Annotated in this window: 45 protein-coding genes and 1 tRNA gene (1 of these 46 running past the window's edge); 29 read left to right on the top strand and 17 right to left on the bottom strand. The window is 68.8% G+C overall.

What is annotated here, in order from left to right:
• The 5 genes in view from ACYVIP_RS29385 to ACYVIP_RS29365 are tightly spaced (at most 3 nt apart) and all read left to right on the top strand, a layout consistent with a single transcriptional unit that may run on beyond the window.
• Window positions 1–868, top strand: partial view of a glutamine synthetase family protein gene (locus tag ACYVIP_RS29385; protein ID WP_460402125.1) — the 3' portion only. The gene continues 497 nt to the left of window position 1, outside the view; 868 of the gene's 1,365 nt are visible here — the last part of the coding sequence; its start codon lies off the left edge, out of view; the stop codon is at window positions 866–868.
• The gene (locus ACYVIP_RS29380; protein ID WP_460402123.1) at window positions 849–1,556 is read left to right on the top strand and encodes a gamma-glutamyl-gamma-aminobutyrate hydrolase family protein; all 708 of its coding nucleotides are present in this window, start codon (window positions 849–851) and stop codon (window positions 1,554–1,556) included. The genes ACYVIP_RS29385 and ACYVIP_RS29380 overlap by 20 nt, the downstream gene beginning before the upstream one ends.
• Complete coding sequence (locus tag ACYVIP_RS29375; protein ID WP_460402121.1) at window positions 1,553–2,917, top strand: aldehyde dehydrogenase family protein; 1,365 nt, start codon at window positions 1,553–1,555, stop codon at window positions 2,915–2,917. The genes ACYVIP_RS29380 and ACYVIP_RS29375 overlap by 4 nt, the downstream gene beginning before the upstream one ends.
• Window positions 2,914–3,678, top strand: a complete 765-nt coding sequence (locus tag ACYVIP_RS29370; RefSeq protein ID WP_460402119.1) for a 3-oxoacyl-ACP reductase — start codon at window positions 2,914–2,916, stop codon at window positions 3,676–3,678. Before ACYVIP_RS29375 ends, ACYVIP_RS29370 begins: the two co-directional genes overlap by 4 nt.
• A 3-nt stretch (window positions 3,679–3,681) precedes the next feature.
• Window positions 3,682–4,413, top strand: coding sequence for a FadR/GntR family transcriptional regulator (locus tag ACYVIP_RS29365; RefSeq protein ID WP_460402117.1), 732 nt, complete (start codon window positions 3,682–3,684; stop codon window positions 4,411–4,413).
• A gap of 116 nt (window positions 4,414–4,529) precedes the next feature.
• Here ACYVIP_RS29365 and ACYVIP_RS29360 read toward each other — a convergent pair whose 3' ends face one another.
• A complete protein-coding gene (locus tag ACYVIP_RS29360; RefSeq protein WP_460402115.1) occupies window positions 4,530–5,012 on the bottom strand; it encodes a DUF1707 domain-containing protein in 483 nt (160 codons plus the stop codon).
• 108 nt (window positions 5,013–5,120) lie between these two features.
• On the opposite strand from ACYVIP_RS29360, the gene xerD reads away from it, so the two are divergent.
• From xerD to ACYVIP_RS29325, 7 genes are all read left to right on the top strand, one after another.
• Complete coding sequence (gene xerD, locus ACYVIP_RS29355) at window positions 5,121–6,053, top strand: site-specific tyrosine recombinase XerD (RefSeq protein WP_460402113.1); 933 nt, start codon at window positions 5,121–5,123, stop codon at window positions 6,051–6,053.
• Between the two features lie 190 nt (window positions 6,054–6,243).
• Window positions 6,244–7,182, top strand: a complete 939-nt coding sequence (locus tag ACYVIP_RS29350; protein ID WP_460402111.1) for a ParA family protein — start codon at window positions 6,244–6,246, stop codon at window positions 7,180–7,182.
• Window positions 7,179–7,514, top strand: a complete 336-nt coding sequence (locus ACYVIP_RS29345; RefSeq protein WP_460402110.1) for a hypothetical protein — start codon at window positions 7,179–7,181, stop codon at window positions 7,512–7,514. The genes ACYVIP_RS29350 and ACYVIP_RS29345 overlap by 4 nt, the downstream gene beginning before the upstream one ends.
• Before the next feature lie 6 nt (window positions 7,515–7,520).
• Window positions 7,521–8,351 carry a segregation and condensation protein A gene (locus ACYVIP_RS29340; protein WP_460402108.1) on the top strand — a complete coding sequence of 277 codons (831 nt, stop codon included), beginning with the start codon at window positions 7,521–7,523 and terminating at the stop codon, window positions 8,349–8,351.
• A complete protein-coding gene (gene scpB, locus ACYVIP_RS29335) occupies window positions 8,348–9,268 on the top strand; it encodes an SMC-Scp complex subunit ScpB (RefSeq protein ID WP_460402106.1) in 921 nt (306 codons plus the stop codon). The genes ACYVIP_RS29340 and scpB overlap by 4 nt, the downstream gene beginning before the upstream one ends.
• Window positions 9,258–9,992: a pseudouridine synthase gene (locus ACYVIP_RS29330; protein ID WP_460402104.1), complete on the top strand. Its 735-nt coding sequence runs from the start codon at window positions 9,258–9,260 to the stop codon at window positions 9,990–9,992. Before scpB ends, ACYVIP_RS29330 begins: the two co-directional genes overlap by 11 nt.
• Window positions 9,992–11,158: a DUF1015 family protein gene (locus ACYVIP_RS29325; protein ID WP_460402102.1), complete on the top strand. Its 1,167-nt coding sequence runs from the start codon at window positions 9,992–9,994 to the stop codon at window positions 11,156–11,158. Before ACYVIP_RS29330 ends, ACYVIP_RS29325 begins: the two co-directional genes overlap by 1 nt.
• Here ACYVIP_RS29325 and ACYVIP_RS29320 read toward each other — a convergent pair.
• Both ACYVIP_RS29320 and ACYVIP_RS29315 read right to left on the bottom strand, forming a co-directional pair.
• Entirely contained in the window at window positions 11,126–12,307 is a 1,182-nt protein-coding gene (locus ACYVIP_RS29320) for a cation:proton antiporter (RefSeq protein WP_460402100.1), read from the bottom strand. The two genes, ACYVIP_RS29325 and ACYVIP_RS29320, sit on opposite strands and share 33 nt — an antisense overlap.
• Before the next feature lie 6 nt (window positions 12,308–12,313).
• Window positions 12,314–12,796, bottom strand: a complete 483-nt coding sequence (locus ACYVIP_RS29315) for a cation:proton antiporter regulatory subunit (protein ID WP_460402098.1) — start codon at window positions 12,794–12,796, stop codon at window positions 12,314–12,316.
• A 93-nt stretch (window positions 12,797–12,889) separates the two neighbouring features.
• Between ACYVIP_RS29315 and ACYVIP_RS29310 the strand changes: the two genes are divergently transcribed.
• Window positions 12,890–14,272, top strand: coding sequence for a TrpB-like pyridoxal phosphate-dependent enzyme (locus ACYVIP_RS29310; RefSeq protein ID WP_460402096.1), 1,383 nt, complete (start codon window positions 12,890–12,892; stop codon window positions 14,270–14,272).
• On the opposite strand, the gene ACYVIP_RS29305 is transcribed toward ACYVIP_RS29310, so the two are convergent.
• Genes ACYVIP_RS29305 through ACYVIP_RS29270 form a run of 8 tightly spaced genes read right to left on the bottom strand, consistent with a single transcriptional unit; the run spans window position 14,263 to window position 22,480 of the window.
• On the bottom strand, window positions 14,263–15,381 hold the full coding sequence (locus tag ACYVIP_RS29305; protein ID WP_460402094.1) for an acyl-CoA dehydrogenase family protein: 1,119 nt from the start codon (window positions 15,379–15,381) through the stop codon (window positions 14,263–14,265). The genes ACYVIP_RS29310 and ACYVIP_RS29305 overlap by 10 nt on opposite strands.
• Window positions 15,378–15,776: a RidA family protein gene (locus ACYVIP_RS29300; RefSeq protein WP_460402092.1), complete on the bottom strand. Its 399-nt coding sequence runs from the start codon at window positions 15,774–15,776 to the stop codon at window positions 15,378–15,380. The genes ACYVIP_RS29305 and ACYVIP_RS29300 overlap by 4 nt, the downstream gene beginning before the upstream one ends.
• Window positions 15,773–16,600: an enoyl-CoA hydratase family protein gene (locus ACYVIP_RS29295; protein WP_460402090.1), complete on the bottom strand. Its 828-nt coding sequence runs from the start codon at window positions 16,598–16,600 to the stop codon at window positions 15,773–15,775. Before ACYVIP_RS29295 ends, ACYVIP_RS29300 begins: the two co-directional genes overlap by 4 nt.
• Window positions 16,601–16,625: 25 nt before the next feature.
• Window positions 16,626–17,312, bottom strand: coding sequence for an SDR family NAD(P)-dependent oxidoreductase (locus ACYVIP_RS29290; protein WP_460402088.1), 687 nt, complete (start codon window positions 17,310–17,312; stop codon window positions 16,626–16,628).
• Entirely contained in the window at window positions 17,309–18,856 is a 1,548-nt protein-coding gene (locus ACYVIP_RS29285) for a benzoate-CoA ligase family protein (RefSeq protein ID WP_460402086.1), read from the bottom strand. The genes ACYVIP_RS29290 and ACYVIP_RS29285 overlap by 4 nt, the downstream gene beginning before the upstream one ends.
• A complete protein-coding gene (locus tag ACYVIP_RS29280) occupies window positions 18,856–19,596 on the bottom strand; it encodes a creatininase family protein (protein ID WP_460402084.1) in 741 nt (246 codons plus the stop codon). Before ACYVIP_RS29280 ends, ACYVIP_RS29285 begins: the two co-directional genes overlap by 1 nt.
• A complete protein-coding gene (locus ACYVIP_RS29275; protein WP_460402082.1) occupies window positions 19,593–21,653 on the bottom strand; it encodes an oxidoreductase in 2,061 nt (686 codons plus the stop codon). Before ACYVIP_RS29275 ends, ACYVIP_RS29280 begins: the two co-directional genes overlap by 4 nt.
• Complete coding sequence (locus ACYVIP_RS29270) at window positions 21,653–22,480, bottom strand: LLM class flavin-dependent oxidoreductase (RefSeq protein WP_460402080.1); 828 nt, start codon at window positions 22,478–22,480, stop codon at window positions 21,653–21,655. The genes ACYVIP_RS29275 and ACYVIP_RS29270 overlap by 1 nt, the downstream gene beginning before the upstream one ends.
• 51 nt (window positions 22,481–22,531) lie before the next feature.
• On the opposite strand from ACYVIP_RS29270, the gene ACYVIP_RS29265 reads away from it, so the two are divergent.
• From ACYVIP_RS29265 to ACYVIP_RS29255, 3 genes are read left to right on the top strand one after another with little or no spacing between them, the layout of a single operon-like run.
• Window positions 22,532–23,350 carry a PaaX family transcriptional regulator gene (locus tag ACYVIP_RS29265; RefSeq protein WP_460402078.1) on the top strand — a complete coding sequence of 273 codons (819 nt, stop codon included), beginning with the start codon at window positions 22,532–22,534 and terminating at the stop codon, window positions 23,348–23,350.
• Window positions 23,351–23,377: 27 nt separating this feature from the next.
• Window positions 23,378–24,169, top strand: a complete 792-nt coding sequence (locus ACYVIP_RS29260; RefSeq protein WP_460402135.1) for a tryptophan 2,3-dioxygenase — start codon at window positions 23,378–23,380, stop codon at window positions 24,167–24,169.
• The gene (locus ACYVIP_RS29255; RefSeq protein WP_460402076.1) at window positions 24,166–25,353 is read left to right on the top strand and encodes a kynureninase/PvdN C-terminal domain-containing protein; all 1,188 of its coding nucleotides are present in this window, start codon (window positions 24,166–24,168) and stop codon (window positions 25,351–25,353) included. The genes ACYVIP_RS29260 and ACYVIP_RS29255 overlap by 4 nt, the downstream gene beginning before the upstream one ends.
• A gap of 7 nt (window positions 25,354–25,360) precedes the next feature.
• Here the strand turns inward: ACYVIP_RS29255 and ACYVIP_RS29250 are convergent, their stop codons facing one another.
• The gene (locus ACYVIP_RS29250) at window positions 25,361–25,927 is read right to left on the bottom strand and encodes a snapalysin family zinc-dependent metalloprotease (protein ID WP_460402074.1); all 567 of its coding nucleotides are present in this window, start codon (window positions 25,925–25,927) and stop codon (window positions 25,361–25,363) included.
• A gap of 174 nt (window positions 25,928–26,101) precedes the next feature.
• Here ACYVIP_RS29250 and cmk point away from each other — a divergent pair, with 174 nt between their 5' ends.
• The 4 genes from cmk to ACYVIP_RS29230 all read left to right on the top strand — a co-directional run bounded on the left by cmk (window position 26,102) and on the right by ACYVIP_RS29230 (window position 29,026).
• Window positions 26,102–26,830 (top strand): (d)CMP kinase, encoded by a 729-nt coding sequence (gene cmk / locus ACYVIP_RS29245; protein WP_460402072.1) that lies wholly within the window; start codon window positions 26,102–26,104, stop codon window positions 26,828–26,830.
• The gene (locus ACYVIP_RS29240; RefSeq protein WP_460402070.1) at window positions 26,827–27,471 is read left to right on the top strand and encodes a lysophospholipid acyltransferase family protein; all 645 of its coding nucleotides are present in this window, start codon (window positions 26,827–26,829) and stop codon (window positions 27,469–27,471) included. Before cmk ends, ACYVIP_RS29240 begins: the two co-directional genes overlap by 4 nt.
• 15 nt (window positions 27,472–27,486) lie before the next feature.
• Window positions 27,487–28,899 carry a ribosome biogenesis GTPase Der gene (gene der / locus ACYVIP_RS29235; RefSeq protein ID WP_460402068.1) on the top strand — a complete coding sequence of 471 codons (1,413 nt, stop codon included), beginning with the start codon at window positions 27,487–27,489 and terminating at the stop codon, window positions 28,897–28,899.
• Between the two features lie 53 nt (window positions 28,900–28,952).
• Window positions 28,953–29,026 (top strand) — tRNA-Pro (locus tag ACYVIP_RS29230).
• Window positions 29,027–29,474: 448 nt separating this feature from the next.
• Here the strand turns inward: ACYVIP_RS29230 and ACYVIP_RS29225 are convergent.
• Window positions 29,475–30,713: a tyrosine-type recombinase/integrase gene (locus tag ACYVIP_RS29225; RefSeq protein ID WP_460402066.1), complete on the bottom strand. Its 1,239-nt coding sequence runs from the start codon at window positions 30,711–30,713 to the stop codon at window positions 29,475–29,477.
• Between the two features lie 137 nt (window positions 30,714–30,850).
• On the bottom strand, window positions 30,851–31,312 hold the full coding sequence (locus tag ACYVIP_RS29220; RefSeq protein ID WP_460402133.1) for a helix-turn-helix domain-containing protein: 462 nt from the start codon (window positions 31,310–31,312) through the stop codon (window positions 30,851–30,853).
• Window positions 31,313–32,447: 1,135 nt separating this feature from the next.
• Here ACYVIP_RS29220 and ACYVIP_RS29215 point away from each other — a divergent pair.
• The 6 genes from ACYVIP_RS29215 to ACYVIP_RS29190 all read left to right on the top strand — a co-directional run bounded on the left by ACYVIP_RS29215 (window position 32,448) and on the right by ACYVIP_RS29190 (window position 39,158).
• The gene (locus ACYVIP_RS29215; protein WP_460402064.1) at window positions 32,448–33,485 is read left to right on the top strand and encodes an ABC-three component system protein; all 1,038 of its coding nucleotides are present in this window, start codon (window positions 32,448–32,450) and stop codon (window positions 33,483–33,485) included.
• Window positions 33,482–33,970 (top strand): ABC-three component system middle component 2, encoded by a 489-nt coding sequence (locus ACYVIP_RS29210; protein WP_460402062.1) that lies wholly within the window; start codon window positions 33,482–33,484, stop codon window positions 33,968–33,970. The genes ACYVIP_RS29215 and ACYVIP_RS29210 overlap by 4 nt, the downstream gene beginning before the upstream one ends.
• Window positions 33,958–35,805 carry a hypothetical protein gene (locus ACYVIP_RS29205; protein WP_460402060.1) on the top strand — a complete coding sequence of 616 codons (1,848 nt, stop codon included), beginning with the start codon at window positions 33,958–33,960 and terminating at the stop codon, window positions 35,803–35,805. The genes ACYVIP_RS29210 and ACYVIP_RS29205 overlap by 13 nt, the downstream gene beginning before the upstream one ends.
• A 95-nt stretch (window positions 35,806–35,900) precedes the next feature.
• Window positions 35,901–36,152 carry a transposase gene (locus tag ACYVIP_RS29200; protein ID WP_460402131.1) on the top strand — a complete coding sequence of 84 codons (252 nt, stop codon included), beginning with the start codon at window positions 35,901–35,903 and terminating at the stop codon, window positions 36,150–36,152.
• 55 nt (window positions 36,153–36,207) lie between these two features.
• Window positions 36,208–36,639 (top strand): hypothetical protein, encoded by a 432-nt coding sequence (locus tag ACYVIP_RS29195; RefSeq protein WP_460402058.1) that lies wholly within the window; start codon window positions 36,208–36,210, stop codon window positions 36,637–36,639.
• Window positions 36,640–37,034: 395 nt separating this feature from the next.
• Window positions 37,035–39,158, top strand: a complete 2,124-nt coding sequence (locus ACYVIP_RS29190; RefSeq protein ID WP_460402056.1) for an ATP-binding protein — start codon at window positions 37,035–37,037, stop codon at window positions 39,156–39,158.
• On the opposite strand, the gene ACYVIP_RS29185 is transcribed toward ACYVIP_RS29190, so the two are convergent.
• The gene (locus tag ACYVIP_RS29185) at window positions 39,155–40,261 is read right to left on the bottom strand and encodes a ThiF family adenylyltransferase (protein WP_460402054.1); all 1,107 of its coding nucleotides are present in this window, start codon (window positions 40,259–40,261) and stop codon (window positions 39,155–39,157) included. The genes ACYVIP_RS29190 and ACYVIP_RS29185 overlap by 4 nt on opposite strands.
• Before the next feature lie 319 nt (window positions 40,262–40,580).
• On the opposite strand from ACYVIP_RS29185, the gene ACYVIP_RS29180 reads away from it, so the two are divergent.
• Together ACYVIP_RS29180 and ACYVIP_RS29175 are read left to right on the top strand one after the other, a co-directional pair.
• Window positions 40,581–44,573 (top strand): nSTAND1 domain-containing NTPase, encoded by a 3,993-nt coding sequence (locus ACYVIP_RS29180; RefSeq protein ID WP_460402052.1) that lies wholly within the window; start codon window positions 40,581–40,583, stop codon window positions 44,571–44,573.
• A gap of 469 nt (window positions 44,574–45,042) precedes the next feature.
• Window positions 45,043–45,258: a hypothetical protein gene (locus ACYVIP_RS29175; protein ID WP_460402050.1), complete on the top strand. Its 216-nt coding sequence runs from the start codon at window positions 45,043–45,045 to the stop codon at window positions 45,256–45,258.
• Window positions 45,259–45,479: 221 nt separating this feature from the next.
• Here the strand turns inward: ACYVIP_RS29175 and ACYVIP_RS29170 are convergent, their stop codons facing one another.
• Window positions 45,480–47,060: a hypothetical protein gene (locus ACYVIP_RS29170; protein ID WP_460402048.1), complete on the bottom strand. Its 1,581-nt coding sequence runs from the start codon at window positions 47,058–47,060 to the stop codon at window positions 45,480–45,482.
• A gap of 128 nt (window positions 47,061–47,188) precedes the next feature.
• Window positions 47,189–49,072: a tachylectin-related carbohydrate-binding protein gene (locus ACYVIP_RS29165; RefSeq protein ID WP_460402046.1), complete on the bottom strand. Its 1,884-nt coding sequence runs from the start codon at window positions 49,070–49,072 to the stop codon at window positions 47,189–47,191.
• 304 nt (window positions 49,073–49,376) lie between these two features.
• Here ACYVIP_RS29165 and ACYVIP_RS29160 point away from each other — a divergent pair.
• Window positions 49,377–57,671: LamG-like jellyroll fold domain-containing protein (locus ACYVIP_RS29160; protein ID WP_460402044.1), on the top strand; the 8,295-nt coding region annotated here is incomplete at its 3' end.

The raw sequence follows: 57,671 nt of genomic DNA, 5'->3' as shown, positions 1-57,671 counted from the left end.
CCTCACGCCGGCCAACCAGTACAACGTGGACTACTCGATGCTCGGCACCGGCCGGGTGGAGCCGTTGCTGCGCGACATCCGCAACGGCATGACCGGCGCCGGCATGTACGTGGAGTCCGCGAAGGGCGAGTGCAACCCCGGCCAGCACGAGATCGCGTTCCGTTACACCACCGCGCTGTCCACATGCGACAACCACAGTATCTACAAGACCGGGGCCAAGGAGATCGCCGCCCGGCACGGCAAGAGCCTAACCTTCATGGCCAAGTACAACGAGCGCGAGGGCAACTCCTGCCACGTGCACATCTCGCTGCGCGGCACGGACGGCTCGGCCGTGCTGGCCGGCGACGGGCCGCACGGGTTCTCCCCGCTGATGGCGCACTTCCTCGCCGGCCAGCAGGCGATGCTGCGCGAGCTGACCTACTTCTTCGCGCCGAACATCAACTCCTACAAGCGTTACCAGTCCGGCAGCTTCGCGCCGACCTCGGTGGCCTGGGGCGTGGACAACCGAACCTGCGCGCTGCGGGTGGTCGGCCACGGCGAGTCGCTGCGGGTGGAGAACCGGGTGCCCGGCGGGGACATGAACCCCTACCTCGGCGTGGCCGCACTGGTCGCCGCCGGCCTGCACGGCATCGAGAACGAGTTGCCGCTGGAACCGGAGTTCACCGGAAACGCCTACGCGGCCGACAAACCACAGGTGCCGACCACCCTGCGCGACGCGGCGGCGCTGCTCGACCACAGCACGTCGGCACGCGCCGCGTTCGGCGACGAGGTGATCGACCACTACCTGAACAACGCCCGTGTCGAGCTCGCCGCCTACGACGCGGCGGTCACCGACTGGGAGCGGATCCGTGGCTTCGAGCGCCTCTAGCCCGCTGATCGGGATCAGCACCTACCTGGAGGAGACCAGGTTCGGGGTGTGGGACCAGCCGTCGGCCGTGCTACCCAGGGGCTACCTCGACGGGGTGGTCGCCGCGGGCGGCACACCGGTACTGCTGCCGCCCGTCGACACCTGGGAGCCCGGCCATCTGTCCAACCTGGACGGTCTGGTGATCGCCGGCGGCGCGGACATCGACCCGGCCCGCTACGGCGCGCCGAGGGCGCAGGCCACCGGACCGGCACGGCCCGACCGGGACGAGTCCGAGCAGGAGCTGGTGACCCTCGCGTTCAAGCTGGGCATCCCGCTGCTCGGCGTGTGCCGGGGGATGCAGCTGCTGAACACCGTGCGCGGCGGGACCCTGCACCAGCACCTGCCCGACCAGGCCGGCAACACCGACCACCTGCCGGCACCGGGGACCTTCGGCCGGGTGACGGTGGAAGTCGTCGGTGGGAGCAGGCTCGCGGGGATCGTCGGCGAGCGCCTCGACGTGCACTGTCACCACCACCAGGCGGTCGACCGGCTCGGCGACGGGCTGGTGGTGGTCGCCACGGCCGGGGACGGCACGGTCGAGGCGGTCGAGCTGTCTGGCGAAGTCTTCTGTCTTGGCGTGCAATGGCATCCGGAGGCCGATGTGGACCGTCGGCTGTTCGCGGCACTGGTAGGGGAGACACGGCGATGACCGAGGTGATCAACCCGGCGACCGAGCAGGTGGTGGCCAGCGTGCCGCCGACCTCGGCGGCCGAAACGGACGCCGCGATCGAGCGGGCGCACCGCGCGTGGCCGGCCTGGCGGGCGGTCGCGCCCGGCGACCGTGCCCGGCTCCTGCGCCGCTTCGCCGAGGCCGTCGACGCCGATGTGGACCGCCTGGCCTCGCTGGAGGTCGACAACTCCGGGCACACCATCGGCAACGCGCGGTGGGAGGCCGGCAACGTCCGGGACGTGCTGCACTACTACGCCGCCGCGCCGGAACGGTTGTTCGGCCGGCAGATTCCGGTGCCCGGCGGGGTGAACATCACCTTCGCCGAGCCGCTGGGCGTGGTCGGCGTGATCGTGCCGTGGAACTTTCCCATGCCCATCGCGGGCTGGGGGTTCGCGCCCGCGCTCGCCGCCGGCAACACCGTGGTGCTCAAACCGGCCGAGCTGACCCCGCTGACCGCGATCCGGCTCGGCGAACTGGCCAGGGCCGCCGGCCTGCCGCCCGACGTCTTCCAGGTGCTGCCGGGAAAGGGCTCGGTCGTCGGGCAGCGGTTCGTGGACCATCCCCTGGTACGCAAGGTGGTCTTCACCGGCTCGACGGCCGTCGGCCGGCAGCTCATGGCCGGCTGCGCCGCCCAGGTGAAGCGGGTGACCCTCGAGTTGGGCGGCAAGAACGCCAACATCGTGTTCGCCGACGCCGACCTGGAGCGGGCCGCCGCGACCGCGCCATACGGGGTGTTCGACAACGCCGGCCAGGACTGCTGCGCCCGGTCGCGGATCCTGGTGCAGCGCACGGTGTTCGACCGGTTCCTCGAACTGCTCGAGCCTGCCGTGCGCGGGGTCGTGGTCGGCGATCCGGCCAGCGAGGCGACCGAGATGGGCCCGCTGATCTCCGCCGGCCACCTGGCTGCTGTGGCGTCCTATGTGGACGACGGGGTGGACGTCGCGTTCCGGGGGAGCGCGCCGGCCGGGCCCGGCTACTGGTTCCCGCCGACCGTCGTGCTGCCCCGCACGCCCACCGACCGCACGGTCGTCGAGGAGGTGTTCGGGCCGGTGGTGACGGTGCAGGCGTTCGACGACGAGGCCGACGCGCTGCGGCTGGCCAACGACACCGACTACGGGCTGTCCGGCTCGATCTGGACCAACGACGTCGGCCGGGCCATGCGGGTCGCGCGGGGGGTGGAGGCGGGCAACCTGTCGGTCAACTCGCACTCCTCGGTGCGGTACTGGACGCCGTTCGGCGGCATGAAGCAGTCCGGGCTCGGCCGGGAGCTCGGCCCGGACGCGCTGGCCGCGTTCACCGAGACCAAGAACGTGTTCATCGCCACCGAGGGGGAGTCGTGAAACGCTTGCGGGACAGGGTAGCCGTGATCACCGGCGCGGCCAGCGGGATCGGCCTGGCCACCGCGCGGCGGTTCGCCGAGGAGGGCGCGCTGGTGGTCGGCGTCGACCTGAACACCGAGGCGATCACCGCGCTCGCCGAGGAACTCGGTGGCGACGCGATCACCTGTGACGTCACCGACGAGGCCGCGGTCGAGGCGATGTTCGCTCACGTCGTGGACACCCATGGCCGGGTGGACATCGCGTTCAACAACGCCGGCATCTCCCCGCCGCAGGACGCGTCCATTCTGGACACCGGGATCGAGGCGTGGGAGCACGTGCAGCGGGTCAACCTGACCTCGGTGTACCTGTGCTGCAAGTACGTGCTGCCGCACATGCGCCGGCAGGGCAAGGGATCGATCATCAACACCGCGTCGTTCGTCGCCGTGCTCGGTGCGGCGACCTCGCAGATCTCCTACTCCGCGTCCAAGGGCGGGGTGTTGGCGATGAGCCGGGAGCTCGGTGTCGAGTTCGCCCGCGAGGGCATCCGGGTCAACGCGTTGTGTCCGGGGCCGGTGAACACCCCGCTGCTGAAGGAGTTGTTCGCCGCCGACGCGGAGCGCGCCCAGCGGCGCCTGGTGCACGTGCCGATGGGACGCTTCGCCGAGCCGGAGGAGATCGCCGCCGCGACCGCGTTCCTGGCCAGCGACGACGCCTCGTTCATCACCGCGTCGACGTTCCTGGTGGACGGTGGCATCTCCGGCGCCTACGTGACCCCGATCTGACCCATGTCCGTCCATAGAGGACGAAACGCGTCCGCGGCGGTGTTCCGGCCGGTGCGGACCCGCAACGCGTTCGAGGAGACCGTCGAGCGGCTGTTGCAGGCGATCCGGCTCGGGGTGGCCGCACCGGGAGAGCGGCTGCCCGCCGAACGGGAACTGGCCGCCCGGCTCGGGGTGAGCCGGGTGACGCTGCGCGAGGCGATTCGCGCGGTCGCCGACGCGGGTTACGTCGAGTCCCGGCGTGGGCGCTACGGCGGCACGTTCGTCGCCGAGGACCTGCCGACCGCGCCCCGGCCGACCCGCGGGGTCCCGCCGTCGGGCGCGGACCTCGACGACGTGCTGACCCTGCGGCGGGTGCTGGAGAGCGGCGCGGCCGAGGCGGCGGCCGCGCGGTCGCTGAGCCCGACCGACCGCCAGCACGTACGGGTACGCCTCACCGACGTGGCGGGGGTGCCGACGGGGGAGGAGGCGGAGTACCGGCGCCGGGACTCCCGGCTGCACCTGGCGATCGCGGAGGTCACCGCGTCGCCGTCGCTGACCACCGCGGTCGCCGAGATCCGCACGAAGGTCAACGAGCTGTTGGACGCGATCCCGTTGCTGGGGGCCAACATCGAGCACTCCAACGAACAGCACCTGGCCATCGTCGAGGCCATCCTGTCCGGCGACGCCGCCGCGGCCCGCGCCGCGATGGACGAGCACCTGGCAGGCACGGCGGCCCTGTTACGCGGGTTCCTGTAGAACAACAGGACCGAACCGGGCTGGCCTGTGTCGTTGTGGTCGGGTTGGGGAAGTGCCCTGAATGCCCCATTGAGGACGTTGAACGTCTCCAATGCCTCATTCAGGGCATGGGGGCCTTAGTCGCGTAAGGGGCGGCCGAAGGTGTCGTCGCCGCCGTTGACCAGCAGCAGGATGCCGTCGATGAAACTCCAGGCGATCCCGATGAACAGGAACGACGTGAGCAGCTGCGCCACGGCGATGCCGGTGTGTCCGGTGTAGAACCGGCCGATGCCGAACGGCAGCAGGATCTGTAACAGGCCGGCTGCGACCCGGCTCTTGTCCGAGACCACCGCGGGCTCGGTCCCGGTGCGGCGGAACGCCGGCAGCTCCGTCGCCGGCCGCAACGGCGGCACCATGAACGCCGGGTAGGGCGGCGGCAGATCCCGGAAAAGCGGGCGCAGGTCGCCGCGGGTCCTCGACTCGAGCGCGGAGCTCACCCGCTGTTCGTACTCCTCGACCGTGAGGCGTCCCTCGGCGAAGTGGTCGCCCAGGATGCCGACCGCGGTCTCCCGCTCGGCGGTGCCGACCCGGATATCGTCGCTCTCGATCGAGGCACTCATGACGACACCTCGCATTCAGTGCGCACGAAATCCACGATACGTCAGCGCGCCACCTACACAGGGTGTGCGCGCCCGGAATAGGCTGACCGTCGCCGGCAAGGAGGTGTCATGGTCGAGGTCGCGTCCGCGCTGGCCGACGCCGTGGCCGCCTATCTCGACCATCTCGCCGTCGAGCGCGGCACCGCCCGCAACACCCTCGACGGCTACACCCGTGACCTGCGCCGTTACGCCGCGCATCTGAGCTCGGTCGAGGTGCCGGACCTGACCGGGGTGTCCGAGGCGCACGTGTCGGCCTTCCTCGCCGTGCTCCGCGAGGGCGACGGCGAGCACCCGCCGCTGGCCGCCTCCTCGGCCGCCAGGGCACTGGTCGCGGTGCGCGGGCTGCACCGGTTCGCCGTGCGCGAGGGCATCGTCGAGCTGGACCCGGCCCGCGAGGTCCGCCCGCCCGCCGCGCCCCGCCGGCTGCCCAAGGCGCTGCCGGTGGACGACGTGCTGCGCCTGCTGGACACCCCGCCGGTCGAGGGCGCGGGCCCGCTGCGGGACCGGGCGCTGCTGGAGTTGCTGTACTCGACCGGCGCGCGGATCTCCGAGGCCGTCGGCCTCGACCTGGACGACGTCGACCCGCGGGAGCGGACCGTGCGGCTGGACGGCAAGGGCGGCAAGCAGCGGCTGGTCCCGATCGGCCGGCCCGCGCTGGACGCGCTGGACGCCTACCTGGTGCGTGCCCGTCCCGGGCTGGCGGCGCGCGGCCGGGGCACGCCCGCGGTGTTCCTCAACGTGCGCGGCGGGCGGCTGTCGCGGCAGAGCGCCTGGCAGACGCTCAAGGTGGCCGCCGAGCGGGCGGGCATCGTGGCCTCGGTCTCGCCGCACACGCTGCGCCACTCGTTCGCCACCCACCTGCTGGAAGGCGGCGCGGACGTGCGGGTGGTGCAGGAGCTGCTCGGACACGCGTCGGTGACCACGACGCAGATCTACACCCTGGTCACGGTCAACACGCTGCGTGAGGTCTACGCGACGGCACACCCGAGGGCACGGGGCTGACAGCGGTCTGCCGTGCAGGTCACGGCCTCGCGGAGCCGGTGATCGCCCCGGATCTGGTCGGCGACGGGAGCGACCTGCGCTATCTTTGTCCACGTCCGACCTGGAGTCATTACGGCGAGCCTCGTTGCCGGTTGCGCAGCGCCATCTCTAAGCTGCGGCGGACAGCCGGACGACAAGGAGCTAGGTCGTTATGTCGACAATGCATCCCTCGGAACGGGAGCTCAGCCTCGCCCCACGAGCGGCTTCCGACGAGGACGAGGCGCTCGACGACACCCCGAACGGCTCACTGGGCCCGACCGGCAGGCCGAAGCGGCACATTCCGGAGCCGCCGCTGCTCAACGGGCATGGTCCGGCCAAGGTGCTCGCGCTGTGCAACCAGAAGGGTGGGGTCGGCAAGACGACCTCGACCATCAACCTCGGCGCGGCGCTGACCGAGTTCGGCCGGCGGGTGCTGATCGTGGACTTCGACCCGCAGGGCGCGCTGTCGGTCGGCCTCGGCATCCCCGCCCACCAGCTGGATCGCACGATCTACAACGTCATCATCGAGCGGTCGGTGACCGCCGCGGATGCCGTGATCCGGACCGGCGTGGACAACATGGACCTGCTGCCGAGCAACATCGACCTGTCGGCGGCCGAGGTCCAGCTGGTCGCCGAGGTCGGCCGCGAGCACACGCTGGTGCGCGCGTTGCGACCGGTGGTCGACCAGTACGACTACATCCTGATCGACTGCCAGCCCTCGCTCGGCCTGCTGACGGTCAACGCGCTGGCCGCCGCTGACGGGGTGCTGATCCCGCTGGAGTGCGAGTTCTTCAGCCTGCGCGGGGTGGCGTTGCTGATCGACACCATCGAGAAGGTGCGCGAGCGGCTCAACCCCAAGTTGGAGATCACCGGCATCCTGGCCACGATGTTCGACCCGCGCACGCTGCACTCGCGGGAGGTCATCGCGCGGGTGGTCGAGCGGTTCCAGGACATCGTGTTCGACGCGGTGATCAACCGGACGGTGCGGTTCCCGGAGACCACGGTGGCCGGTGCGCCGATCACGGTCTGGGCGCCGCGCTCGGCCGGCGCGAAGGCCTACCGGCAGTTGGCTCGTGAGGTCATCGCCAGGGAAGTGGCGATGGCCCGGTGAGTCGTCGCGCCTCGTTGCCGGGTGCGGCAGAGCTGTTCAGGAACACCGGTGAGCGGGTCGAGGAGAGTTGGCCGGCGACCCATGCCGCGCCGGTGTCGCCCCGGCGCGGTACGCCGAGGCAGAAGCACACCTCGAAGATCACTGTGTACGTGTCCGACGAGGAGCTGCTCGCGTTGGAGCACGCGCGGCTGGCGCTGCGGGCGACCCACGGGCTCGCGATCGACCGCGGCCGGGTGGTGCGCGAGGCGATCGCGGTGGTACTGGCCGACCTGGACGAGCGCGGTGAGGACTCGGTGCTGGTGCGACGATTGCGCCAGGACACCGGGAAGTAGCGTTCGTTGATCGATTCTGCTCCCGAGGACGGCGGGGCGTCCTCGTCGCGGTTCACCGTGCGATTGTCCAATTTCGAGGGGCCGTTCGACCTGCTGCTGCAGCTGATCTCGCAGCACGAGCTGGACGTGACCGAGGTGGCGCTGCACCGGGTGACCGATGACTTCATCGCGCATCTGCGGCAGGCGGGGGAGGACTGGAACCTCGACGAGACCACCGAGTTCCTGGTGATCGCCGCGACGTTGCTCGACCTGAAGGCGGCGCGGCTGCTGCCGACCGGTGATGTCGAGGACGAGGACGACCTGGCGTTGCTGGAGGCGCGGGACCTGCTGTTCGCCAGGTTGTTGCAGTACCGGGCCTACAAGCAGGTGGCGTCGCTGTTCGCGGAGCTGGAGGCGGGGGCGCTGCGGCGCTATCCGCGTTCGGTGGCCTTGGAGGACCGGTTCGCGTCGTTGCTGCCCGAGGTCATGTTGGGGGTGAACGCGCAGAAGTTCGCCGAGATCGCGGCGGCGGTGTTCCGGCCGAAGCCGCCGCCGACGGTGTCCTTCGATCACCTGCACATGGGGAAGGTGTCGGTTCGCGAGCACGCGGCGCTGTTGCGGGAGCGGTTGGCCAGCAGCGGCGGGGGGACCTTCGGTGAGCTGGTGGCCGACTGTGAGCACAGTATCGAGGTGGTGGCGCGGTTCCTGGCGTTGCTGGACCTGTACAAGGAGGACGTGATCACGTTCCACCAGGAGGAGGCGCTGGGGGAGCTGGTCGTGCGGTGGACCGGCGGCAGTGTCGAGGATGTGCGGGCGGCCGGTGACGGTGTCGGTGGCGATGAGGAGGAGTACGGGTGAGCACGCAGGACCAGCAGCCTGAGTCGCCGTCGGCCGAGAAACCGGTCTCCGAGTCCGTCGAGGAGCCGGTCGCGGACGCCGACCCGCCGACCGAGGTCGTCGAGGACACCGCTGAACCGGTCGATTCACCTGTCGCCGAGCCCGCCGTGGCTGAGCCCGCCGAGCCGCTTGAGTCCGCCGACGAACCGGCCGAGCCCGCTGAGCCGGTTGACGAAGCCGCCGTCGTGGCCGAGGAGCCGCACGCCGACGCCGACCCGCCCACCGAGCTGGTGGACGACCCGATCGTCGCCGACCAGGACACCGACCCGGACACCTCGCCAGCCGACTCGCCAGCCGGCTCGGAGGTACCGGCCGAGGACGCCGAGGAGCTCCGCGAACTCACCGACGCCGAACTCGAGTGCACGCTCGAGGCGCTGCTGCTCGTCGTCGACTCACCGGTGGACGAGGAGTCCCTGGCTGCCGCCACCGACACCACCGTCGCCCGGGTGAGCGCCGCCCTCCTGCGCATGGCCGCCGACTACACCGACCACGGCCGCGGCCTTGACCTGCGCAACACCGGCGGCGGCTGGCGCTACCACACCCGCGACCGCTACGCCCCCTACGTCGAGAAGCTCCTGCTCGGCGGCCAGCGGGCCAAGCTCACCCGCGCCGCCCTGGAGACCCTCGCGGTCATCGCCTACCGTCAACCCGTCACCCGAGCCAGGGTCGCCGCCGTGCGCGGCGTCAACTGCGACGGCGTCATCCGCACCCTCCTCGCCAGGGGGCTGGTCGAGGAGACCGGCACCGACCTGGAGACCGGCGGCTTCCTCTACCGCACGACCGAACTGTTCCTCGAGCGCCTCGGCCTGTCCTCCCTGGAGGACCTGCCCCCGATCGCGCCACTGCTACCGGAGGTTGACTCCATCGATGACGTCTGACGAAGGAGTCCGACTCCAGAAGGTCCTGGCCCAGGCGGGTATCGCCTCCCGCCGGGCCTCCGAGGAGCTGATCGCCGAGCGCCGGGTCAGCGTGGACGGCAAGGTGGTCACCGAGTTCGGCCGGCGCGTCGACCCGGACACCGCGGTGATCCATGTCGACGGGGTCCGCGTCGTGGTGCGCGCCGACCTGGTCTACCTGGCGTTCAACAAGCCGCGCGGCGTGCACACCACGATGTCCGACGACCGCGGCCGCCCCTCGGTCGGCGACTACGTGCGCGACCGCAGGGAACGGCTGTTCCACGTCGGCCGGCTCGACGCCGAGACCGAGGGCCTGCTGCTGTTCACCAACGACGGCGACCTGGCCCACCGGCTGATGCACCCGTCGTTCGTCGTGGCCAAGACCTACCTCGCCGAGGTGCCGGGGCCCATCGGCCGCACGATCGGCCGCCAGCTCCGCGACGGCGTGACCCTCGACGACGGCCCGGCCAGGGTCGACGCCTTCCGGGTGGTGGACACGACGGGCGGGCGCGCGCTGGTGGAGGTCGTGCTGCACGAGGGGCGCAACCACATCGTCCGCCGGATGCTCGCCGAGGTCGGTCACCCGGTGCGCAAGCTCGTGCGCACCCAGATCGCCGACGTGCGGCTCGGCAACCAGCGGCCCGGCTCGCTGCGTCCGCTCACCCGTCCCGAGATCGGCTCCCTGTTCTCGGCCGTCGATCTCTGATGAGCCACTGGGTCCGGCCGATCGATCGGGGCTGGATCGTCCGCGACGAGGTCCCCGGTCCGGACGTGGACGAGTTCGCCGAACCGGAACGGATCGTCGAGGCGCTGCGCCGCCGCCCGGCCGGCACCCTGCTCGCCGTCCAGCATCCACATCGGACGCCGGCGGCGATCGCGGGTGGGCTCGGGTTGCTCGACGCGTTGCCGGCGGCCCGCTCGACGCTGTCGGTGTTGCTGCGCACCGCCTACCGCGCGGTGTCCGATGTGGTCGCACCGTACGAAGTGGATGGTCCGGACGGCACCGCGTGCGGGTTGTTGTGCATGGTCGACCCGGCCGCGGTGGACGCCGCCGGGCTCGGCCGGATCCGGCACAGCGAGCAGGTGTACCCGGAGATCGTCGCCGAGCGGGCCGAGGTGCTCGCCGGTCTCGGCCACGCCACCAGCGCCGCGATGTTGGTCCCGGTCGGCGAGACCGACACGCTGACCGCGGCGCTGCGGCTCGCGGTGGCCGGAAAGCACCCCGAAGTGTCTACAGTGGACAGCGAGGGTCGGCGGCATCGCCTGTGGCTGTTGGGTTCGGGACAAGTGCGCGACACCGTGCTCGCCGAGGCGTCCGCGTACCCGTTGATGGTCGCCGACGGCAACCACCGCGTCGCGGCCGCGGCCACCGCCGGCCTGTCCGGCCTGCTGGCGATGGTCACCGCCGGCCCGGCACTGCGGATCGGTGCCTACCACCGCGTGCTCGTCGGCACCGGCCTGACCGCGGCGGATCTGGCGACCGCGTGGCGCCGCGCGGGGTTGACCGTCGACGACCCGGCCGGCGCCGACCCGACGCCGGGCACGACCGTCGTCCACTGTCCACAAGGGACACTTCGGGTCCGGTTGCCCGACCAGGGACCCGACCACGCGGTGCTGGAAGAGGTGCTGCTCCGGGGCGCCATCGGGATCGACCCGGAAGGCCCGAACGTCCGTCCGCTGCCGGCGGGCCGCCAACCCCCGGCCGACGCCGACGCCGTGTTCCTGCTCGCCCCGGTGCCACTGGCGACCGTGCGGGCCGTGCACGCCGCTGGCGACCGGATGCCCCGCAAGAGCACCTACTTCACCCCGAAGCCGCGCAGCGGTCTGCTGCTGGCCGAACTAGGCGGTCGCCGTCCGCCGCAGCCTGGCTGACGCCAGCCGCATCGCCGGCTCGGCGCCCCGCGCGGCCAACGGCCCGAACACCGCCATGATCAGCACGTAGGCCGCGGCCAGCGCGGCCAGCTGGGCGTCGACCACGTTGGCCGACACCGCGAGCCCGGCGATGACGATCGAGAACTCACCTCTGGCGACCAGCGCCGCCCCGGTGCGCGCCCGGCCCATCGGCCCGATGCCCTGCCACTTCGCCGCCCACCAGCCGGTGATCAGCTTCGTGAACGTCGTGATCACCGCGAGCGCCAACGCGATCCCGAGCACCGGTGGGATGGCCGAGGGGTTGGTGTTCAACCCGAACACCACGAAGAAGATCGCGGCGAACAGGTCCCGCAGCGGTTCGAGCATCCTGGTCGCGTTCTCCGCCGTCGACCCGGAGATCGCGATCCCGAGCAGGAACGCGCCGACCGCGGCGGAGACCTGTAACTGCTGGGCGACCCCGGCCACCAGCAGCGCGGCGCCCAGCACGCGCAACAGGAACACCTCGGGACTCTTGCTGTCCACGATGGCCGAGACGTAGCGGCCGAACCGCAGCGCGAGCACCAGCACCAGCGTGACCACCGCCAGCGAGATGCCGATCGTGGTCAACCCGCCGAGCAGCGTCGCCCCGGCCAGCACCCCGGTGAGGATCGGGAGATAGACCGCCATCGCCAGGTCCTCGAAGACCAGGATCGACAGGATGACCGGGGTCTCCCGGTTGCCCAGCTGGCCGAGGTCGCTGAGTACCTTCGCGACGATCCCGGAGGAGGAGATGTAGGTGACGCCGGCCATCGCGAGCGCTCCGATGACACCCCAGCCCAGCATCAGCGCCACGATCGCGCCCGGCGCCGCGTTCAGCACGAGATCGAGCAGACCGGCCAGCCAGGACCGTTTCAGCCCGGTGACCAGCTCGGCCGCCGAATACTCCAACCCCAGCAGCAGAAGCAGCAGGATGACGCCGATCTCGCTGGCCAGCGCGGTGAACTCCTCGATGCCCTCGAGCGGCAGGATGCCCCCACTGCCGAACGCGAGCCCGCCGAGCAGATAGAACGGGATCGGCGAGATACCGATCTTCCAGGCCACGCGCCCCAGCACGCCAAGGCCGAAGAAGATCGCGCCGAGTTCGATCAACGCGACCGCTGAACTGTGCACTGGCCGCTACCCGCGGTCGAGGACGTCGGCCGCTTTGGCGAGCCCTTCGGTAGTGCCGATGGTGACCAGCAGATCGCCGCCGCCCAACACGAAGTCCGGCCGGGGCGAGGGGTGCACGGTGCCCATGCGCACGACGGCGACCACGGACACAGCGGTACGACTGCGTAGCTGGGTGTCACCGAGGGTGCGACTGTCGTAGGGCGAACCGGGCACCAGGGGCAGCTGCTTGGTGTGCACGCCGCGGAGCCCGTCGTTCTCCCGGGACAGATCGGCCACCAGCTGCGGCGCGCCGAGCAGCCCGGCGAGCGCGCTGGCCTCGTCCGGGGACAGCGGGATGGACGCGGTACACGCGTCCGGATCGTCCTTCTTGGAGACGATCAGCTCGGAGCGGCCGTCTCGGTACGTGATGACGCCGATGCGTCGCCCAGTACGGGACACGAAGTCCTGGCGCGTGCCAATCCCTGGCAGTGGAGTCACCTCGACGTTCACCACACCACGTTAACCACCCGACTGCAGACTTTCTTCCCGACCCACACACTCATAGCGTGGTTTGCGTCTCGCTGGCCGATCTAGGAGTCCCAGATGGCTGGACGCACCACGTTCCGACTCGACGAGTCCGACCTCCCGACACGGTGGTACAACATCGTGCCTGACCTGCCAGAACCCCCACCCCCACCACTACATCCGGCCACCAGGGAGCCCATCGGTCCCGCGGACCTGGCCCCCCTGTTCCCGATGGCGTTGATCGAGCAGGAAGTCAGCCGTGACCGGTATGTGCCCATCCCGGAGGAAGTGCGCGAGGTCTACCGTCTGTGGCGCCCCGCTCCGCTGATCAGGGCACATCGGTTGGAGAAGGCGTTGTCCACGCCGGCGCGGATCTACTACAAGTATGAGGGGGTCAGCCCGGTCGGCTCGCACAAACCCAATACCGCGGTGCCGCAGGCGTACTACAACGCCGCGGAGGGGGTCGGGCTGCTGACGACCGAGACCGGCGCCGGTCAGTGGGGTGGCGCGCTCGCGTTCGCCTGCGCACAGTTCGGGATCGACTGCGAGGTGTGGCAGGTTCGCGCGTCCTACGACCAGAAGCCCTACCGCAGAATGATGATGGAGACCTTCGGCGCGACCGTCCATCCGAGCCCGTCGGTGCTGACCGAGTCCGGGCGCGCGGTGCTGGCCGCACACCCGGACTCGACCGGCAGCCTCGGCATCGCGATCAGCGAGGCGGTCGAGATGGCCGCCGGCAACCCGAACGCCCGCTACGCGCTTGGCAGCGTGCTCAACCACGTGCTGATGCACCAGACCGTGATCGGCGAGGAGGCGTTGCTGCAGTTCGAGATGGCCGGCGACACCCCGGACGTGATCGTCGGCTGCACCGGCGGCGGGTCCAACTTCGGTGGCCTGGTGTTCCCGTTCCTGCGGGAGAAACTCGCCGGCCGGGGCTCACCGACGATCCGGGCGGTGGAGCCCGCCGCGTGTCCGACGTTGACCAGGGGCAGCTATACCTACGACTTCGGCGACACGGCCGGGCTGACGCCGTTGCTGAAGATGCACACCCTCGGCCACGACTTCATCCCGGACCCGATCCACGCCGGTGGGTTGCGGTATCACGGGATGGCGCCGTTGTTGTCCCACATCGTCGAGTTGGGGTTGGTCGACGCGGTGGCGATCCCGCAGAACGAGTGTTTTGCCGCCGGTGTCCGGTTTGCCAGGGCGGAGGGCATCATTCCCGCGCCGGAGCCGTCACACGCGCTGGCCGAGTGTGTGCGCGAGGCGTTGCGCTGTCGGGACAGCGGTGAGGAGAAGGTCATCCTGACCGCCCTGTGCGGGCACGCGTTCCTCGATCTCCCCGCCTACGCCAGCTATCTGGCCGGCGACATGACCGACCGCGTGCTCACCGACGACGAGATCAGCGAGGCCATGGCGACGGTTCCGCCCGACCCCGCGGCGGTCGGGGCTCAGCGGTAGAGGTGGCGGGCGATGATCTCGCGCTGGATCTCGCTCGCGCCCTCGTAGATGCGGGGGGCGCGGACCTCGCGGTAGAGGTGCTCCAGTAGGTGACCGTGTTCGAGCGCGCGGGCGCCGTGTACCTGGATCGCCACGTCCACCACCTGCTGTGCGGTCTCGGTGGCGAAGAGCTTGGCCATCGCGGACAGGTGGCCGGTGCGGCCGGTGCCCGCGTCGAAGGCGGTGGCCGCGTCGTGCACCAGCAGGCGCGCGGCGTGCAGCCTGGTGGCGACCTCCGCCAACTGGTGGGACACGGCCTGGAACTCGCGCAGCGGGCGGCCGAAGGCCGTGCGGCCCGCGGTGTGCGCGACCGCGGCGTCCAGCGCGGCCTGGCCCATGCCGACCGCGAACGCGCCGACACTGGGCCGGAACATGTCCAGGGTGCGCATCGCCACCCGCCAGCCGGCGTCGACCTCGCCGAGTGCCGCGCTCGCGGGCACCCGCACGTTGTCGAAGCGCAGCCGGCCGATCGGGTGCGGGGACACCATGGTCTGGCGGGTCCCGGTCAGTCCCGGGGTGTCGGCCGGCACGGCGAAGGCGGTGATACCGCGGGCACCCGGCTCGCCGGTGCGCGCGAACACCGAGTACACCGCCGCGTCCGGTGCGTTCGAGATGAACGCCTTCTCGCCGGTCAGCAGGTAGTCGTCGCCGTCGGGAACTCCTTGCAGGGCAAGGGACGCGGCGTCCGAGCCGGCGCCGGGCTCGCTCAGCGCGAAGCCGACCGCGATCTCGCCGGCCGCGATCGGCGGGATCCACTGCTCCACAGTGGACTGTTGGCCGGCGAGCAGGATCGGGTACGCGCCAAGACCCTGGAGCGCGAACGCGGTCTCGGCCTCCGTGCAGTGGCGCGCGAGTCCTTCGCGGATCAGGCACAGCGCCAGCGCGGAGGTCGGCCGGTAGTGGTCGCCGTCGCGGTGGAAGATCGTGCCGAGCAGGCCGTGGTCGGCCAGTGCGGTGAGCAACGACGCGTTGACCCGCCCTGGTTCGCCGGCGGCGGCGACCGGAAGCAGCGTCGTCGCGACCGTCTCGGTGTGCTCGACCAGAGTGCGATGCGCCTCGGAGAGCGTCATGCCGGGATCACCGCCGTGCCGACCAGTTCGATCATCGCGTCCTCGTCGAACAGAGCGGCCACCCCCAGCAGCGCCACCGCCGGGTACTTGCGGCCGAAGTGCTTGCGCCACACCGGTCCCAGCGCAGGCAGGGACGCCTTGTACGCCGGCACGTCGGTGGTGTAGATGACCAGCGACACCAACTGGTCCGGCGTTGCCCCGGCGGCGGTGAGCGCGGTGACCACGTTGCCGGCGGCCACGTCGAACTGCTCGGCCAGGGTGGTGCCGATGATCGCGCCGTCCTGGCCCTGCGCGGTCTGGCCGCCCAGGTACACCGTGCGTCCTGGTGCGGCGACCACCGCGTGCGCGAAGCCGACGGGCGCGGCGAGCCCCGGCGCGTTGACGATCTCGTTCACCGGCCGCTCCACTGTGGACTCCTGCCGGCCGACCACGCGGCGTAGAACTCGGCGTGGTCATCGCTTTTCATCAGCAGGGCCTGGGTCATCGCCTCCAGTTCGAGCGCGCTGCCGAGGTCCATGTCCTGCTCCCTGGTCAACAGGACCTTGGTCGTCGAGTACGCGAGCGCGGGGCCGTCGGCGAGCCGGGTGGCCAGCGCGGTGGTCTGCTCGCGGAGTTCGGCGTCCGGCACGACCCTGGTCGCCAGGCCGATCCGGTCCGCGTGCGCGGCGTCGACCTTGTCGCCGAGGATCAGCAGCTCCGTCGCCCGGCCGAGGCCGACGAGCCGGGGGAGCAGGTAGGCCGAGCCCATGTCCGCGCCGGCGAGCCCGACCTTGGTGAACAGGAACGCGAACGACGCCGACTCGGCCAACAGCCGGAAGTCGCTGGCCAGCGCGATGACCGAGCCCGCGCCGGCGGCGATCCCGTTGACCGAGGCGATCACCGGCAGCGGGCACTCGCGCAGCGCCTTCACCACCGCGCCGGTCATCCTGGTGAACTCGAGCAGCTGTGCCGGCGCCATCTTCCGCAGTTCGCCGATGATCTCCTCGACGTCACCGCCCGAGCAGAAACCCCGCCCCTCGCCGGTGATCACCACGACCCGCGCGTCGCCCCGGTGGGGCAGTTCGGCCAGCAGGTCACGCAGGTCGGCGTAGACGTCGAAGGTGAGCGCGTTCAGCTTGTCCGGCCGGTTCAACGTGATCGTCGCGACGCCACCGGCCACCGTGAGGTCGAAGTGTTTCCAGTCGCCGGTGAACCCCGGCGACGCCCGAAAAGGGCTCATGGGCTGCCCGCCTCCCCAGGTTGTGTCATGTCTGAATTCCTCCTCCGTCGAGGATGATGGTCTGGCCGTTGATCGCGCCCGCCTCCCTGGCGGCGAGGAAGGTCACCGCGAACGCGACCTCCGCCGGTTCGAGCAGCCGGCGCAGCGGCGACAGTGCCGCCAGCGCCGCCACACTGTCCTCTTCGGACTTGCCGGTGGCCTCGGCCACCGTGGCCACGCTGCGCGCGGTCATGTCGGTGCGCACGAACGCCGGGCAGACCGCGTTGGCGGTCACCCCGCTGCCCGCGACCTCGGCGGCGACCGTGCGCATCAACCCCAACGCCGCGTGCTTGGACGCGGCGTACCCGGCGGTGTACGGGGCGCCGACCAGGCCCGCGGTCGAGGCGACGGTGATGATCCGGCCGCGGTCGCGCGCCCGCATGCCGGGCAACACCGCACGGGTACACAGGAACGCGCCGGTCGCGTTCACCTCCAGCTGTGACCGCCACTGGTCGATGGTGGTCCGGTGCACCGGCGCGCTCGCCGAGATACCGGCGTTGTTGACCAGCACGTCCACCGGCAGCCCGCCGAGCACGTCGCGCACCGCGTCCTCGTTGGTGACGTCCAGATCGTCGTGGTTGAGCGCGACGACCCGGTCGCCCGCGTCGGTGAAACGCTTGGCGACCGCCGCGCCGATGCCCTTGGTGCCACCGGTGACCACGACGGTCCTCATGAGAGCGTCCGCAACGCGCGCCGGTCGAGCTTGCCGTTGGTGGTGCGCGGCAGCTCGGTAACGAACACGATCTCCTGTGGACGCTTGTGCCCGGACAGCCGCGTGCCGACGTACTCGCGCAGCGCCTGGCCGAGCTCGGTGGAGCCGGTGACCTCCGCGCGCAGCACCACGTAGGCCCTGGTGCGGACCAGACCGTCGGTCTCGTGACCGGTGACCCCGCACTCCAGGACGTCCGGGTGCCCGATCAGGCAGTGCTCGATCTCGCTTGGCGCAACCCAGATCCCGCCCACCTTCAACAGGTCGTCGGCGCGGCTGTGGTAGGTGAAGAAGCCGTCCGGGTCCTGGCTGAACAGGTCCCCGGTGTGCACGGTGTGCTGCCGGAAGGTCGCCGCAGACTTCGCCGGATCGCCGTGGTACTCGCTGGCGACCGTGCCACCGGTGACCTCCAGCGTGCCGACCTCGCCGGGCGGCACCTCGACACCGTCGTCGTCCACCACCCGCGCGCGGTAGCCGGGCACGGCCTGTCCGCAGGTGCCCCGCCGGGCGGCGCCCGGCCGATTGGAGATGTAGATGTGGTAGGCCTCCGACGAGCCGATGCCGTCGACCACCTCGACGCCGAACGTCTCGTCCCACTTGCGGTGCAGCTCCGCCGGCAGCGCCTCACCGGCCGAGGTGGTCAGCCGCAGGCAGCTCAGGTCCTGTGTGGACGCGTCGGGGTGGGCGACCATCGCGCTCATCATCGTCGGCACGTTGACCAGAATCGTCGGTCGGTGGCTGGCGATCAACTCGAAGATCCGCTCCGCTGTGGTGCGTTCGGGAAAGGCGATCCCCGCGCCGCCGACACCGAACGGGTACAGCGCGGCGAGATCCCTGGCATAGCCGAAGAACAGCTTCGGCACCGGCAGCACCACGTCGTCCTGGCTGATGTCCAGCACCCCGCGCGCGTAGTTGAGGTGGCTCAGTACCGGGCTCGCCACGGTGTGCACGCACGCCTTCGGCGCGCCGGTGCTGCCGGTGGTGAACTTCCAGATCGCCACATCGTCCTTTGTGGTCGGCGCGGGGTCGCTCCGGTCCGGTGCGGTCGCCATCCGCTCGGCCAGCCCGACCTCGCCGGCGCGCAGCTCCACCTCGCCGGCTACCAGCAACCGGTGGCGACCACCGGAGGCCGCCCGCATCCGGTCCAGCGTCACCTGGTCGACCACCACCGCGCTCGGCTGGACGTAGCCGAGGAAGTACTCGAAGTCCTTGGTCGGCAGGAAGGTGTAGACCTCGGCGGTCACCGCGCCGATCCGCTGCGCGGCGTACCAGGTGGCGACGAACTCGACGCCGTCGGACAGCGCGAGCAGCACCCGGTCGCCGGCCGAGACGCCGACCGAGCGCAGCGCGTTGGCGGTCGCGCGCACCTGCTCGGCCAACTCGGCATAGGACAGCGAGCGCTCCGGCGTGCTCAGCGCCGTGCGGTCACCGTTGCCCCGCTCGAGGTTGCGGTCGATGAAATAGGTGGCGACGTTGAGCGCGTCGGGCAGGTCGTCGTATCCGCGCATCAGCCATGCCCCACTTCCCGGATCAGCTCGACCAGTATGTCGGTCAGCGTGTCGAACGTGGACTGTCCTTCCGCGACGGTGGCGGCCGCTGGCGAGCCACAGTAGGCGCGGTCCATGCCGAGGTCGGCGAAGCTGTGGTGGCCGGCGGCCATCATCGCCGGCAGGTCGACGGTGACCTCGGGCAGCGTGCCGAGCACAGTATGGTCGACGAGCTCGGGCCGGTCGGCGAGCACGAGCGAGGTCTCGTACTGCCCGGCATGACAGGAGCCGGACCGGAACTCCTCGGTCAGCCGTTCCGCGTGGCGCCTGCGCACGAGGTCGAGATAGGCGACGCCGGCCTCCTGGGTGGCCGCGCGCAGCGCGGTCACGTGCGCCGGCTCGAAGTGGTTGTTCACCACCACGATCCGGTGCAGCCCCTGGGCGGTGAGCGACCGGGTGATGTCCAGGACCAGCGCCCTGAGCGTGTCCGCGCCGATGGACACACAACCCGGGAACGTGGCGGCGAACTCGGTGACGCCGTAGTCGATCGCGGGCAGCACGAGCACCCGCAGAGCCGGGTCGCCGGCGAGCCGCTCGGCGGCCCTGGCGCACATCCCGGCGGAGATGAGTTGGTCGGTGCCAAGGGGTGCGTGCGGTCCGTGCGGCTCGACCGCGCCGACCGGCAGCAGCAACACCGGCACCCGCCCACCGGTTGGCAACTCGGCCACCTGCGCGGAGGTCAGCTCGGCGAACGCGGTCATCGCACCGCCTCCAGGGGTGTCGGTGGCGGTTCGAACAGGCACAGGTCCGCCCGGCCGGCGGCGATGACGGTGTTCATCTCGTCCGGGGTGGTGAGGTAGCCGCCGACCAGCGTCGGCACGCCGGCCTCGCTGCGGATCCGGTCCGACAGCGTGGTCAGGTAGCCGCGCCGGTACTCCGGCCGGGAGCCCGCCGTGCTGTGGCCAGCGCGCACGTGCACCAGGTCGACCCCGTGCTCGGCCAACGCGCGGGCGTGGTCGATGCCGTCCTCGACCGTCAGCCCGCCGGGAGCCCAGTCGGTGGCCGTCAGCCGCGCGGCGAGCACCCGGTCGGCCGGCCAGGCCGCCCGCACGGCGTCCACAACCGACAGTGGGAACCGGAGCCGCTCGGTGCCGTGCACGTCGGTGCGCCGGTTGGCCAGCGGCGACAGGAAACTGGCCAGCAGGTAACCGTCGGCCAGGTCCAGTTCGAGCACGTCGAACCCCGCGGCCGCCGCCAGTCGCGCGGCCTGCACGAACTCCGTGCGCACCAGGTCCATGCCGGCCTCGGTCAGCTCAGCCGGTTCCACGCCGAAGGGCGCGTACCGCAGCGGTGACGCGGACACCAGCGGCCAGCCGGCGGCCAGCCGAACGTCCACACCGGACGACCGGACCGCGCCGCGCCGCCCGGCGTGCCCGAGCCGCAGGCCGGCGAGCGCGCCGGCCGCGTGTACCTCGGTCACCCTCGGCGCCCACGAGTCGTCCATCACCGGGCAGTCCGGCGTGGTGCGGCCCTCGGCGCCGACCGCCACCAGCCCGGTGAGCACCAGCCCGGCGCCCGCCACGGCGTCGCCGGCGTCGCCGACCCGCACGACCCGGTTGCCGATGGTCACCCCGCCCAACCGCAACGGCGCGAACATCGGCGGCGGCGCCACCGCGCCGGGCACCGCGTCGTGGCCGGCCGCGGTGGCGGCGAACCACGCGTCCAGCACCCGGATCAGCTGCGGGTCCCGCTGGGTCAGGTTCGCGTGGCTGATCCGGCCGCTGCGGGTCAACAGGTTGAACGCGAACTGGATCGGCGCCAGCCCGGTGTAGTGCCGGACCCGGCTGAAGTAGGCGGCGCTGTCGCCGCCCGCCTGCTGGATCCGTTCCACCACCGGCTGGCGTTCCAGCTCGTAGCCGACCAGCGCCTGCTCGACGCTCGCCGGGTGGGCCGTGATGCTGTTCGCCAGCTCGATCGCGTCCTCCATGGCGAGCTTGGTGCCCTGGCCGATCGAGAAGTGCGCGGTGTGCGCGGCGTCGCCGACCAGCACGACGTTCCCGTCGTGCCAGTGTTGGTTGCGCACCAGGGGGAAGTCCAGCCAGGTCGACCGGTTGGACATCAGCCGGTGGCCGGCCAGATGGGTGGCGAACAGGTGCTCGCAGAAGGCAATGCTGTCCTGTTCGGACTTCGTGTCCAGCCCGGCGCGCCGCCAGGTGTCCACCGTGGTCTCGACGATGAACGTGCTGGTGTGCTCGTCGAACGGGTAGGCGTGCACCTGGAACAGCCCGAACTCGGTCTGCTCGAAGATGAACGTGAAGGCGTCCAGCACCAGGTCGGTGCCGAACCAGACGTACTTGCACCCCTGCGGCTGGGACGTGGTGCCGAACGAGCCGGACCGGCGCAAGGTGCTGTTGGCCCCGTCGGCGGCCACCACCAGGTCCGCCGGCTCCACAGTGGACACCTCGGTGCCGAACCGCAACGTGACCCCGAGCTCGCGGGCGCGCCGCTGGAGCAGGTCGAGCAGCTGGGTCCGTTTGATCGCGGAGAACGTGTGCCCGGTGGAGCGCAGCACCTGGCCCCGGTACCGAATGTCGATCGCCGTCCAGCGCGCGAACGAGTCGGCGATCTCCAGATAGGTCGGGTGGTCCGCGTCGCGCAGCGCGCCAAGGGTCTCCTCGGAGAACACCACGCCCCAGCCGAACGTCGCGTCCGGCGCGTTGCGTTCCAGCACGGTGATCTCGTGGCGCTGGTCGGCCTTCTTCAGCAGGATCGCCAGGTACAGACCCGACGGTCCCGCGCCGACCACGGTGACGCGCACTACGAGAGCACCTCGGCCAGCCGGGCGAGGTCGTCCAGGTCGGCGACCGTCGGGTACAGGATCAGCTCGTCGCACCCCTGCGCCTCGTACCCGCGCACGTAGTCGCGCACCGCGCGCGGGGAGGTCAGGTTGCCGGCCGCGATCTTCTCCGCGAACGGGCCGGTGAACGCGTAATAGTCGCGCAGGTACGCGCTGCCCTGGTCGGGATCGCCGAAGGCGAAGTAGCCCTGACCCCACAACGTCGGTTCGCCCGGCCGTTCCAGATCCCGCCAGGCGGCGCGGGCCTTGGTCGCCGCCGAGCCGAACGCGCGCGGCGGGCCGCCGCCGTGGGCGAAACCGTCGGCGTAGCGGGCCATCCGCGCGTACGCGGCCCCGCTCGAGCCGCCGACCAGCAACTCGATCGGTTGCCTGGCGGGGCCGATCCCCGACTCGTCGAGCTGCCCGCGCAGATAGGCCAACTGTTCGGACAGCGCCGCGCCCCGGGTGCGCCGGTCGATGCTGGCGGCCGCGTAGTCGTCGCGGCGCGCGCCGACGCCGAGCCCGAGGGTGAACCGTCCATTCGAGACGGAGTCGAGCGAGACGGCCTGCTTGGCCAGCATCGCCGCGCCACGCAGCGGACCGATGGCGATGTTGGTGGCCAGCCGTACCCGTTCGGTGACCGCCGCCGCCGCGCTGAGCGCGACGAAGGGCTCGACACTGTCGTAGACCAGCCGGTCGAGTACGGCGACCGTCGAGAACGGACCCTCGTCGGCGCGCCTCGCCCACTCGACGAGCAGCGCGCCGGGAGTGCCCGGAATGGTGTTCGGAAGTCCGATGCCCACCCTCACGTGCGACACATTACGGTTGACCTCACTGACACGTCAACTATGCTCGTGACCATGTCTGACCTGCTGCGCGGCTTCGAGCCGGCTCCGCAGGGACTGGTGTTGACACTGCTCGGCACCTACCTGGAGCCCCGCGAGCGCGCCGAGGTCTGGTCCGGTGGGCTGGTGCGCCTGCTCGGCGAGTTCGGCTTCTCGCCTGGCGCGTCGCGCGTCGCGCTGAACCGGTTGGTCGCCCGCGACCTGCTCGCGCGCACGCGCGACGGGCGGCACGTGCACTACGCGCTCACCCCCCGCACCATCACCGTGCTCGCCGAGGGCGACCGGCGGATCTTCACCCTCGGCCGCGCGCCGAGCGTGGAGACCACCTGGACCGTGCTGTGGCACGCGATTCCCGAGGAGCGCCGACTGGCCCGCACCCGGCTGGTGCGCCGGTTGCGGTTCCTCGGCTTCGGCCAGGTGCAGGACGGCACCTGGCTCGCCCCGCACGACCGCGAACGGGAGGTCGCCACCCTGCTGGCCGAACACGAGGTGACCGAGTACGCCGGCGTGCTGCTCGGCCGGCCGGCCACCTCCGTGGACTTCGCCGTGTTCGTCACCAGGGTCTGGGACCTGGTCGAGTTGGCCGCGCACTACGAGTCCTTCGTGGACCGTTTCCGCCACTGCGGGGCGGTTGGCGACCGGGAGGCACTGCTGCTGCGCACCCGGCTGGTGCACACCTTCCGCGAGTTCCCGTTCCTCGACCCGGAACTGCCCGCCGACCTGGTGGCGCCGCCGCGTCACCGTGCCGAGGCGCTCGCCCTGTTCCATGATCTCTACCCGACGCTCGCCGAGCCCGCCCGGCGCTACTTCGACAGCGCGACATCGATGAGGTGACCCGTGACCGACCCCGTGACCGACCCGCTGGCCGACGAGACCGCCGCACTGACCTACACGTCCTACCTCGCGCTGGACGAGATCCTCGACGCGCAACGGCCACGCTCCGACGAGCACGACGAGCTGCTGTTCATCATCATCCACCAGGTCTACGAGCTGTGGTTCAAACAGCTGCTGCACGAGCTGACCCACCTGCAGCGCAAGCTGGAGGAGATCGACACCGCGCACTCGGTGCGCGCGCTACGGCGCACGCTCACCATCCTCAAGGTGGTCGTGGCCCAGATCGACGTGCTGGAAACCATGACCCCGCGCCAGTTCACCAGCTTCCGCGCCAGACTCGACGCGTCCAGCGGATTCCAGTCCGGGCAGTTCCGCGAGATCGAGGCCGTGCTCGGCCGCCGCGACCGGCGGGCGTTCGGCCACTATCCACAGGGGAGCGTGGCGCGGGAGCGGATCACCTCGGTGATGGCCGGCCGGTCGGTGTTCGACTCGTTCCTGCACTACCTCGCCGGCAGCGGCTACCCGGTGCCCGCCGAGCACCTCGAACGCGACGTGCGCGAGACCTGGAAGCCCGCCGAGGACGTGCAGCGGATTCTCGTGCAGGTCTACCACGACGACGCCGGACCATCCACAGTGGCTGATCTGCTCGTCGACCTCGACGAGGGCCTGCAGGAGTGGCGCTACCGGCACGTGAAGATGGTCGAGCGTACCATCGGCGGCAAGCCGGGCACCGGCGGCTCGGCCGGCGCGGCCTACCTGCGCTCCACCCTGTTCCACGCCGTGTTCCCCGACCTGTGGGCCGTAAGGAGCGAGCTATGACCACAGTGGACTCCCTGCGCCGGTCGCCGAACGCGCTCGCCGGGCACTACACCCGGTTCCGGGTCGCCGACCGGTTGCTGCTGACCGGCCACTCCCACCAGGCCTGGCCGGACGTCGCCATGGAGGGCCAGCTCGAGGCGTTCACCGACGCCGCCGAAGCCGTGGACCGCAAGTGGGACCTGGCGTTCGCCAAGGCCCAGCGGGTCCGCGCCGGGTTCGCCGCCCTGCTCGACGACCCGGCCGCGGACATCGCCCTCGGCGGGTCGACCCACGAGCTGGTCATCCGCTTTCTGTCCGCTGTGGACCTCCGCCGCCGCCCGAGGCTGCTGACCTCCGACGGCGAGTTCCACACCCTGCGCCGCCAACTCGCCAGACTGGCCGAGGAAGGCGTCGAGGTCGTGCGGCTGCCGTCGGCGCCGGCCGACACCCTCGCCGAACGCCTCGCGTCCGCTGTGGACGATCGGACGGCCGCGGTGCTGGTGTCCTCGGTGCTGTTCGGCACCTCGCGGACGGTGCCCAACCTCGGCACGCTCGCGGCCGCGTGCGCGCGCGTCGGCGCGGAGTTGTTGGTGGACGCCTACCACGCGCTCGGTGTGCTGCCGATGTCGTTGCCGGAACAGGGGTTGACCGGCGCCTGGGTCACCGGCGGCGGCTACAAGTACCTCCAACTGGGCGAGGGCAACTGTTTCCTTCGCCTGCCAGCCCACGCCGCGTCGCTGCGACCAGTGGTCACCGGCTGGTTCGCCGAGTTCGACGAGCTCGCGGCCACCTCGGCCGGCCTGGTCGGCTACGCGCCGGGCGGGGACCGGTTCGCCGGCGCCACCTACGACCCGACCAGCCACTACCGGGCCGCGCGGGTACTGGAGTTCTTCGCCGAACAGGGACTGACCCCGGCGTTCCTGCGCGCGGTGTCACTGCATCAGACCACGTTGCTCGCCGAGCGGTTCGACGCCATCGACGCGTCGCCCGCGGTGGTCACCCGCGACCGGTCCGCGCCCCGCGAGGCCTACGGGGGCTTTCTCGCGCTGCGTTCGCCGAGGGCCGGGGAACTGCACCGCGAGCTGGCCGAGCGTGGCGTGCTGACCGACAGCCGGGGGGAGTACCTGCGGTTCGGTCCGGCCCCGTACCTGTCGGACGAGCAGCTCGAACAGGCGATGGCCACGCTCGGCGAGCTCGTCGGTTAGTCGCCGGTCAGTAGCTGACCACCTTCCCGGTGTCGGCGAGCATCCCGGTGAAGCCGCTGCGATAGAGCGACTGCACCTGGCTGCGCTCGGTGCTGTTGGGGTTCGGGTTGGTGCAGGAGACGCCGGCGGAGCTGCCGGACATCAGGCTCGTGCACGGCCCGGGTTTCCGGTCGGGCAGGCCAAGGGTGTGGCCGAACTCGTGTGCGGCGATGCGCACCACCGAGTAGCCCTCGTCGACGGCCTGGCGGCCCATCCAGACCGTGCCGCTGCCGCCGGGCCGGACCGGGCCGAGGGTGGCGCGCGGCCACCCGTCGTCGGCGATCACCCGCACGTCGGCGCGGGCGCCGGGCGCGGCCCGGACGATCTGCACGTTGGTCACCGAGGCGTTCCAGATGGCGACACCCTCCGCGACCGCGTCCACGAACTCGGCCGCCTGGCTGTCGTTGTAGGTGATGGTGACGGCAGCCACGCCGACGTCCGCGGTCGCTTTCGGCGCCGTGAAGGCCGTGGCGGCCACCGTGGCGACGAGAGCCAGCGCGAACGCGAGCAGGGTGATGACTGTGCGTCTGATCATCGTTACCTCCTGTTATTGCCCTCGATCGGATGCTAGGCCGCAGGTCAGGAGCTTGAGATCCGCTGTTAGTGGGGTGTGGCGGGTTCACCAGTTGCCAGGTACCGATCCCGAGGACTGCTCGAGGATCACACCAGGCACAATGGAGAGGGGTTGGCGGGACGGAGGAGAACCGTGGTGGTTGAGGGCGAGCTACGCGGCGTGATCGCGCTGGACGGCCCGTCGGGCACCGGGAAGTCCACGGTGGCGCGCAGGTTGGCGACGGTGCTCGGCGCCGGCTACCTGGACACCGGCGCGATGTACCGCACGGTGACGCTGGCCGTGCTGCGCGCCGGCGTCGACCCGCACGACCCGGCGGCCGTAGGCCGGGTCGCCGAGGACGTCGATCTGCGGATCGGCACCGACCCGCAGGACCAGGACGTCGCGCTGGGCGAGGAGTCGGTGGACGTCGAGATCCGCGGCCAGGCGGTGACCCTGGCGGTGTCCGCGGTGTCGGCTGTGCCGAGGGTGCGTGAGCTGCTCAGGCTGCGGCAGTGGGAGATCATCGAGAGCGTGTGCGCCGGCCAGGGTGGCGTCGTGGTCGAAGGACGCGACATCGGGACCGCGATCGCCCCGGACGCCCCGCTGAAGGTCTACCTAACCGCGTCGGCCGACGCCAGGGCGCTGCGCCGGACCACCCAGGACGCCGCCGAGGGCAGGCAGTCCACGCTGGCGGCGACGCTGGCCGATGTCGAGCGCCGGGACGGACTCGACTCCTCGCGAGCGGCCTCGCCGCTGCAGCCAGCCGATGACGCGGTGTGGTTGGACACGACGGATCTGGACATCGACGGCGTGCTGGACCGGATCCTCGGCCTGGTCAACGAGCGCGGCCTGCGCGGGGTGGCGGCCGGCCGCGGTCGGTGGTGACGAACCACCTGCCGGCTGGCGCGATCCCCTGGCTGCACGATCTGGGTCGATGGATCGCGCGCTGGTTACACCGGCCGACCTACCGAATCAGGGTGATCGGTGCCGGGCGGGTGCCGAGGACCGGGCCGGTGGTGCTGGTGGCCAACCACAGTTCGTTGGTCGATCCGCAGGTGATCTTCGGAATGCTGCCGCGCCGTTCGGTGTTCCTGGTGAAGAGTGAGCTGTTCACGGGGCCGCTGGGGAGTGCGTTTCGCTGGATCGGCCAGGTGCCGGTGACCAGGGGGAGCCCCGACCGGACGGCGTTGACGACGGCCGTGCGATTGCTCGCCGATGGCGGGTTGGTCGGCGTTTTTCCGGAAGGCACCAGGGGATCGGGTGATGTGGAGCGGGCTGAGCAGGGTGCCGCGTGGTTGGTCAGGATGACCGGCGCGATGGTTGTGCCGGTGGTGACCAGGGGGACCAGGCGGCCGGCCGGGAGTCGTAGACGGTTCCGCCCTAAGCTGGACGTACTGGTTGGTGAGCCGTTCGAGTTGGTTGTGCGTCGTGGACGGAGCGGCCTGACCGAGGCGACCGAGGCGATCCGCCTGCGCCTGGCCGACCTGGTGCGGGAGTTGGACGAGCAGCGCGCCGCCGCTGTGTGATGAGAAATGACGGACATGACTGAGCTGGATGGCACCTGGGCCGAGGAGTCCGACTGGACTGCCGTTGACGAGGAGTTCGGCCACCCCGATGGGGATGGTGGCCAGCCTCCGCAACCGGTACTGGCCGTGGTGGGCAGGCCCAACGTCGGCAAGTCGACGCTGGTGAACCGCATCATCGGCCGCCGAGAAGCGGTCGTACAGGACAAACCGGGCGTGACCCGGGACCGCGTGGCCTACGACGCGCTGTGGTCGGGCCGCCGGTTCACCGTGGTGGACACCGGCGGCTGGGACCCGAAGGCCGAGGGCCTGCAGGCGTCGGTCACCGAACAGGCCGAACTGGCCATGATGACCGCCGACGCGGTGCTCCTGGTCGTGGACGCCACGGTAGGCGCGACCGCCACCGACGAGGCGGCCGCCAGAGTCCTCCGCAGGGCGAAACAACCGGTCCTGCTGGCCGCCAACAAGGTCGACGACGACCGCCTGCTGGCCGACACCGCGTCCCTGTGGTCCCTCGGCCTAGGCGAACCGCACCCGGTCAGCGCGCTGCATGGAAGAAGCTCCGGCGACCTGCTCGACGCGGTGCTCCACGCCCTCCCCGAGACCCCCCGAGAGAGCTTCGGTGAGGCCCGCGGCCCACGCCGAGTAGCGCTGGTAGGCAAACCGAACGTCGGCAAAAGCAGCCTGCTCAACCGCCTGACCGGGGAGAATCGTGCGGTCGTCGATGCCGTAGCCGGCACCACCGTCGACCCGGTCGACTCCCTGGTGGAACTGGACGGCGAGATGTGGCGGTTCGTCGACACGGCTGGCCTGCGCAAGCGGGTCAAGACCGCCAGCGGGATGGAGTACTACGCGTCGCTGCGGACCAGGGCCGCGATCGAGTCGGCGGAGGTGGCGATCGTGCTGCTGGACGCCGCCGACCCCATCTCGGAGCAGGACCTACGCGTCCTGACGATGGTGGTGGACGCCGGCCGGGCGTGCGTGCTCGCGCTCAACAAATGGGACCTGGTCGACGAGGACCGACGCCACCAGCTGACCCGCGAACTGGAACGAGGTCTGGTGCGCCTGCCGTGGGCGGAGCGGATCAACGTGTCGGCGCTGACCGGTCGGTCGGTGCGCAAGTTGGCGCCGGCACTGCGGACCGCGCTGACCTCGTGGGACCAGCGGGTGCCGACGGGGCAGCTGAACGCGTGGCTGGCGGAACTGATCGCCGCGACGCCGCCGCCGGTGCGGTCGGGTAAGCAGCCGAAGGTGCTGTTCGCGACGCAGGCCCAGACGCGGCCGCCGACGTTGGTGCTGTTCACCAGCGGGTTCCTGGAGGCGGGGTACCGGCGGTTCATCGAACGGCGGTTCCGGGAGAGGTTCGGGTTCGTGGGGACTCCGGTGCGGATCTCGGTGCGGGTTCGTGAGAAGCGACCCCGGAAGAGTTGATCTGGAGACTGCGCTAAGCTTGGTGCGCACCTGCGGATGATGGTGGGTGTGGCCGGGCTGTGGCGCAGTTTGGTAGCGCACTTGACTGGGGGTCAAGGGGTCGCAGGTTCGAATCCTGTCAGCCCGACGGCAGTTGAGGGCCCGCTGGTTCTGGATGTTTGTCCAGGTCAGCGGGCCTTTTTGCTGTCCAGATGTTGATCTTGCCGGATTGTCCATTGTGGTCTAGATGGAGATCAACAAGGGGTAGAAGGAGAAAATAAGGAGTCGATCATGGTCGGGCTTTGACCGACGGCCATGTGGGGTCGCCTTCCGGGTTCTCCTCCGCCATCGGTTCCCAACGGGTGTCATCCGCGGTGGATCGCTGCTGGTGCGGGTCCTGTCGTGGTCGGTTGATGGCGTTTGTGTCCGGCTGACGGCGGTGTGAGCGGGGTGACGCTCGGTGTGGGTGGCTGGGGTGCGGTTCGGTCGGTTCATCGCGGCAGATTGCCTGCGAAAGACCCTGTGTCGGTGAGGTGGCGGATGCGGAACGGCCGCCACCTCCCTAAGGGGAGGCGGCGGCCGTGTGCCGGGGTGTTTCAGGCGGTCAGGTCGATCGCCGGGGTGGTTGTGGCGGGTAGCGCGAGCCGGGTAAGTCGTTCTGCGCGGTGTTCGGTGCCCGGTGTGGCGGTGCCGGTGAGGGTGTGGAGCGCGGTGGTCCAGCGGTGTTGGAGTGCGTTGATGAGGCGTGTTTCGATTTCGGGGGCGACGTGGGAGTAGATGTGTTCGATTTTGTCGGGGATGCGGTGGCCTAGCCTGCGGGCTTGGGCGACGTCGGGGATGCCGTCGGCGATGAGCCAGGTTTTGTGGCTGTGTCGGAATCCGTGGAAGACCAGTCCGGGGGCGAGGGGGTGGACGCGGGTGCGGGGTCGGGTGCGGTGTTGGTTGCCGTCGGCGGCTGGGCGCATGGCGCGGCGGGCGAAGTTCGACCGCCGCAGTAGCTCCTGATCGCTGGTGACGAATACGTGTGGGTGTTGGTGGCTGTTCAGATGTGTCCGCAGTAGTGCGACCAGGAAGGGTGGGAGGGTGATGGTGCGGGCGGACTCGGCGGTTTTGGGTGGTCCGAGTTCGAGTCGCCCGTTCACTTCGTGCAGCGCCCCGGTGTGTCGGTCGATGACGATGGTGGCGTTGTCGAGATGGGTGTTGCGTCGTTGGAGTCCGGCGAGTTCACCCCACCGGGCGCCGGTCCACGCGGCGGTGATCATCAGCACGGCCGCCCAGTCCCCGACGAGCGCGGCGGCTTGCGCGGCGACGGCGAGGGTTTGTTCGGGGGTGGCCCAGATGCGTTCGGTGCGGATTTCGTGGCGGCGTTTGCCGCGGCGTCGGGGTTGGATGGGGTTGACCGGGATGAGGCGTTCGTCGGCGGCGTCGGCCAGCATCATGGACATGACCTTCGTGATGGTGGTGACGGTCGCGAGCGCGTAGCCGTCGGCGCGGAGTTTCTTGGCCCAGGTGTGCACCGCGAGTCCGGAGGTTCCGTCCAGCCGGGTGTCGCCCCACCGCGCGAGGATGTGGTTCTTTACCAGGCTGCGGTACTGGGCTTCGGTGGTGGCGGCGACGTCGATGGCGTCGAACCAGGCGATCGACCATTCCGCCATCGTCAGTTTCCCGCCGTCCGGGTCCAGGAACTGTCCTCGCCGTCGGTCGGCTTCGATCTCGGTGGCTTTGTTCTCCGCCGCGGTTTTGGAGGTGAATCCGGAGATGGTGCCGAAACCGCCGTCGTCTTTGGTGAACCGCACTCGCCAGAGTTTCTTCCCGCTCTTCTCAACAAATGCCATGAATGAACACCTTCATCTCGATGTGTGCGCAGTTGATTGACGGACATATGGACGCTCCATGTCCGTCAATTGTCAAGCGGGAATTGCAAAGAGCTCGCGCGCGTGTGAGAGTTCTTTTGTGTGTAGTAAAAGAGTGTTCATGGGAAGTGTCGAGATGGTGTCGTGCTGTTCTCGGCGATTGTCTCGATATCCGCGCGGGAGAACCGCAGGTGCTTGCCGACGGACCGGCACGGCACCGCGCGCGCGGCGGCTTTGCGCCGCAGCCAGGAGGGGCGTATCTGCAACAGGTCGGCTGCTTGCTCGGGGGTATACAGAAGGGGCTCCGCACGGGCAGGGACCTGACCGGTGGTGGACCGGCCGGCAGCTGGAGCGACGAGTTCGTCGGACGGGCAGACGGGGCGAGGTCGGGTGATGCCTCTCCGTGACCGCTGCGCCGAGAGGTGATCGTGGGTGGCAGCGGTGGTGGCAGGAGCATGATCGAGCGCAGTCGGCGTGGTCGGGCTCGCCTGCGGACCTGGATCGGATTCGCCTGCCGGGCGCGGGTGATCCGGGTGGTGTGGGGCTGGGCGTCCACGGTGGACGCGACCTGGGTAACTCATCGGGATGCCTCCGAGCAGTTTGAGATAGCGGTGACACCCCTGAACTCCGAAAAACAGGCCCGTTGGGGACAGCTCACAGACACTTTTCTCTCCGTAACCAGCCTCCGTCCGCAGCGTGACGGACATGCCCAGCCACACCTCGTGCGTCGGCTGCCCCAAGACGACGTCGCTGGAACTCGTTACCACGAGCCCGCCCGGCTCACAGGAGCGCACACGTCCCAGCGTGACCGACAGCCACAAGACCACTTCTCGTCCAGACCACCGATCGACCAGACAACCCGCTGGTTAAGAGCCAACGGTCGGGGGTGCCGGCGGGTGCCGCGAGGTGTCGGTCTGTGCCGTTTTGGCAGGTAACTGGCATTCGACTATGCCGCCTGATGTCACCGCGTGCCGGGTTCGTTCGCCGCCGCGGAGCGCCCACGGAGCACCCATCTACGGTGGCAGAACACGGGTCCGCGGCCGCCCGCCGAGTGCGGCAGGGAGGTCACGTGACCTTTACCGTGTCAACGTAGACCAACAAATTTGCTGATCTGCAGAAACATGACTCCTGTAGCGATGGCTGTGTGTGACCGGGCGTCATCGGTGGTCGAACGCGAGTGTGCGTTCGTGTCCCTGGCGGGAGTACCAAAGGATGGGAACAGGGCTGACCAGTGGGTTCGCAGCGGCAGCTTGGTGGTTGAGGCGCGATTTGCGCTGTGACCATGTCCAGATCGCCGTGTCGTGGGCGGCGTGGGTAGGTTCTGGGCCGGCTGGCCGGGCTGGTTGTTACCCGTGACCTGGTTCGCCGTGTGATGAACGTTCGCTACTACCGACGAGCTGACGGCGCGCCGCCTGGTGACACTGTCTACCGGGGCATGGCCCTCTTCGGCTCGGTTGTGTCCCCGTGGGTTGGGCTGCTGGTCGCGCCCGCAGCGGACTCTCGAGATCAAGTAATTCCGCCGCTGTCGTCCGCGATGCGTGGAGCAGGCAGAACAGCTGCTTCCTTTGGCAGAAGATCGGCGGAAGACCTTCAATCTCCGACATGTCCTGGATAAGGTACGGAGCCGACCACGGAGATCGAGACAGGGGCAGGGTGACCACGAAAGAACGGAAGTTTGGTGGCCGCGTGGCCGTCAGGGCCATGCCCCTACCCGCCGTGACGGACCTGTCGGTAGCCCTGGACGGTCCGCCTGTTCCTCCAGCGGCGCGCGTCCGCTTCTACTCACCTGATGAGTGGGAGGAGTTTATCCGCGAGTGGGCGACCGCGCTGCCGGAGGACTACGTCCAGATCAAGCGGCTCGGCGGGGCAGGTGACAAGGGCGCGGACATCGCCGCGTTCAGGACGGACCGGCAGTTCGAGGGATCGTGGGACTGCTTTCAAGCCAAGCACTACAAGGAGCCGCTTGGCTTCTCCGTTGCCGCCCCGGAGATGCTCAAGGTCTTCGTGTCCGTGTTGGACGGCGCCTACTCCCTGCCCGACAGCTACCAGTTCTTGGCTCCAAGAGGGCTGTCGACTCCGTTCAACATGATGATCAGCAGGCCGACCACTGTTCGCGCCACGTTCCTGGGTCGACTCGTTGAGGGCGACGCGCTGGTGAAAGAGCTGGACAAGGCGACGCTCGAGTCGGTGCGTGCGTTGGCGGCCGACACCGACTTCGCCATGTTCAGGTCCGTGGAGTTGCTGGACGCGCTGAGCACCCACAGCCGCACCAGGTGGCACGCGGCCCGGTTCGCCACTTCGCTTCCCGCGCGCGGTGACAGCGAGGACCCGCCTGCGGACTACACACCCAAGGAGGCCCGCTACCTGCAGCATCTCCTTGCCGTTTACGTCGAGCGGCGGCCGGATGTGATCACCGATCTCGCCTCCGTGGCCGGTGTTCCGCATCTGAGCAAGCACCTGCAGCGACAGCGGGTGAGCTTCTATCGGGCGGAGTCGCTCAAGATCTACGCCCGTGACGCGGTGCCCGCAGGCACCTTCGAGAAGCTCCAGGAAGACATCCACGCCGGGGTTATCGACGTCGCCGAGAGCGACCACCCGAACGGGTACGCGCGACTGGGTCAAGTGCTCGCCCAGGCGGGAAGTCTCGACCTCAACCGGCACAAGCTCATCGACGTCACTGATATCTCCGACCGCCATGGCGTCTGCCACCAAATCGCCAACGATGACCAGCTGACGTGGGTGGCGAAGGCATGAGCGGTCCGCTCAACAGCCCCCTGGAGTACGGGGTTCGTGTCCTGATGATGCTCACCGAGGCCTATCCCGAGCAGCTGGACATTAACCACTTGGTCCTGCTCGACCACAGCGTGCTGCACACCGCCGAACTCGGCGGACCGCCCAGCATTCACCTGTCCCATCCTCTGCACGCTGGGGAGCTGGGCGTGCGACGTGCGAGCGTCGAGAAGGGCCTGCAGGTCATGCTCCGTGCCGGGTTAGTCGATATGCGTGCGTCGGGCGACGGGATCCTCTACGAGGCCGGGGACGAGGCGCACAGCTTCCTCAGCGCGCTTTCGTCGAGCTACATCGCTGAGCTGCGCAGCCGGAGCCAGTGGGTGGTCGAACAGTTCGGGGCGCTGTCCGAGGAAGCGATCAGGCAACAGACCCGAGCGATCTTCGGCCGCTGGTTTGAGGCGACCAATGATCACGATCCAGGACCAGGTGGGGGCTCATGGAGCGACTGACGCTGCTGCACCTGACCTTCGTCGGTCCCTCGGTCAGCCCCGCGACCGTGGAGTTCGGGCCGAGGCTCACCCTGGTCCGAGGCCCCTCGGACACGGGGAAGTCCTACATCGCCGACACCATTGATTTCATGCTCGGAGCCTCGAAACTTGAGTACATCCCGGAGCGAGACGGCTATGACACTGCGCTCCTCGGTATCGGTTTGTCCAGTGGGGAGTCCATCACCCTGGCCCGAGCCCTTCAAGGCGGTGGCTTTCGGCTGCTCCGCGGCGATCACAGGGCTCACCCGCTGCCCGCTGCGGCCGAATCACTGTCAGCCAAGCACGGTACCGAGAAGAGCCTCTCGCGTTACCTGCTTGGGAAGATCGGCTTGGATGGCAAGGTCATCCGTAAGGACGGGGTTGGGAAGACGATCTCGCTGAGCTTGCGCAAGCTGGTGCGCCTGGTCGTCATCGGTGAGACCGACATCCAGTCCAGGACCCCGCCGATCTTCACCGGACAGCACCCAGACCGGACAGCGGAGCTCTCGACGTTCCGCTTGCTCCTGCAAGGCGAAGATGACTCCGCGGTTCAGCCTGGCGAGTCGGCTAAAGAGCAGCGCACGTCCAAGGCCGCCAAGAACGACGTTATCGACATCTTGCTGGCCGAGCTGCGCGGCCAGCTCCGGACCGACGAGACGCTGCAGCAGATTGGGGAACGCGGACAGCGTCTTCAGGACACCATTACCGAGTCGACCGGGGCGATCGAGCAGACCGCCGCGGTGAGGCAGCAATGGGGCCATAACCTGTCCAACAGCGAGCGGCTGGTCGCCGCCGCTCGACGGAGCCTCGCTGACCTCGACGCGCTCGACGCCCGCTTCGCGCTGCTCTACCAGCAGTACACCTCGGACCTGGATCGGCTGGAGGCTGTCGCCGAGGCCGGGACGCTGCTGGGCTACTTTACCCCGGGACCCTGCGCGTTCTGCGGAGCGGACCCCGAGCACCAGCACCCCAATGACGACAGCATCGACGACGACGCCGATGACGTGACCGCATTGGCCGAGTCCGTCAGCGAGGAGCAGCGCAAGACGACCGCGCTCCGCGAGGACTTGCTGCAAGCGATCGCCGGCGTGCGCGCAGACCGCGCCGAGAAGGCCGAACGGCTAGTGATCTACACCGCCCAGGCAGCACAAGCACGGTCGGAAATCGCGCGGCTGGACAGCGTGCTCAACCCCCAGCAACTTCAGTTGCGAAACCTGTTGACCTCGTCCTCGCAGCTCGAACGCGATGGCGACACAATCCGTCGCATCCAAAGACTCGAAGCCCTCCGTAACGAGATCGAAAACGCACCACGCCCTGACGCGATCGCCCCCACCGCGGGCCTGCACCGCGACACGGTCGACGACCTGTCCCGGATGATCGCTGCACGACTGCGCACCTGGGGGTTCCACGACGCAGATAACACCAGCTACAGCTTCGACACCCAGGACGTCATCTCCGCCAACCAGCTGCGCTCCGCCCACGGCAAGGGCGTCCGAGCCATCCTGCACGCCGCCTTCACCATCTCGCTCGCTCAATACTGCTTCGACCACAGCCTTCCCCACCCAGGCTTCGTCGTGCTCGACTCACCCCTGGTCGTCTACCGACCACCAGACCCCAACGCGGCTCCCGAGACCAGCGACGACATCCTCGACACCACCACCCTCGCCGGGCGGTTCTACGCTGACGTCCAAGCGAACTTCTCCGGCCAGATCATCGTCTTGGAGAACGAGAACCCACCAGAAGCCCTCAATGAGGCGGCGATCGACATCCGCTTCACCAAAAACCCAGCTCAAGGCCGATACGGCCTCTTCGTATAAAAATCTCGCTCCCCGTCACTCAATTCGCCCTCAAGCAGGTCTGAACCACCTGTCCGCACCTAGACGCCGCCGGCCACGTCACCGAGTTCGCCAAGATCCTCACCAACCAGGGTGGCGAGCACCTCGACGAGTGGATGGCCGCGGTCGAAACCGATGAACTACCCCACCTGCACCGGTTCGTGCGGGACCTGCGCCAGGACTACGACGCAGTCCTCAATGGACTCACATTGCCACACAACTCAGGCGCGGTGGCAGGCAACGTCAACCGCATCAAAATGATCAAGAGACAGATGTACGGCCGCGCCAACTTCGACTTACTCCGTAGGCGGATACTCCACGCCGCGTAACAACCCAGACCCAGACCCAAACCGAGACCGCGCTCCTCCTCGTAACATCTCGGTCATGGAAATGCCCAGTACACACCCACGATGGGGTATCGAGTTCGACTGGCTGGCAGTAGACAGCCAGCAGCAGGTGGCGCTGTTCACCAGCGCTGGCTATGGAGCCGTACCTGAGACCGTACTCCGGAACGTGTCGCTGGTCGACCGAGCAGTGGATGCGATCGCGCAGCTACCGGCGGTCGGAAAGGCCACCGAGGTCTGCCTACCCGGAGATGGTGACTACTCCTCCTGGCTCACCACAGCCCAGCGAGGATTCTTCACCTATGACTGGACACTATGGCACGGCCCCTACCAGCGGCTCGCGATCCCGACCGTCCCGATCATCCTCGAGCAACTGCCCACGCCCATCAGGCAGGCCGCCGAACTGGTCAACTTCACGCCGCGCTTCCCCAACGAAGCCGCTATCACAATCCCATGCTTCGAACCCGAGTAGCTCCAGGCGATCGTCGAATGCCCGACGACGGGTCGACTTGATCACGCAAAGTGGGCCAGATCCGAAACTCGGTCGTAGGCGGGTCCAAAACTCGTTCCCCGCAGCCAAGGTGCGCATCGTCAAGGTCCCCTTCCAGGAAGAGCGCAAGCCCCGACTCACTCAGTTCTCGTGGGACGCCAGGGGGTCTGTCAAACGAACGTTTTATAGTCCCACGCACACACCAGCGCCGGCGGTGGGACTGTTTCAAGATCACGGGATAGACCCGCGTGTTCAGCTTGCGCACTGTGTGCGGCTTATGTTCGTTCTGACCGTTGGTTGCCGGTGCTCGATCGTCCATCCGTGTGGTGCTGGATGCACGCGTCACATCATGAGCTGCGCTGAGTCAAACTGGCGGTGTGAGTGATCAGCGCGGTGTCAGCAATATGATCAGCGGGTCCGTTTCGGGGCCGGTAGTGCAAGCGAGCAGCATCGGGCAGGTTATTATTACCGGCTCTGTTCAGAGTGAGGCGCCGGTTCCGCGGCAGTTGCCTGCCCCGGTGCGTGACTTCACTGGCCGCGAGCATCAGGTGGCCGTGCTGGACGAGTTGCTGCCGAGCGGCAACACCGCGCACAGCACGGTCGCCGTGCTTGACGGTACCGGCGGAGTTGGCAAAACCACCTTGGTCACTCATTGGGCGCATCGGGTCCAGGGCCAGTTCGCCGATGGCACGTTGTTCGTGAACTTGCGGGGCTACGGTCCGAGCGCGCCGTTGGATCCCGTGGTCGTGCTGGGTTCCTTTCTGGCCGCGCTCGGCGTGTCTCAGAGTCAGATTCCCGCCGAACTCGATGCTGCGGTCGGGTTGTTCCGTTCATTGTTGGCAAGCCGACAGGTTCTGGTGGTGCTGGACAACGCCGCCTCGGCCGTGCAAGTGCGTCCATTGCTGCCCACGACAGCCGGATCCATGGGAGTGGTTACCAGTCGCGACAGCCTGACCGACCTGATCGTCTTCGAATCGGTCCACCGAATCAGCCTCGATCTGCTTGCCCCCGCCGAGTCGCACACCTTGTTGCGGGCCGTGCTCGGTCCGGCTCGCGTCGAGCACGAGCTTGACGCATCGAGCGAGTTGGTCCGGCTGTGCGCCGGGCTCCCGCTCGCCGTCCGGGTCGCGGCCACCCGGGTTGCGTCGCGCCCGCATTGGGCGATCGCCGATGTCGTCGACGAGATCAGGGAGGACCAGCTCGTCGATGACGGCACCAGCGGGATCGTGGGGGATGCGGTGCGGGTGGTGTTCGACTGGTCGTACGCCCGTCTCGCTCACGAGCAGGCCCAGGTTTTCCGCTGGCTCGGGTGGCACCCGGGCACGGAGTTCTCCGTTCCCGCGGTTGCCGCCCTGTGCGGGTTGCGCCGTCGCGAGGCGTATCGGCGCCTGGAAGCGCTGGCCGAACTGCACCTGGTCGAACCTGTGAGTCGGCACCGGTACCGCATGCACGATCTGCTGCACGCCTACGCCCGCACCCGTGCCCGCCTCGACACCGCCGACGAGCAGCACGCCGCGCGCCGACGCGTCCTGTCCTGGTATGCCTCCGCCGCGCAGCTCGCCGACCACCTGCTCTTCCCGGGAGTCCCGTCCCTGAATGTCGAGCTCGACCAGGTTGGCCCTCCACCGGCCGTGGACGATCGTGCTCAGGCGTTGGACTGGCTCACCACCGAACAACCCACGCTGTACGCCGCAGTGCGGGCCGCGGTGGAGTACGAGATCGTCCCCCCGTTGCTGGCTCTGGCGGCCACCTCGCGTTTCCTCACCTACCTGCCCCGGCCACTGTGGGCTGTCCGCCTGGAGATCGAGACACTCGGCATCACCGCGGCCAGCGCCCTGGGCGATCCCGCCGCCGAGTTCTTCCTCCGCCGAACGCGCAGCGAAACGCTGTGCACGTTGGAGCGGTGGGACGAGGCCGCGGCCGGTTTCGCCAGTCTCGACACGCCGCGCAATCCCGATCGGCACAGCGCGTTCATCGGTCTGGGCGAGGTCCATCTCGAGCAGGGACGATTGCGGCGAGCCCGCGACTGCTATCAGCACGCGCTTCCGCTGGCGCGCTCTCGTGGTCTGGTGCGCGCGCAGGCGGTCATCGAGGGCAACCTGGCCACCATCGCCATCGGGCTGGGTGAACACGAGCAGGCACTCGCCCACATCGACCGCGAACGCGATCTGCGACACCAAGCCGGAGACCAGGTTGGCCACGCCCACAGCTTCTACCACGCGGCGACCGCACTGCTGGCCCAGGGCGACCACGCCGCCGCGCTGGAACTGGCCGAGAAGGCGCTGGCTGGCTACCGGGAGCTGCCCGGCACCGATACGCTGGTCGCGCCCGCGCTGGAGCTGGCTGCGACCTGCCTTGACCACGCCGGCGACCTCCCCCGCGCCGCTGCCTATCTCCAGCGCGCCGCCACCCTGTACACCGATCTCGGGCTCCCGGCGGACGACACACGCGAGCGGTGGCGCGAGGTCACCGCCCGCGCCACCACCCCACCATATGCCTAACCGCGGTCGTCGTCGCCGCAGGTAGGACATTCCGGCCACGGCTGTCGCAGCCGTAGCGTCTCGTTGTCGCGCAAGGTCACTAGGTTCATGCCGTACTCCTGGTTGACCGGTATGTCTGGTGCCCCGGTGATCAGGCTCATCACCGCGTGCGCGGCGAGCTGTCCGGCGATGCCAGCTGACGTGGCGTTGGCCGCGTGTTCGTGCTCCGCCGACTCCCCAGGCGCCCACGTGGTGCGCGGGGCCACCACGCTCCGCCGGTGCCGCTCCGCGGCGCGAGCACAGTCGTAACACGGTCCCGAACCTGGACGGTACAGCCCTACGCTGACCTGCGGCCCGTCATACCCGCTGTGCACCCATGCTGTTCCGGTGGTGTGGCACGCCTGGTTCGTCCACGAGCGGATCTCGCCGGCCGAGGGCTGGTCCGCCGCCACCAGCAGCACATCGCAGGCCACCGCCAAGGCACGCAGCTGGTCCGGGCCCTCAATGTGCTCCCTGGATCCGGTCAGGTCCACGTGCGAGTTGTGCCGCCGGAGCCGGTCCAATGCGGCCTCCACCTTGGCCCGGCCGAGGTCCTGCTCAGTGAACAGTACCTGCCGGTTGAGGTTGGACACCTCCACCACATCGGCGTCGACGCAATGCAGCTGTCCCACCCCCGACATCACCAGGGCCAGCGCCGCAGCTCCCCCGGCGCCTCCGACACCGATGAGTACTACCCGGGCCTGTCGCATTCGCAACTGCGCATCCCAGCTGCGCCGGCCAGGAGTGCGATCCACCGAACGCCAGAACGCGCGGCTACGGCTGTAGCGTTCCCGTTCGAACTCGCTCAGTTCCGTTTCGGCGGCATCCTCCAGGTAACCAGCGGTGTGTAGGTCGTCGATCGCCTCCCTGACCTTGCGGGGCGTGCGCGCCGGGAAACGGTGGACCAGCTCGGCCACGATCTGGCCCACCGTCCGCGACCCGTCAAGCAGCACCAGCAACGCCCACACCGACCCGTCCAGATCACGCAGACCCTGCGTGATTCCGGGCACATTGCCACCAATACGCACCAGTCCATCTTCGTACCGCACCGGTCGGTGCTCGAACTTAATCCTTGGACGCCACATGGCGCTTCCCTCCTTCCCCGGTCAGCTCTCCTGGCGAGGCCTACTGAACGTCGGCTCCTGCTCGATCTCCACGAACTCGATCACGTGACTCACCTCCCGCCGAATCACCGACGCAGGCTCACCGCACCGGACCACTTGCTCCGATGTCCCCGTGGTCAGGGGAGTCGGCCTGCTGGTGATCACGGTGCCCCGTTCAGCCGATCGGGTATCTCGTTCCGGGAGAACCTGGGAAGCGCTGACCTGTTGCCCCAGGTCGGGCTACAGTTCCCGATCGGGGAAGCGAGAGAACTCGGGAGAAGCCACGAGGGGGTCGCGGCGAGTGGGGTCGGATCTACAGGCTCAGTTCATTGACCGGCTCAATCAGTTGCTCGCACAGGCCGGCGATCCGACGCTGGCCGAACTAGAAGCAAAAGACAAAAAATGGCTCGTGGAGCAGACCGTCTCAAGCATGCTCAACGGGAACCTCAAGCAACCCCCGAAGTGGGATCGCATCAGAGCCTTCGTGATCGCCTGTGTGGAGATCGGCCAGAGCAAGAAACTGCGCATGCCGCAGCAGGACCACCTGCTCAAACAATGGCGCGACGACCATGCGTTCCTTACCCGAGCGTTCGGACAGGCCGCGTCCAGCAGCCGTGCCGCCCGAGTCGATCCAAGGATCGATCTCTGTCCCTATCCCGGTTTGGCCTCCTTCACGTTCGAGCAGCACGAATGGTTCTTCGGTCGTAATGCGGCCCTTGATCATCTCGCGGGCAAGGTAGCGGACGCAGCCGAGGGAACCGGGTTGGTCGTTCTCCGCGCACCGTCCGGAGCAGGTAAGTCGTCGCTGCTCCGTGCGGGCCTACTGCCCCATCTGAAGGACAGGGTGCCCCGAGACGACGCGAAGCTGTGGCAGCATCTTCTGCTCACTCCCACAGCTCGACCATGCAGCACGTTGGCGGCCCGGCTCCTAGACAGGACAGGTGCGGCGCCGACACAGAGGGCCGAGCGCTTGCGGGCCGAGTGCAGGCTTGCCAAGCGCATGCTTGCCAAGCCAGTGAGCCTCACCGACGCACTCCGTGCGGCACTCACACCGCCGCACACCCGTATGGTCATCGTGGTCGACCAGTTCGAAGAGGTGTTCACGCTCTGTAAGGACGAGCACGAGCGGCGTGCCTTCATCCAGGCGCTGTGCCTCGCGGCCGACGGCACGAGCGCACAGTCACCGCCAGCGCTGGTGGTGCTGGGGCTTCGCGCCGACTTTGACGGGCGTTGCGCTGCCTACCCCGAACTACTGACGGCAATGCAGGACAGCCAGATGATAATCGGCCCGATGACCTATTACGAACTGACAGCCGCCGTGCTGGGACCAGCCAAAGCCGTGGGACTGACGGTGGAACCCGGACTGGTAAAGACCATTCTGAGCGATCTCTATCGCGACGCCGTGACCGGGGATGACGTGCCCAGTTACGACCCACGCCGGCTTCCCCTGCTCGCCCACGCGTTGAGGACAACTTGTGACAACCGCGACCACAATACGTTGACCCACGCTGGCTACCACAACGGTGGCCGCATCAACTCCGCGATCGCCACGACCGCGGAAACGATCTACCTGAGCTGTAACAAGGCGCAGCAGGATGCGATCCGGTACGTGTTGTTGCAGATGATCAAAGTGGGTGACGGAACGGAGGATACCCGCCGCATCGTCGAACGCGAATCGCTGATCAACGAGGCGCCTGACCCGGACGCCTCGTTCACCGTGCTCAAGGACCTGATCAACAAACGGCTCGTAGTCGCCGGCAAGGACGCGCTGGACCGCAACACGGTGGAAGTCATCCACGAGGCTCTGATCCGCGCCTGGCCGCGGCTGGCGGGCTGGATCACGGCCGACCGCAGCGGGTTACTCACCGGCCAACAGCTCAGAGAGGCAGCCGAAGCTTGGGAGCGCGACGGGGAGGACGACGCTGGTCTCTATCGAGGAGGCCGCCTCGCCACCGCGCGGGAATGGGAACAGCGTCTCATCCGACCCACCGAGATCCCACCGCTGGTTCAGCGTTTCCTCGCGGCGTCCATCCAGCATGAACAGGACGAGCAGGCCGCCGCCCGACGCCGGGTCCGGCGGCTACGCCAACTCGTCGCCGGACTCACCACCGTCCTGGTGGTCGCCATCGTGGCCAGCATTGGTGTCCTCGTCAGCGCCAGGGCCGCGTTCAAACTTCGTGACGTCGAGACCTCCCGTCAGGCCGCGGGCGCCGCGACGCGGGAGCACCGCAACGACCCCCCGCTGGCGACCCAGATCAGCCTGGCCGCCTACCGAATCAGCCCCACAATCGAGGCCAGGGGCAGCCTGCTCAGCCTGGCTGCCGACACATTCGCAGTCCCACTCACCGGTCACACCAACATCATCGAAAAGGTCGCCTACAGTTCCGACGGACGTGTGGTGGCCAGCAGCGGCAAGGACGGCTCCGTCCGGCTGTGGGGTGCGGCCGATCCGCACAGCCCGACCGGACCGAGGGTACTGCTCGACAAGGCTGGCATCGTCTGGTCGCTGGCCTTCGGGCACGGTCGGTCCAGCCGGCTTCTCGCGGCCGGAACCGAGGACGGCCTGGTACGGCTGTGGGACATCACGGACCTCAACCAGCCACAGAAACAGGCCGAGTTCCCCGGACACACAGGCGCGGTGTTCGCCATCGCCTTCAGCCCGGACGGACATCTCATGGCGACCGTGGGTGGGGATCAGACCATACAACTGTGGAACGTGTCCGATCCTCACCGGCCGTCGCGCGTCCGCACCCTGTCCCCCCGCAGTGGCAACGTGCTCGCCGTCGCTTTCAGCCCTGACGGGCGCACCATGGCCAGCGGCGGCGACGACTGTCTCGTGCGGTTGTGGGATGTCAGCACCCCGCAGGCCACACACGCGTTGGACACCGTCGACGGCCACACGGGCGCGGTTCGGTCACTGGTCTTCAGCCAAGACGGGCGAACCCTGGCCAGCGGCAGTTTCGACACGACCGCCCGACTGTGGGACGTCACTGATCCGGCGAACGCGACCGAGCTGTCGGTCCTCGGCGGAGTAACTTCTCTGCCCGTCCCCAGCGTCGCGTTCAGCCCGGATGGGCGCACACTTGCCACGGGCTCCTGGGACAGCGTACTGCGGCTGTGGGACGTCACCAACCCGCGCGAGCCGTTCGTCATGACCAGCCATCCCGGCCACACCTCAGGCATCAGCTCGGTCCACTTCAGTCCGGACGGGCAGACCGTGGTCACCGGCAGCGCGGATCACACCATCCGGCTGTGGGACATGCCGCCGCCACTCATCGCCGCACACCCCGCCCCCATTTTTTTCGTGGCGCTCGACCCGAGCAGGCGGATTCTGGCGACTGCCAGCGCTGACCACACCGCCAGCCTGTGGGAGGTCACCAACTCGAACCGGATGAGGAGGCTGGCCACTCTCCGCGACCACGACGACGAAGTCCAGGCGGTTGCGTTCAGCCCAGACGGGAACCTGCTCGCCACCGCCAGCACTGACCGGACTGTGAAGTTGTGGAACATCACCAACCACAGTGATCCCAAAGTCCTCATCACGCTCACCAGCGCTGTCTCGCTGACCTCCGTGGCGTTCTCACCCGACGGCCGCACCGTGGCCGCGGGCGGTTCAGATGCGACGATCGAGCTCTGGGACGTCACCGATCCGACCGACCCCGCGCGGCTGAGCCCGATCACCGGTGTCGGTGATTTCGTCAACACGTTGGCCATCAGCGAAAACAGCTCCGGCCGGATGATCCTGGTCTCGGGAAACGCCGATGATACAGCCAGACTCTGGGACGTCACCGACCCACGTGACCCACGCACCCTCGACGTCATCAGGACCGGTCACGACGTCGTGCCGGTGGTGTTCAGCCCGGACGCGCGCATCCTGGCCGTCGCCGGAACCGGGCGGGAGGCGACACTGTGGGACACCAGCGACCCGACCGAGCTCGCTCTCATCGGGAAGATCCCCGACCAACTCAGAGGAACGATGTCGATAGCCTTCAGCCCTGACGGAAAGACGCTGGCCAGCGGCGGTCTCGACGGCTCCATCCACCTCTGGGATCTCACTGATCCCCGTAATCCCAGCTCTCTTGGCACTCTCGTCGGCCACCGCGAAGTCGCCGAATGGATACGTTTCCGCGACGACCACACACTTATCTCCGGCAGCGCTGACGGCACCGCACGACTCTGGGAAATCGACCCCGAACGCGCGGCCACCCGCATCTGCCACAACATCCGACACGACATCACCCAGGCCGAATGGGACACTTACTTTCCCGGGTTGTCCTACCAGCCACCATGCTGACCTGGCCGCGATCAGCACGCCCCCGCTGTCTGCCACCGGTAGACAGCCCAGCGACTCGACCATCTTCCCTTGACACGCCTACGATTTCCCAGCCCGACCCCAACCCGTCAGGCCGCGACCAGCCAATTCGCCACCACAGGCTCCGCAGTACTCCTAAGCGTGTGTCAATGGAGCACCCAGCTACGGCGACGAACCCGGATTCCCGAGTCCAACGAGTGCGGTACCGAGGTCGAGTTGAAACTCGGCCGTGTCAAATTTGGGACGCCAACGTCTGGGCCCGACCCACAACCATGATGTCGCAGGTTCGAGTCCCTGGCGGGAGTACTAAAGGATGGGAACAGGGCTGACCAGCGGTTTCCCACCGGCAGCCTGGTGATCGAGTCGTCGTTTGGTTTGGCCGCGCCCGAGTAGCTCCCGTTGGGGCGGCATCGCGCGGCCCGCCCCAAACCGTGGGGGCGACAGCGCCGGTGTGCTCGACCTGGTCGCACCGAACAGGGCGGCTGAACTCGCTTGGTCGACGTGGAGCGCCGCACCCAAGATGATCCCGGGCCCCGAAGCGCTCGCCGACGGCATCGCGATCACTGACCAGCAGACCGAATTCATCCCCTTGGACGTGGGCGCACAGCTCACCCTGATCCACCGCCTGAGCTTCACCCTCGACGTGGGCCGCGCTGAACTGCGGTAGATCGCCACATCGCGGTTCGAGTTCGATGCGCCGGTCGAGTTCGACTCAGCTGTGGAGCACGCCTTCGACTTTGTTTACGGCGATCACCGTCGCTGCGGATCGGGTTGTGGCATTGGACGAGGGCCGCTACTGCCACCCTGGGCGGAACTGCTGGCCCTTGTTCGCTTCCCTGGCGGGTCGCGGTCGCTTGTGCGGTCGTGTTGATGGTGTGGAAGGTCGATCTACCAGGGTAGTTCGTTGCGGAGTCGGTCGAGCCAGCGGTCGAAGGTGAGTTCGAGTCGGCCGGGGTCGTAGGTGCGTTGTGCGTGGTTGGTTTCGGTGAGGAGTGGTCCGCGGATGTGGTCGGCCCATTCGGGGCGCGCGAAGACGTGCATGTGGTAGTTGGCGCGCATGGGGATGGTGGCGAGGTGTTCGTAGCCTTGGGTGGCTTGGGTGATGTCGACGAGGTAGGCGGATGCGGGGACGGCGCGGGTGAGTCCTCGCACGATGAACACGGTGGGTCGGGTGTTGGTGACGCGGGCGGTGGGGTCGGCTCCGTGGGCGATGGGTTCGTCGTTGAGGCCGATGTAGTCGATGGTGTTCCAGCCGCTGTAGTAGGGGGTGGCGCCGGCGTCGTGGAGGGCGACGGTGCGGTGTTCGGTGGGGATGTCGGCGTTGGCGAGGCCTTTGCCGATGGCTACGTGGGCGCGTTGGAGGTCGGGTCCGTAGTTGACGACGGTGGGGAGGTCGGCGGGTTGGACGCCGGTGACCGCGACCCAGCCAACGGCGACCGCGCCGGCGCCGGCGGCGAGTAGGCGGGGTCGGAGGGCGCCGGCGGCGAGTCCGGCTCCGAGGCAGAGCAGTGGGTAGGCGTGGAAGGCGAAGCGGTGGACGTAGTCCATGCTGGGGCCGGAGACGAAGTAGGTGATGTAGGTGGTGGCGACGGTGGCTGTGAGCAGGACGCCTGCCGTTCGGGTTTGCTTGCGTGCCACGAGGAGCAGGGTCAGCACGAGCAGCGGGGCGAGTGCGGGGGCGGTGGTCTGGAGCCAGGTGGTGCCGGCGTCGAGGTTGCCGAACTTGACGTAGAAGGTGTTGGGGAACAGGTGGCCGTAGTAGAGGTAGCGCCACAGGAAGTAGCCCAGCCCGAGGATGACGGCGGCGCCGGTGTGGAGCCGGGCGCGGCGGTTGGTGCGGTGTGCCCAGATCCAGCAGAGGAAGGCGGGGGCGGCGGCGAGGACGCCTTCGGGTCGGAGCATGCCGGCGAGGACCACCAGCAGCGGTAGTTCCCAGGTGCGGGTGTCGCGGCCGTCGTTGGTGTGCAGCGCGATGATGACGATGCGCAGGACGAGCGCGGCGAACGCGACGGTTTCGAGGCCGCCGGTGAGGTGGAAGTAGGTGGGGAGGAACACGACGAACGCCCCGCCGGCGACCAGCGCGGAGAGTGTTCCGAAGCGTTGCCAGCTGTAACGGACGAGCATGGCCAGAGCGAGGGCGCCCGCTGCGAGGGAGGTGAGTTTGGCGACGGTGGGTAGCCCGATCCCGAGCCACACGAACGGGGTGTGCCAGACCATCCAGAGGAAGTTGGTGAAGCCCTCGACCGGGTCCTCGCCGACGTTCCACACCGCCCCGTCGCCGTTGGCGAGGTTGAGGGAGTAGCGGAAGGTGATGTAGGCGTCGTCGATGGTGAAGAACCAGGCCGCGCGCACCCCGAGGAGGAACAGGATCCCGAGTCCGGCGGTGATCCACAGCCAGGTTCTGGCTGGTCTGCCGGACGGGTCGGTGTCAGACGCCGGCACGGCCGACGACGCCGAGGTGATGGTCACTGAGTCCCAACTTGAGTGAGTGTTCGGTCCCCGACGGAACTGGCGCAACCTATCACTCAGCGTGCGTTGCGGTTGTGCCCCGTTGGCCTGTCGCCGATCGCACGGGGACAGGCCAACGGGGACATGTGTCACGGCTCGAGGGTGAGGGGAACTTCGACGAACGCGGATGTGGTGCGGGCGGCTGGTGGGGCGGCGCGAACCAGTCGGGGGGTGTTGGCGTCGTCGATCCAGGAGACAACCCAGGTGTTCTCGGCTGGCATCGCTTGCACGGTGGGATCGCTGGTCGTGGGGTCGTTGGACACGAGTGCCCACGGGGTGAAGGTGTCTGATCCGGGTGCCTGTTGCACGCTGAAGTGGATCTTGTTGTCGGCTGTGCGGGTGACGAGCTTGATGGCGCCGTCGTGTCCCATGGTGGCCGACGGGCTACCAGCCGCGATGATGGTCGGGAGGGCGGTCCAGGTTCCGGGGAAGCCGGTGTCTGTTTCGCGTTGGGTGCGGACGGTTCCGGTGGTGTCGGTGGCGAAGAGTTGGCGTTTGCCGTCGGCCAGGGTCACGGCGGAGACGGTGCCGGCGAAGGTTGTGGTTCCGCCGAGGTTCTGCCAGGCGCTCATCGTGTTGGTCTGGATGTCGTACACGGCGGTCCGGTACTTGCCGTCGGCGCCGAGGGCGAACACGCGGGCGTCGTCGCCTTCGGGAACGAGGGTGAGGCGGGTGAGGGACAGCGTCGCGGGGGTGGGGTCGGTGACGGCTCGCCAGGCGGAGAAGGCGCGGTTGATGTTGAGTTGGTTGCGGCACCAGAGTGCCCCGGTTCCGTCCTGGGCGCAGGCGACGAGGGTGTTGTTGGTGAGTCGGGCGGTGGTGGCGGTGGTGGAGAGGTAGCCGCCGTAGTCGATGGTGCCGGTCCAGATGCCTCCGGCCTGGTCCTGGATGCTCGCGCGGTGCTCGGAGTCGCTGCCGTTGGCGAGGATCTGGATACGTCCGTCGGCGTTCTCGCCGGTGCTGGTGGTTCCGGCGACGCCGGTGAAGCCGGGGATGCCGGCGAGACCGTTGGGTCCGTCGAGGGAGGCGATCTCGCCGTAGACGCCGAGGCCGGTGGGGTCGATGTAGGACAGGTGGAGGTGTTCGTTGGTGCTGAGCAGCAGGGTCACGGGCGGGTGGGGCTCGACGGGCACGGTGGGGCGGGCGGGCACGCTGGTTCCCACTCGTTGGCAGGCGTCGGGGTAGGCGGTGGTGGTCAGGTCGAGCCAGCCGGGGCCGAGTGAGCGCGGGATGTTGGAGATCCAGGCCTGGGTGTTCTCGTCATAGCGGTACCAGTAGAGGGCCCCGTTCGGCGCGATGTCGCGGCGCATGCCGTAGACGACCTCGCCGCCGCCGGAGAAGACCTGGTCGTAGACCTGCCAGCCGGTGCCGACGTGTTTGGCGTGCTGGATCCACCGGTCCGAGTCCGCGTGGTAGCGGAAGCGGTAGAGGAGTCCGGCGGTGCTGCGGGCGAAGATGATGCCGCGGCCGGCCGCGGCGATCAGGTTGTAGTCGCTCCAGCCGGTACCGATGACACGGTGCTGCATCTGGCCGGTTGCCGCGTTGTGAGAGCGCCAGTGCAGGTCGCCGTCCGGTTCGACGGTGTAGATGTGGCCTTCGGTGTCGACGGTGATGCGGTCGCGGTACTCGGCGGTGAGGTAACGGTTCCAGCCGCCGGTCGCGATGGTCTTGAACCAGGCACCGTCGAAGACGTCCCAGCTGGTTCCGTTCCACCGGTAGCGGCGCAGGTTCCCGTCGTTGAACGCTAAGTAGACGACGCCGTCGGGGGCGGCGACCGGGCGGCCGAGGTCCCAGCCTGGGCCGCCGATCTTCGGCATGGTTGGTGACCACGAGTTGGTGCCGTTCTCCGGTTCGAGATGGTGGTACAGGTACATGTTGCCGCCGGTGGGGGAGACCCGGAACATCGGGACGCTCGCCGCGCACTGCAGCGTGGAGGACTCGGCAGGCGCCTGAGCCGCGGTCGCAGGGCTCACCAGCGAGGCGACTAGTGCTCCGACGGCAACAACGGTGACCAGTGCCCGGCGACGATTTCTGCGGTGCACGACGAATTCCTCCTGCCGTCCCCGGTCAGCCGTCCCCGACGTACTCCGGCGAACGCGGAATGGAATCATGCGACGGTCCTGTCGCCGCCCAGCAAGTGTGTTTTCCGTGCGACGTAACGTCAATCGGCGGTGAATGTGAACCACATCACGGGGCTGTGGTGTAACATTTTCCTACTAGGCCGTCTGGTTGATTTTCGTTGTCTTCGCTGGTCGTGGCCCTGTATGAGTTGTCGACATGGCGATGCGGCGTGCGATTGTCCTGCTGGTCGGCTTGGCGATGATTGCCTCGTTGTTGGGGCCGGCGAGCTATCCGATTGGGAGCCGTCTGGTCGGCAGCCCGGCGCACGGTCCCGAGCAGGAGTGGGGGGACGCCGCAGGGCTGTCGCACGAGGAGGGCAAGGGCGGGAACCGGGCAGAGCCCCGTTCCGAGCAGTCGAAGTACCCGCCGATCAAGGGGCAGTCGGCTCCTGCCGCGCGCAACGTCGCGACCGTGGGCACCCCGGAGGCGGCCGAGGTGCGGGGGTTCGACGCGGCGACGAGTCGTGAGGTGCCCGAACTGCGGGACGCCACCCGGCGCACGTTCGACAACGCTGACGGGACGCAGACGACCGAGTTCAGTCAGGAACCGGTGCACTACAAGCGATCCGACGGCTCGTGGGCACCGATCGACACCCGCCTCGTCGGCGCGGAGACGGGTTTCCGGGGGGCGGCGAACTCGTTGGGTGTGTGGACGACCGAGACGACGGGCGCGGGTCCGCTGGCGCGGCTGGACCTGGACGCGGGACATCGGGTCGAGTTCGGCCTTGACGGGGCGTCCGTGGTGCCGGGCACGGTCGACGGCAGCGTGATCACCTATCCGCGGGTGCGACCCGAGTCGGATCTGGCGCTCGAGGTGACCGCGACCGGTCTGAAGGAACGCATGATCCTGCGCTCTCCCCAGGCGCCGCGCACCTGGTTGTTCCCGCTGCACCTCACAGGTCTCAGCGCGTCCATGGTGGACGGTGAGGTCGTGTTCCGCGACCGGAAGGGCGCGGTGCGCGCGCGGATCCCTCGCGGTTTCATGAACGACTCGCTCTTCAACGATCGTATCGGCGAGTACACGACGTCCTATGGGGTGAAGTACGAGCTGGTGGCGCACCAGGGTGGCACGGCGGTGCGGGTCACGCTCGACTCGGCGTGGTTGGACGACCCCGCGCGGGTCTACCCGGTGACGGTCGATCCGCCGGTCGATGTTCGGCCGGCCTCGTCGAGCATGTACGTGCAGCGCAACAGCGACGGTTCGAACTTCAGCAAGACCGACGAGCTGAAGATCGGTGTCTCGCGGGACTCTGGCGGCACCTACACCGCGGCGAGCTACATCAAGTTCGCCAATGTGGAGGACACGCTGCGCCACAACAAGATCTTCGGGGCACAGTTGGCTTTGCGGAACTGGCACTCGTGGTCGTGCAACCCGCGTCCGATGACGGTGCACGGGGTCACCGAGGACTGGAGTGCTGGTCCGGGGAACACCTACCCCGGGCCGTCGCACGGCGCGGCGTTGGTCAGCGACAAGTTCGCCTATGGCTATATCCCGAGTGGACAGACCAGTTCTCCGTGTCCGACGGCGACGCGGGTCACCAACCTCGGTGTGGCCGGGCGGAATCTGGTGCAGGCCTGGGCCAACGGCCAGCCCAACTACGGGTTCACGGTGCGAGCGTCGGCCAGCGATGTGTTCGGCTGGAAGAGGTTCGTTCCGGCGGGCAGTGCGAACCCGCCGCGGTTGTCGGTGACGCACTCGCCGTTTTACGCCACCTACAAGTTCGTGAACCCCGTGCCGAATCCACCGGTGACCCGCACCCAGGCCGGCAAGGTCCGGCTGAAGATTACCAACGGTGGCGCCAGCACCTGGACCACGGACGGCTACCGGGTGGCCTACCGCTATTTCGACTCGCGAGGCACCTACAAGGGCTGGGCGGAAGCGGCTTCGCTGCCGCACAACGTCGCCCGCGGCGGATCGGTCACGGTCGACTCGACGATCCAGCCGACTCCGCCGGGCACTTACCGGTTCGAGTTCACGATGATGCGCCGCGGTGGTCCGGTGTTCACCGACTATCAGGTCCCGCCCGCCGTGCTTGCCCTGCGGGTGCTCGACGTGCCGCCGGCGATCAAGGAACAGTACCCACCCAACGGATACTCCACCCCGTCGCTCACCCCGACGTTCTGGGCGAAAGCGGTGGATGTCGACGCCCCGCCGAACGCCTCGTTGCAGTACCGGTTCGAGATCTGCGAGAAGACACCGACGGGGAACGTCGGCTGTTTCGACTCCGGCCGCCGGGCGAATCCCACATGGACCGTCCCGGTCGGTCGGTTGCAGTGGAGCAAGACCTACCAGTGGCGCGTGTTCGCCTTCGACGGCACGACCGAGAACCCCGCGTTGCCGTTCAGCACAATGTTCACCAACGTGCCACAGCCGGAGATCACCGCGCACCTGGGCGACGCCCCGGACGGCGGACGGTCCGGTGAGTTCGATCCGCAGGTGGGCAACTACACCGCGAGCGCGGTCGACGCGACGGTGTCCACCGTCGGACCCCAGCTGTCGGTCGTGCGGACCTACAACAGTCTCGACCCGCGGCGGGACTCCGTGTTCGGCGCTGGTTGGTCGAGCCAGTGGGACATGCGGATCACCCCGGACGACAACTGGTCGGGCAACGTCGTGCTCACCTACCCGGATGGGCGGCAGGCCCGGTTCGGTGCGAACCTCGACGCGAGCGGCCAACCCACGGGCGGTGCGCTGGTGCCACCGGTCGGCCGTTTCGCGACCCTCGTCCCCCGCTCCGCCGTGGAGGGCGGCGGATGGACCCTGACGGACAAGTCCGGTTCCCTGTACGTGTTCCGGCCCGACGGGCGGCCGTCCCAGGTCTACGACAACGCCGGCCGGTCGATCGCCTTCACCTACGGCACCGACGGACGGCTCGCGACCGTCACCAACCGCACCAGCGGCCGCGCCCTGCACGTCACATGGAGCGGGGACCACATCGCAACGGTCAGCACCGACCCGGTCGACGGGCAACCGTTGACGTGGACCTACACCTACGACGGCGACCGGCTCACCTCGGTGTGCGACCCGACCGATAGCTGCACCCGGTACGAGTACACCTCGGGTTCGCACTACCGGAGCACGATCGTGGACTCCAAACCGGACGCCTACTGGCGTTTCGGGGAGACCGAGGGCACCGACGCCTTCAGCCAGATCGGCCTGAACCTGGGCGCGGACAAGGCGACCTACTCCAACGTCGGCCTCGGCGAGGCCGGGGTGGTCACCGGCGCGGGGGACACCGCGGCGTCGTTCAACGGCACCACGTCGATGGTGGCGCTGCCCAACGGTTTGGTGAAGAAGAGCCGTGAGCTCTCGATCGAGATGTGGTTCAAGACCACCACCGGCGGAGCGCTGTTCGGCGCGGAGGCTACCCCGCCGGGCACTCCACAGCCCAACTCGGTGCCGGTGCTGTACATCGGGGTCGACGGCCAGCTGCGCGGCCAGTTCTGGGACGGGCAGATTCAACCGCTTTCCGCCGATACTCCGGTCACCGACGACCGGTGGCATCACGTGGTGCTGTCCAGCACGCTGACCCGGCAGACGCTGTTCCTGGACGGCGTGGCCGTGAGCACCCGTCCCGGCGTGGTCGATCACAGCGCGCACACCTTCTCCCAGGTGGGCGCCGCGCACACCGAGACGGTCGCGTCGTGGCCGCAGTGGGGGACCGCGAAAACCAGCGTGTTCTCCGGACTCCTCGACGAGGTCGCGGTCTATCAACACGCGATGGGCCTGCCGTCGGTGCGCACCCACTTCACCGCGCGCGCTACCGCGGACCAGATGACCAAAACCGTCCTGCCCAGCGGCAAAACCGCCGCGGAGATGACCTACGACACCGACCGCGACCGGCTCGCCGAGTACACCGACCGCAACGGCGGCACCTGGGTCCTCGCCGCCCCGGCCATCACCGGCGACACCGACAACCTCATTCGCACCGTCCGGGTGAACGACCCCGCCGGCCGCGCACACTTCTACGAGTACGACCCGCTCCGCGGACGGATCCTGGGTTACCTGTCCCCACTGGGCACCACGACTCGCCCCGAGGACGAGCCGCCACCCGACGACACCGTGCCCACCCCGGACCCCGAATGCCCGCCCCCGCCCGGCGAACCGCCGTTCTGCGAGGTGCCGATCGGCGGCGGCCCCGGCTCGTTCCCACCGGTCGAGTTCCAGGGCGCCCGAACCTTCGGCTACGACGACGCGGACAAGAAGAGCACGATCACCGACGAGAACGGCAACTCGGTCACCCTTAAACACGACGACCGCAGCAACGTGCTCTCCCGCACCACCTGCCGTCAGGGTCTGCTCAACTGCCAAACCACGCACTTCGAGTACACCCCGGCGGGGACCAACCTGACCGACCCCCGGCTGGACAAGGTCACCGCCACCAGGGACGGCCGCTCCAGCGGCCCCACCGACAACCGCTACCTGACCCGCTATACCTACACCACCCGAGGTGACCTGGAAACCCAAACCACCCCCGACGGCGCCGTCGTCCGCCACACCTACACCACCGACACCACCGCCGCCTACGGAGGCGGAAACACCCCCGCCGGCCTCGTGCTCACCAGCACCGACCCGCGTCAGGCCGTCACCCGCTACGCCTACTTCTCCAACGGCGACCTCGCGCAGATCACCACCCCCACCGGCCTGATCACCCGCCTCGGCTACGACACTCTCGGCCGCCGCACCTCCACCACCCAGATCTCCACCGAGCACCCCGCCGGCGTCACCACCACCGTCGCCTACGACAAGCTGTCCCGCCCCACCGTGCGAACCGCGCCCGAGACCACCAACGAGGTCACCGGGCAGACCAGCACCCTGCGCACCACCACGACCTACGACGCGGACGGCAACCCCACCTCGGTGGAAGCCGTGGACCTGTCCGGGCGCGCCGACACCCGTGCCGCCACCTTGCTCTACGACGACCACAACCGGGTCATCCAAGTCACCGACGCCGAGGGCAACGAGACCAGCTACGGCTACGACCACTTCGGCAACCGCACCAGCATGGTCGACCCGAGCGGCGTCGGCTACGACTACGCCTACACCGCTCGCAACAAGATCGCCGAAGTGCGTCTCCGTGGCTGGAACGGCGACCCCGAGGGCGTCGAGTTGGAGAACGAGTACCTGGTGCTCGCCTCCTACGCCTACGACCTCGCCGGCCGACTCGTCCGCAGCACCGACGCGATGGGCCGCACCCAGCGCTACACCTACTTCACCGACGGCCTACCGGCCAACGTCTACGCCGAGGGACTTACCGACGCCGACGGTAACCCCCGCCAGTTCGCGTTGTCGCAGAAGGCCTACGACAACGCCGGTAACCTGACCCGCGAAACCACCGCGGGCGGGCGGGCCGCCGCGTTCGAGTACGACGCCGTCGGCCGCCGCACCGCCACCATCGCCGACCCCGACGGGCTCGCCCGCCGCACTCAACTGGCCTACGACCTCGCCGGGAACGTCACCCAGGTGCAGATGACCGGCAAGGAGTCCAACACCGGCACCCCTGGTGATCTGGCGGTCGCCGAGATCGTCGATTACGGCTACGACCCCGCCGGCCGGCAGATCAGCGAAACCGTCCACTCCGGAACCGAATCCCTCACTACCACGTTCGGCTACGACCAACGCAATCTCCTCACGTCGATCACCGACCCGCGCGGCAATGTCTCGGGCGCCGATCCGGCCACGTTCACCACCGCCACCGCCTACGACGAACTGGGCCGCCCCGTGCGGTCGGCGGCCCCGCCGGTCGTCGTCGACACCGGCTCGACACCGACCACCACACGTCCCGAAACCGTCGCCGGTTATGACGCGTTCGGCGACGTCACGCACACCACTGACGCCAACGACAACACGTGGCGCTCCGCGTACGACCGCCTCGGCCACCTCGTCACCACCACCTCGCCGGACTACACCCCACCCGGCGCCAGCGACCCGATCACCGCGAACTCGACGCTGACCTACGACGGCCTGGGTCGGGTCACCGAGTCGACGAGCCCACGCGGAGCGGTGACCCGTTACACCTACGACCAACTCGGCCGCCTGGTCCGCCAAACCGACCCACACGCCGACAATCCCGGCGAGCCGGGGGGAGTGTGGGACTACACCTACACCCGTACCGGCGAACTGCTCTCGGTCACCGATCCCACCGGCGCCCGCACCGAGCACACCTACGACCCGCTCGCCCGCCTCGAGACGTCCAGCCAACTCGAACGCCACCCCACCCCAGGCACCTACACCAGCACCTACACCTACGACGACGCCAGCAACCTCCTCACCGCCGCCGCACCCTCCGGCGCGACCACCACCTTCACCTACGACACCCTCAACCAACCCACCAAGGTCACCGACCCCTCCGGAGTGGACACCCAGCTCGGCTACGACCGCTCCGGCCGCCAGATCCGCACCGCCGACGAAGCCGGCCGCACCCAGCGTGCCGCGTTCGACCTCGCCGGCCGCCTCGCCAGCGTCAATGACCATGGCCCTGCGGGGGCTTTGCTGCGGAGCAGCCAGTTCGGCTACGACCCCGCCGGGAACCTCACCACCGCCACTGACCCGAGACTGAAGGTCATCCGTTACACCTACGACGGTCTCAATCAGGTCACCCAACAAGTCGAACCTGTTTCGGACACCGAGTCCCTCACCACCTCGTTCGGCTACGACGCCGCTGGAAACCTCACCCGCTTCACCGACGGCCGCGGCAACACCACCCGCTACACCACCAACACGTGGGGCCTGCCCGAGTCGACCATCGAACCCACCACCACCGCCCACCCCGCGGCCGCCGATCGCACCTGGACCACCAGCTACGACACTGACGCGAACCCGGTGACCGTCACCGTCCCGGGTGGTGTCCGCAACACTCGCACCGTCGACCTGCTGGGCCAGCTCACCCGCGAGACCGGCACCGGCGCCGAAGCCCCCACAGCCGAACGCGTCTACGATCACGACCTGCTCGGGCGGCTCGTCACCAGCGGCGCGCCCGGCGGGACGAACTCCTTCACCTACAACGACCGCGGCGCCCTGCTCACCACCACAGGTCCGTCCAGCAACACCAGCTACGGCTACGACCAGGACGGCAACCTCACCAGCCGCACCGACGGGTCCGGCACCGCCACCTACGGCTACGCCAACGCCCGCCTCAGCACAGTCCAGGACGGCATCACCGGCGTCACTCAGACCTACACCTACGACGAGACCGGGCTGCCCGCCACGATCGACTACGGCATCAGCGGCGGCCTCCAGCGCGGGTTCACCTACGACAACCTCGGCCGGCTCACCATGGACGAGCTCACCGACTGGGAGACCACTGAGGCCCCGACTCGTTCGGCTTCGTTCGCCGCCGCGACGGTGGTCTACTCGTACGACAAGAAGGACCGGCTCGTCAGCAAAGGGGTCCTCGGACATGCCGGCGCCGCGTCCAACACCTACCGCTACGACGACGCCGACCGGCTGACCACATGGATCAACCAGCCGCTGGACGTCGATGACGCCCCGGAGCAGACCACGCTCTACACCTGGGACGCCGCAGGCAACCGCACATCCACCGCTGGTGTCCAATCCATGTTCGACGAACGCAACCGGCTAGTCAGGGACGGATCGAGAAGCTACAGCTATACCCCGCGCGGCACTCTCGCCTCCGCTCCGGGCGGCGAGACCTACGCCTTCGACTCGTTCGACCGGCTGGTCAATCAGGGCCTGACCCAGTACGCCTACGACGCGCTGGACCGGGTCACCAGCCGCAACGGCCAGCAGTTCTCCTACGCCGGGGCGAGTAACGAGCTCGCCAGTGACGGCGGCACGGCGTTCAGCCGTGGTCCCGCCGGTGAGCTTCAGGCCCTGCGCAGTGGCGCCGAGACGCGGATGACCCTCGCCGACCGGCATGGTGACGTGATCGCCGGCTTCGACCCCACCGCGTACGACATCACGATGAATGACACGGCCGAGTTCGACCCCTTCGGTAAACGGGTCGACAGCAGCGGAACCGAGCGCCCGATCGGCTACCAGGGCGACTACGCCGACCCCGATACCGGCGACGTCAACATGACCGCCCGCTGGTATGACCCCACGGCCGGCACCTTTACCAGCAGGGACAGCATCGATCTCCCCACCAGTCCGTCCAGCGCCTCGAACCNAACCCAGGCGGTTTTCTCTGCCAGATTCCGTACATCTGGGATGAACCTCCAGGCGGAGCCGGATCTGGCCTCGGAGGACTTCCAGACAGCTCTGGTTGCGGTTCACCGGTGCCGTCCGAGAAGAAGGCGTTCGGCTGCTGCCCCGCGGATCGAATGTTCGCCTCATGCGCGGCGGGCGGGACTGGCCCGTCCGGCACAGCCGGTGGATGGTCCGGCTCCGGCGGAGGCTCCTTCAGCACAGGCGGTGGAAGAATCGGCCGTGGTGGTGCCAGCGCGCCCCGCCCCGACCCAGCCATCGCCGCCCGAGCGGCCAACCGAGCCG

The organism is Actinophytocola sediminis, from assembly GCF_054779715.1.
This window is presented reverse-complemented; position numbering and strand designations above follow the sequence as displayed.

What these genes read in the sequence shown, in the direction of transcription:
- xerD (WP_460402113.1), top strand. Translation starts at nt 5,121, where the DNA reads ATGGTCGAGGTCGCGTCCGCGCTGGCCGACGCCGTGGCCGCCTATCTC.
- ACYVIP_RS29205 (WP_460402060.1), top strand. Translation starts at nt 33,958, where the DNA reads ATGGAGCGACTGACGCTGCTGCACCTGACCTTCGTCGGTCCCTCGGTC.
- ACYVIP_RS29220 (WP_460402133.1), bottom strand. Translation starts at nt 31,312, where the DNA reads ATGAGTTACCCAGGTCGCGTCCACCGTGGACGCCCAGCCCCACACCAC.
- ACYVIP_RS29350 (WP_460402111.1), top strand. Translation starts at nt 6,244, where the DNA reads ATGTCGACAATGCATCCCTCGGAACGGGAGCTCAGCCTCGCCCCACGA.
- ACYVIP_RS29290 (WP_460402088.1), bottom strand. Translation starts at nt 17,312, where the DNA reads ATGAGGACCGTCGTGGTCACCGGTGGCACCAAGGGCATCGGCGCGGCG.
- ACYVIP_RS29375 (WP_460402121.1), top strand. Translation starts at nt 1,553, where the DNA reads ATGACCGAGGTGATCAACCCGGCGACCGAGCAGGTGGTGGCCAGCGTG.
- ACYVIP_RS29325 (WP_460402102.1), top strand. Translation starts at nt 9,992, where the DNA reads ATGAGCCACTGGGTCCGGCCGATCGATCGGGGCTGGATCGTCCGCGAC.
- ACYVIP_RS29310 (WP_460402096.1), top strand. Translation starts at nt 12,890, where the DNA reads ATGGCTGGACGCACCACGTTCCGACTCGACGAGTCCGACCTCCCGACA.
- ACYVIP_RS29265 (WP_460402078.1), top strand. Translation starts at nt 22,532, where the DNA reads ATGTCTGACCTGCTGCGCGGCTTCGAGCCGGCTCCGCAGGGACTGGTG.
- ACYVIP_RS29365 (WP_460402117.1), top strand. Translation starts at nt 3,682, where the DNA reads ATGTCCGTCCATAGAGGACGAAACGCGTCCGCGGCGGTGTTCCGGCCG.
- ACYVIP_RS29360 (WP_460402115.1), bottom strand. Translation starts at nt 5,012, where the DNA reads ATGAGTGCCTCGATCGAGAGCGACGATATCCGGGTCGGCACCGCCGAG.
- ACYVIP_RS29255 (WP_460402076.1), top strand. Translation starts at nt 24,166, where the DNA reads ATGACCACAGTGGACTCCCTGCGCCGGTCGCCGAACGCGCTCGCCGGG.
- ACYVIP_RS29210 (WP_460402062.1), top strand. Translation starts at nt 33,482, where the DNA reads ATGAGCGGTCCGCTCAACAGCCCCCTGGAGTACGGGGTTCGTGTCCTG.
- ACYVIP_RS29330 (WP_460402104.1), top strand. Translation starts at nt 9,258, where the DNA reads ATGACGTCTGACGAAGGAGTCCGACTCCAGAAGGTCCTGGCCCAGGCG.
- ACYVIP_RS29280 (WP_460402084.1), bottom strand. Translation starts at nt 19,596, where the DNA reads ATGACCGCGTTCGCCGAGCTGACCTCCGCGCAGGTGGCCGAGTTGCCA.
- ACYVIP_RS29295 (WP_460402090.1), bottom strand. Translation starts at nt 16,600, where the DNA reads ATGAGCCCTTTTCGGGCGTCGCCGGGGTTCACCGGCGACTGGAAACAC.
- ACYVIP_RS29250 (WP_460402074.1), bottom strand. Translation starts at nt 25,927, where the DNA reads ATGATCAGACGCACAGTCATCACCCTGCTCGCGTTCGCGCTGGCTCTC.
- ACYVIP_RS29185 (WP_460402054.1), bottom strand. Translation starts at nt 40,261, where the DNA reads ATGTGGCGTCCAAGGATTAAGTTCGAGCACCGACCGGTGCGGTACGAA.
- der (WP_460402068.1), top strand. Translation starts at nt 27,487, where the DNA reads ATGACTGAGCTGGATGGCACCTGGGCCGAGGAGTCCGACTGGACTGCC.
- ACYVIP_RS29305 (WP_460402094.1), bottom strand. Translation starts at nt 15,381, where the DNA reads ATGACGCTCTCCGAGGCGCATCGCACTCTGGTCGAGCACACCGAGACG.
- ACYVIP_RS29285 (WP_460402086.1), bottom strand. Translation starts at nt 18,856, where the DNA reads ATGCGCGGATACGACGACCTGCCCGACGCGCTCAACGTCGCCACCTAT.
- ACYVIP_RS29195 (WP_460402058.1), top strand. Translation starts at nt 36,208, where the DNA reads ATGGAAATGCCCAGTACACACCCACGATGGGGTATCGAGTTCGACTGG.
- ACYVIP_RS29225 (WP_460402066.1), bottom strand. Translation starts at nt 30,713, where the DNA reads ATGGCATTTGTTGAGAAGAGCGGGAAGAAACTCTGGCGAGTGCGGTTC.